Here is a 57,671-nt window from a genome sequence, read left to right as displayed (position 1 = left end):
GCAAGGCGCCGACGGCTGGCGCCTGACACTCGACACGCCGTTGTTCAAGGATGTGCTGTCCCACGCCCACAGCCGTGAGCTGCGCGAGGACGTCTACAAGGCGTTCATCACCTTGGCGTCGGACCAGAGCCCGACGCCGGGTGCGCCGGACAATGGCCCGGTCATCGACGGTATTCTGGTCAAGCGTCTCGAACTGGCCAGGATGCTGGGTCATGAAAACTACGCCCAGCGCGCAATGGCCACCCGCATGTTCGAAGTGCCGCACGACGTGGAGGCCTTCCTGCTTGCCCTGCTGGCCAAGGTGCGCCCGGCCGCCGAGGCGGAGTTGCAGCGTCTGCGCGAATTCGTCAGACAGTTCGGAGCACCGGAGCTACAGGGCTGGGACCTCGCCTACTATCAAGAGCTGTATCAGCGTGAGCATTTTGGCGTGTCCGAAGCCGAGGTGCGCGAATACTTCGCCGTCCCCGCAGTGCTCAAGGGCCTCGCGGCGTTGGTCCAGCAGCTGTTCGGCGTGCAGATGCACGAAGTCGTACAGGCCGACACCTGGCATACCGATATCAGAGTCTTCGAGTTGCGCTCGGGCGATACAGCGCTGGGCGCCGTCTATTTCGATCTTTATCCACGCGCCGCCAAGTCGCCAGGGATCTGGATGCAGGGGGTTCGGGATCGGCATCGGTTCGTCGATGGCAGTCTGCAGTTGCCACTGGCGCTGCTGAGCTGCGACTTTACCAAGCCTGCCGATGACGATGCGCGCTTGAGCCTGGGCCAGCTGACGGACCTGCTGCATGAGTTCGGTCACGCGATGCACCATGTGCTGACTCAGGTCGACCATGGCAGTGTGGCGGGCATCAATGGCGTGGCCGAGGATGCAGTGGAGTTCCCCAGCCGCTTGTTCGAAGCCTGGGCCATGGAGCCGTCGAGCGTGGCGCTGATGTCGGCGCATCGGCAGACCGGAGCGCCGATATCGCCGACGTTCCTGCACAGCGCACTGGCTTCGCAGCGGGCGTTTCAGGCCATGGAAATGGTGCAGCAGATCGGCTTTTCGCTGGTTGATCTGCGTCTGCACATGCAGGTTCGCGAGCCGGTGCTGTTACCCGTGGTCGAGGGCGTGCGTGACGAGATCTCGGTGCTGCCCAAAACGTCCATCTCGCGTTTCACTCATTCGTTCATGCACCTTTTCGGCGCCTCGGACTACGCATCGGGCTACTACACCTATGTCTGGTCGAAAGTCCTGGCGGCTGAAACCTTTGCGCGCTTCAAGCGTGAGGGGGTGCTGTCGGCACAGGTTGGCGAGCAGCTGCGCGATCTGATCTTGAGTAAAGGCGGGACAATGCCGATCGGCGACCTGCTGGAGCAGTTCATCGGCCGGCAACCGAACATCGAGGCGTTGTTGGCCGAGATGGGCCTGGCGGACTGAAACGGCCGCGGCGCTGGCCGATCTGCGGTGGCTGGCGCAAGAGGGATGGCTGCGCTACCCTGTGCTGTATGTTTATACAGTCATGGGCGCCTCTTCATGTCATCCCTTTTGCCTCCCCGCGGGCGCGGCACCGCCAGCAATCCTCATAACCGCTTCGCGCCTAGCCGCTCCGTGGCCGAGGATGACGGCTGGCACCAGGAAGCGCCGGTGACGCAGGGCACCGAGGTGATGTTCGAGACCGCCAAGACCATCATCACCCGCAACCAGTCCCCGGACTTGCCGTTCGACCGTTCCATCAATCCCTATCGTGGCTGCGAGCATGGCTGTATCTATTGCTACGCTCGGCCCAGCCACGCCTATTGGGACATGTCTCCAGGTCTGGATTTCGAAACCCGGCTGATCGCCAAGACCAACGCCGCCGAGTTGCTCGAGCAGCAACTCGGCAAGCGCGGTTACGTGTGCGCGCCCATCAACCTGGGCTCCAACACCGACCCCTACCAGCCGATCGAACGGGAGCAGCGCCTGACCCGGCAGTTGCTGGAAGTGCTGCTGCGCTACCGCCATCCGGTGACCATCGTCACCAAGGGCTCCTTGATCCTGCGCGATCTCGACCTGCTCACGCAGTTGGCCGAGCAGCGCCTGGTGTCAGTGATGATCAGCCTGACTACGCTGGATGACGAGCTCAAGCGCATCCTGGAGCCCCGCGCCGCAGCGCCCAAAGCGCGGTTGCGGGCCATACGGGTGATGCGTGAAGCCGGCATCCCGGTGGGTGTGCTGTGTTCGCCGATGATTCCGATGATCAACGACATGGAGCTGGAGCACCTGCTCGCCGAAGCCCACGCTGCCGGCGCGGTGAGCGCCAACTACATGATGCTGAGGCTGCCGCTGGAAGTCGCGCCGCTGTTCGAGGATTGGCTGCATGCCCATTACCCGCAACGGGCCGAGCACGTGCTGAGCCTGATCCGCCAGAGCCGCGGCGGCGAACTCTATGACAGCCGCTTCGGCAGCCGGATGCGCGGCGAAGGCGTCTTCGCGCAACTGCTGGCTCAGCGTTTCGCCAAGGCCATCAAGCGCTACGGCCTGGAGCGCCGTGAAGGTTATCGACTGGACTGCTCGGCGTTCTGCCCGCCGGGGCAGCAGATGTCGCTGCTTTGATGTGCCCCTGCAGCCAGGAGGCTTGCCTCCGGAACAGTGCCCACTGCCCACTATCCAGTCCGGAAATATTCAAGCGTTTTCTGATTGCAAACAATCTGATGTTCAATAGCGCTTATTCAGGTTCAATTAAGTTTGACAGGGTAGCTTCAATGGCGAACGACCACTGGGTCACCAAGCTCCCCGTATCGCCTGGATGCGCGTAGCATCAGGTTCGATATTTCACCTGTTAGCCCTATGACCCGACCGTCAGAGAGGATGAAGTATGCCCGACCATGATCATGAAAAGGTTCCCGCTCCCCATAGCCACGAGGGTTGCGAGAACGCTGACGAGGCCCTTCGGCACATCGTCGATGGCTTCCTGCATTTCCACCACGAAGTGTTTCCTGAGCAGCAAGAGCTGTTCAAGAAGCTGGCCACCGCGCAAGCGCCACGCGCCATGTTCATCACCTGCGCCGACTCGCGCATCGTTCCTGAACTCATTACCCAAAGCTCGCCCGGCGACCTGTTCGTCACCCGCAACGTGGGCAACGTCGTACCGCCCTACGGGCAAATGAACGGCGGCGTGTCGACGGCGCTGGAATACGCCATCCTCGCCCTCGGCGTGCAGCACGTCATCGTCTGCGGCCACTCGGATTGCGGCGCCATGCGCGCGGTGCTCAACCCTCACACCCTCGACAAGATGCCCACGGTCAAGGCCTGGCTGCGGCATGCCGAAGTGGCGAGGATCGTGGTCGAGGACAACTGCAACTGCACCACTGAAGCCGAAAGCATGCAGGTGCTCACCGAAGAGAACATCATCTGCCAGCTGCAGCATTTGCGCACTCACCCATCGGTGGCCTCGCGCATGGCCAGCGGACAGCTGTTCATCCATGGCTGGGTCTACAGCATCGAAACCAGCGAAATCAAGGCGTACGACGCCGAACAGGATCGCTTCATCCCCTTGGACAGAAACCGTCCTATCCCCTGCGCAACGCCCAAAGGTCGCTTCTGACCGACGTTGCATGACAAGCAGTTGATGGGCCCTCGAAAGGCCGCGACCTGAGTGCGCGGCCTGGTTCGCTGCACGTGTCGGACAGTCAACTCGATAACGAGAACAACGCCCGTTGACTGGGAGACAGCACTGCCCGCGCGATTCTTCGATCGTCGCTGGTGGCTGTGTTCCGGTGGCTTTTGCGTTCCTGCGAGAGTCGCCTTTCGGCACTGGCAACGATCGCCGGCCCTGCAGGAATTTTCAGGAGAATGGTCATGAATATGGCGCAAATGAAAGCGGCTCTGCCCCGGGAATTGCTGGCCTCGGTGGTGGTGTTTCTGGTGGCGTTGCCGTTGTGCATGGGGATCGCCATCGCGTCCGGCATGCCACCGGCCAAGGGCCTGATCACCGGCATCATCGGCGGTGTGGTGGTGGGCTTCCTGGCGGGGTCGCCGCTGCAGGTCAGCGGCCCGGCGGCGGGGCTGGCGGTATTGGTGTTCGAGCTGGTGCGTCAGCATGGCATGGCGATGCTGGGGCCGATCCTGTTGCTGGCGGGCTTCCTGCAACTGTTGGCCGGGCGGTTCAAGCTCGGCTGCTGGTTCCGGGTTACCGCACCGGCGGTGGTGTACGGCATGCTCGCGGGGATCGGTGTGCTGATCGTGCTGTCGCAGGTGCATGTGATGTTCGACAGCGCGCCCAAGCCCTCCGGACTCGACAACTTGCTGGGTTTCCCGGCGACCCTCGCTCAGGCGATGCCGGTGATGGGCGGTAGCCTGGGCTGGCAAGCTGGGCTTTTAGGGCTGCTGACCATCGCCATCATGTGGTGCTGGGAGCATTATCGGCCGCAGTCCCTGCGCTTTGTGCCGGGGGCACTGTTGGGTGTGGGGGCGGCCACGGCGGTCAGTCTGGCGCTGGCGTTGTCAGTCAAACGCGTCGAAGTGCCGGACAACCTTGCCGAAGCCATCGACTGGCTGCGCCCGGCCGACCTGCTCAATCTGGCCGATCCGACGCTGTTGATCGCCGCCTTTGCCGTGGCCTTTATCGCCAGTGCCGAAACCCTGCTGTCGGCAGCGGCGGTGGACCGCATGCACAACGGCGTGCGCTCGGACTTCGATCGCGAACTGTCGGCCCAGGGCGTGGGCAACATGCTGTGTGGCCTGTTGGGTGCACTGCCGATGACCGGGGTGATCGTGCGCAGCTCGGCCAACGTCCAGGCCGGGGCGCGCACGCGGATGTCGGCGATCCTCCATGGGGTGTGGCTGCTGGCGTTCGTGGTGATCCTGTCCAGTGTGCTGCAGAGCATTCCAGTGGCCAGTCTGGCGGGTGTGCTGGTGTATACCGGCTTCAAGCTGGTTGACCTCAAGGCGCTGCGCGGGCTGGGCCGCTACGGGCGGATCCCGATGCTCACCTATGGCGTGACCGCCTTGGCAATCATCTTCACCGACCTGCTTACCGGCGTGCTGCTGGGTTTCGCCCTGACTCTGCTGCGCCTGGCGCTGAAGGCCGCGCGGCTGAAGATCACGGTGATCGAGACCGGGCCCAGGCAAGTGGAGCTGCGCCTGATCGGGGCGGCGACCTTTCTCAAGGTCCCGGCCCTGACCCGCGCACTGGAAGGCATTCCGCCAGGCACTACCGTGCAGGTGCCGATGGGCTACTTGAGCTACATCGACCATTCCTGCCTGGAGTTGCTGGAGGATTGGGGGCGGGCCAACAAGGCCAATGGCTCACGGATGGAGATCGAGAGCCGCGGGTTGAAGCGGCGGATCGAGGGGCAGTTGCGCACGAGTGCTGGTTGATTATGCATGTAGCGAGGGGGCTTGCCCCCGATCAGGCGCCAATGGTGAGGCTGATCGGGGGCGAGCCCCTCGCCAAAACAGTCAACTGCGGGGCAGTGAATTCTGCTCCTCCAGTGACAGCCCGACGTTCAACTGACGTGACATGCAGGGCCATTGCTTCCAGGCGTTACCTGTCTGCGGGCTGGTCAGCTTGTCGCGATAGGCCTCGACGGCTTCCACAGCGAAACTCTCATCGTCGAGCATGTTATCCACCGAGTGGTGCACCACTTCATCCAGCTCATTGCCGAAGTCTTCGCCGATCAGCTGATGCACGATCAGGCTGGCCACCGTGGTATCCAGTGGAATCAACGGCTGGCCGAGGTGTTTGATGTACAGGTCGTTGACCTCTTCCACCAGGCGGTGCGCCAGATAGGCTTCATCCAGCAGGCAATCCAGGCCTTCATGGCCGTTCAGCGCCGATGGCGGGCTGGTGAAGTATTGCTCGGCGATCTTCAGCACCGGTTTGATCTGCGATTCGATACCGGCTTCGCGTGCAACACCATTGGCGGCGTCCAGCAAGTCCGGCACCTGCTCGATGTAAGCGCTGACGAAGCGGACCAGTACGCCCTCGGCGTCGCTGTCGGGCAGATGGATAGCCCGATGCAGATGAGGGACTTGTGCTGCCAACTGCTGGGCCAGTCGGCCGCTCTTGGTTTCGTGCTCAATGGCACTGTTGATCTGCTCGCGCAATGCGGCGGTGTTCATGAACGCTCCGGATAACTGAGTAGGCGATAAACGCGACGAAAGTCCTACGATAGCTGGGTTATGACGACGGCTCAGACGCATTTGTCATAATTATTTAACGCGGGTGCGCAATGCGATTATATCGAATCGCCATCATGCGGTTATAAGCTTGCTCCCCATGGTTCTTCCTGTGGCGCGGTGGGGTGTTGTACCGTAGCCACCGGCTGCGCGCGGTGATCGGCTACAGCCTTAATGAGACACCGCGCTGTTCACGGATCAACCTCCTGCGTTGAATGTATGAATCGAACCCAAAAGACCGTTTTTGCACTGTTCGTGGTGGTGGCACTGGTCCTTGGCCTGACCGTCAAGTACGTGCTCGACCAGCGCAACGCCAGCTTCTCCCCCGAGCAGATCGATGCCGGGATCATCCTGCTGCCCCAGAGCCGGCCCATTCCAGCGTTGCAGATGACCGATCAGGACGGCCAGCCCGTCAGCCTCGATCAGCTGAAAGGCAAATGGTCAGTGTTGTTCTTCGGCTACACCTTCTGCCCGGACATCTGCCCGACCACCCTGGCGCAGTTGCGGCAGATCAAGGCCGAACTGCCCAAGAGCACGGTCGCGCGTATGCAAGTGATCCTGGTCAGCGTCGATCCGCAGCGCGATACACCGGCCAAGCTCAAGGAGTATCTGGGTTACTTCGACAAGGACTTCCGCGGCTTCAACGCGCCAGTGCCGGTGCTGGAGTCGTTCGCCAGGGCGGTGAGCATGCCCTACGTGGAGCCGGACACCAGCAAGCCGAACTACACGGTGAGTCACAGCGGCAATCTGGCGCTGATCGGGCCGGATGGCACCCAGCGCGGGTTCATCCGTGCGCCGTTCAGCACCCCCAAGCTGGTGGCGCAGCTGCCGGGGTTGTTCAAGGGGGATTGAGCAAGCCAGCGCGAACCTTGTAGCGGGGGGGCTTGCCCCCGAAAGATGTAGCAGCCACAACGAAGTCGCTGGCGCGATCTTTCGGGGGCAAGCCCCCCCGCTACAGGGGTCAGACAGCGATTAGAACGCCGGAACCACAGCGCCTTTGTACTTATCGGTGATGAATTGCTTCACCTCGGGACTGTGCAGCGCCGCGGCCAGTTTCTGCATGGCAGGCGAATCCTTGTTGTCCGGGCGGGCCACGAGGATGTTCACGTATGGCGAATCGGCACCTTCGATCAGCAGCGCATCCTTGGCCGGATCCAGTTTGGCCGCCAGCGCATAGTTGGTGTTGATCAGCGCCAGGTCCACCTGGGTCAGCACGCGCGGCAGGGTGGCCGCTTCCAACTCACGAATCTTCAGGTCCTTGGGGTTGGCGGTAATGTCCTTGACGGTCGACAGGATATCGGTCGGATTCTTCAAGGTGATCAGTTTGGCCGCTTGCAACAGCAGCAGTGCGCGACCGCCGTTGGTGGCGTCGTTAGGAATCACCACCTGAGCGCCACCGGGGATTTCGTCCAGCGTCTTGTACTTGGTCGAATAGATGCCCAACGGCTCCAGGTGCACACCCACCACAGCCACCAGATCGGTACCGCGAGCCTTGTTGAATTCGTCCAGATACGGCTGGTGCTGGAAGAAGTTGGCATCCATCTGCTTTTGCGCCACTTGCACGTTCGGCTGCACGTAGTCGCTGAACACCTTGACGTTCAGGTCCACGCCTTCCTTGGCCAGTTGCGGCTTGATGAATTCCAGGATCTCGGCGTGGGGCACGGCGGTGGCTGCCACGGTGAGGGTGTCGTTGGCGTGCACGGCAAAAGATGCCAGGGCGGCGACGATGGCCAGCAGTTTTTTCATAGGGTCTACTCCTTGTGAGGTTCTATGTCGCGAGGGGGCTTGCCCCCGAAAGATCGTGCCAGCGACTTCGTTGTGGCTGATACATCTTTCGGGGGCAAGCCCCCCCGCTACAGGGTTGGGTCACTTGCGCGAAAAATGCACCACCAGCTTGTCGCCGATCGATTGCAGCACCTGCACCATGATGATCAGGATAACCACGGTCACGTACATGACGTTGTCCTGGAAGCGCTGGTAGCCGTAGCGGATGGCCAGGTCGCCCAGTCCCCCCGCGCCGACCACACCGGCCATGGCGGTATAGGAGACGAGCGTAATGGCGGTGACGGTCACAGCGGCGAAGATCCCCGGCAGCGCTTCAGGCAGCAACGCGCGGATGATGATCTGCCGAGGCGTGGCGCCCATGGCCTGGGTCGCTTCGATGATGCCGCGATCGACCTCGCGCAAGGCGGTTTCCACCAACCGCGCGAAAAACGGCGTACAACCGATGACCAGCGGCGGAATCGCACCCATCACCCCGAGCGAGGTGCCGACCAGAAACATGGTGGTGGGGATCAGCACGATCAGCAGGATAATGAACGGCAGCGAGCGCAGCACGTTGACCGCAAAGGCAAGGGCCGCATACAGGCCCCTGTGCTCGAACAGCTGGCGCGGGCCGAACACGAACAGCAGCACGCCCAGCGGCAGGCCCAGCACCACGGTGAACAGCAGCGAGGCGCCGAGCATGGTCAGGGTGTCCAGCGTGGCCTGGCCGATGTCGAGCCAGTCGACGTCGGCGAAGTAATTCAACAGGTCCATCAGCGCAGTACCTCCATATGGACATCCGCCTCGGTGAAGCGGGCAAAGGCGGCGTCCATGTCGCCCCCGGTGATGGCTAGGGTCAGCTGGCCGTAGGGGGCATCCTTGATGCGATCGATACGGCCGGCGAGGATGCTGTAATCCACGCCGGTTTCGCGGGCAACCGTGCCCAGCAAGGGTGCATAGGTCGATTCGCCCTGGAAGGTCAGGCGCACGATACGGCCCGCCACATGGGCAAAATCATCATGCTGTTCGTTTTCATCGACCTGTTCGCTCTCTTGCACGAAGCGCTTGGTGGTGGGGTGCTGCGGATGCAGGAACACCTTGGCCACCGGGCCCTGCTCGACGATCACCCCGGCGTCCATCACCGCGACCTGATCGCAGACCCGGCGGATCACGTCCATCTCATGGGTGATCAATACGATGGTGAGGTTCAGCTCGCGATTGATCTCGGCCAGCAGCTTGAGCACCGAGGCGGTGGTCTGCGGGTCGAGGGCGCTGGTGGCTTCGTCGCACAGCAGGATTTTCGGCTCGGTCGCCAGGGCGCGGGCGATGCCGACGCGCTGTTTCTGGCCGCCGGACAGTTGCGCCGGGTATTTTTTTGCGTGGTCCTGCAGGCCGACGCGGGCCAGCAGTTCGGCCACGCGTTTGTCGATCTGTGCGCGAGACAGCTCGCCGGCCAGGCTCAAGGGCAAGGCGACGTTATCGGCCACGGTCTTGGACGAGAGCAGGTTGAAGTGCTGGAAGATCATGCCGACGCGCTGGCGAAAGCGCCGCAACTGGTCGGCATTGAAGGCGGTCACATCCTCGCCATCGACGATGATGGTGCCACCGCTCGGGGTTTCAAGGCGGTTGATCAGGCGCAGCAGCGTGCTCTTGCCGGCGCCGGAGTGCCCGATCAGGCCGAACACCTGGCCCTGGGGAACGCTCAGGGAGGTGGGATGCAATGCCGGAATGTCCCTACCGGCGACGCGGTAGGTTTTATTTACCTGTTGGAACTCGATCACTTAGCGAACCTTGTGGGGCGCATGAATTAGGAGCAGCGGATAGCTGGGCGCGCATTTTAGCCTGTCTGCATAGAGGGTATTAGCATTTATTTCATAGCGTTCCCTTCATTTTCGGCATAAGGCGACGAGGGGTCATAAATAAAAGGAACGTATAAAAACGCCGACCGGTCACTACTAGACACCGTGAGGGCACTGCATGTTTGCAGGCCTTTAAAGCAGAGCCCTTTTAACGGGCCATATTTTTGAGGAGTCTAGGTCAGATGACGAAAGCCAAAGCACCGGCAACCCAATCCACCGGGGCCAGCCAACTTGCCGGTACCGATACGCTGGACCGCAGCAACACCAACGACAAGCTCGAAAGCCTCGAACAGTTTCGCTCGGACGCCACCGAGCAGGCCTTGCGCACCAACCAGGGCGTCAAGGTCAGCGACAACCAGAACACTTTGAAAGCCGGGGCCCGCGGGCCATCGTTGCTCGAAGATTTCATCATGCGGGAAAAAATCACCCATTTTGACCACGAGCGCATTCCCGAGCGCATCGTCCATGCTCGCGGCACCGCGGCCCATGGTTATTTTCAGGCATACGAGTCCCATGCAGCGCTGACCAAGGCGGGCTTCCTGACGGACCCTTCGAAGATCACCCCGGTATTCGTGCGTTTCTCTACCGTGCAAGGCCCGCGCGGCTCCGGCGACACGGTTCGCGACGTGCGCGGTTTTGCCGTCAAGTTCTATACCGATGAGGGCAATTTCGACCTGGTCGGCAACAATATGCCCGTGTTCTTCATCCAGGATGCGATCAAGTTCCCGGACTTCGTGCACGCGGTCAAACCCGAACCCCACAACGAGATCCCCACCGGCGGCTCGGCCCACGACACTTTCTGGGACTTCGTCTCGCTGGTGCCTGAATCCGCGCACATGGTGCTGTGGACCATGTCCGACCGTGCCATCCCCAAGAGCCTGCGCACCATCGAAGGCTTCGGCATCCACACCTTTCGATTGATCAACGCCGAAGGCAAGGCGTCTTTCGTCAAATTTCACTGGAAGCCCAAGCAAGGCGTTTGCTCGCTGGTGTGGGACGAGGCGCAGAAGCTGGCGGGCAAGGACACTGACTTCCACCGCCGAGATCTGTGGGAATCGATCGAGATGGGTGATTATCCAGAGTGGGAATTCGGTGTGCAGATCGTCGCCGAAGAAGACGAGCATAAATTCGACTTCGACCTGCTCGATCCGACCAAGATCATCCCCGAAGAGCTGGTGCCAGTGACGCCGCTGGGCAAGATGGTGCTCAACCGCAACCCGGACAACTACTTCGCCGAGACCGAGCAGGTAGCGTTCTGCCCGGGGCATATCGTGCCGGGGATCGATTTCTCCAACGATCCGCTGCTGCAGGGTCGGCTGTTTTCCTACACCGACACGCAGATCAGCCGACTGGGCGGGCCGAACTTCCACGAGCTGCCAATCAACCGGCCGCTGGCGCCCAACCACAACGGTCAGCGCGATGCCATGCACCGCACCACGATCGACAAGGGCCGGGCTTCCTACGAGCCCAACTCGATTGATGGTGGCTGGCCGAAAGAAACCCCTGCCGGTCCTCAGGATGGGGGTTTCGAGACCTATCCGGAGCGCGTCGACGCGCACAAGGTGCGTGAACGCAGTGAATCGTTCGGCGACCACTTCTCTCAGGCTACGTTGTTCTTCAACAGCATGAGCGAGGCGGAGCAAGAGCACATCATCGCGGCGTACAGCTTCGAGTTGGGCAAGGTCGAGCGCGAGCACATCCGTGTGCGTCAGGTGAATGAAATCCTCGCCAACATCGACCTGACACTGGCCGCGCGAGTGGCCGAGAACCTGGGCCTGCCCGCACCGAAAGCGGCTACCGTGCAGACCAAGCCGTCTTCGCTCAAGGCATCGCCTGCGCTGAGCCAGGTGAATCTGCTGTCGGGCGACATCAAGACGCGCAAAGTGGCGATTCTGGTGGCGAATGGCGTCGATTCGGCGGCGATCGATGCGCTGAAGCAAGTGCTGGAGGCGGAAGGTGCCCATGCCAAGGTGCTCGGTCCGACCTCATCGCCGGTAAAGACTGCAGATGGCAAGACTCTGCCCGTGGATGCGTCCATGGAAGGCCTGCCGTCGGTGGCGTTCGACGCAGTATGGGTGCCGGGTGGCGCGGTCTCGGTGAAGGCGCTGAGCACGGATGGGGTGGCGTTGCACTATCTGCTGGAGGCTTACAAGCACCTCAAGGCGATCGGCATCAGCCCGGATGCCAAGGTGCTGATCGATGCGCTGAAGCTGGATGAGGATGCTGGTTTGCTGGTGGGGCAGGATGCCAAGACCTTCAAGGCGTTCGTCCAGGCCATCGCCCAGCATCGGGTGTGGGCGCGGGAGCCGAAAGCCAAGGCTGTGCCGGCCTGACCTGTATGTGGGAGCGGATGCATGTCCGGCTTCTTCGCACGACCCTGTAGCGAGGGGGCTTGCCCCCGATAGGTACATCAGTCACAGGAAATGTCGCTGACCCAATTATCGGGGGCAAGCCCCCTCGCTACAGGTGCTATGCGTCAGGGCTTGGACGGAATCAGCACCACGATCGGCCGCTGCTTGGCTTCCAGGCGGCGGCCGATTTTCCATTGCAGATCAGGCGCCTGCTTGATCACGCGCTTTTTCAGCAAGCTTGCCAGCCACGGATAATCCGCGGCGCGCGGCACTTGCACGATCACGTTGCACTTGTAATTGACGATATCGACGGCCAGATCATCCAGTTGGCTGCGCAGTTCATTGATATCGGCGATGTTCAGCTCTATCGGCGTAAAGGTTGCGGTCGGGTCCAGCAACTTGGCCGGCGGGCGTGCTTCGGCAGCTTTGACCGCCGCTTCCGCCTGGTCCAGCTCGGCCTTGCGCGCATGGGCAATGGCGCCGTTGACGCCGCTGGTCAGCGCCGGGGCGGTCGGCATCAAGGCGCGGGCACGGGCCAGGGCACTGGCAGCGGCGTTCACATCACCTTTCTGCAATACCACCTGACTGCGCTGCAGATAGGCTTCGGCCAACTGGCGCTGGTAGTTCTCCAGGCGCTCATCGGTCGGATTCTGTTTTTGCAGGGCTGCGAGTTGATCTTCGGCGGTCGCCAGTTCATTGCTGGCGATATTTTGCGACAGCTGCTGGTACGCCTCGGGTTCGGGCGGCGGCGCGGTGTCGGTCGGCCTGCTCTGACAAGCAGCCAACGTCAGCGAAAATACAACAAGGAGCAGATAACGGGAGGCGTACGGCTTCATTCCTGCGACTCTCTGTTTGCGCAAAAAACGAGCAAGTCTACACCCAAGAGGGCCCTGGAGAAAACCAGACATGTGCTGGACTCTGTAGCGAGGGGGCTTGCCCCCGAAAGATAGGTCAGCGACATCTCCGGCACTGATACATCTTTCGGGGGCAAGCCCCCTCGCTACAGAGTCAGTTACGGCGTGGTAGGGCGAAGCTGAGCAGAAACAACACCGCGGCCGCAACCACAATGGAAGGGCCCGCTGGGGTGTCCTTGAACCAGGACATCGCCAGCCCACAGCACACCGCCACCACGCCGAGCACGCTGGCGCCCACGGCCATCTGCTCCGGCGAACGGGCATGACGCTGGGCCGCAGCGGCGGGGATGATCAGCAGCGAAGTAATCAGCAGCACACCAACGATTTTCATCGCCACCGCGATGACGATAGCGATCAACAGCATCAAGGCCATCCGCAGGGTCGCTACCGGCAAGCCTTCGACCTTGGCCAGCTCTTCGTGCACGGTCACGGCCAACAGCGGCCGCCAGAGTACCGCCAGCAATACCAGCACAGCCGCGCTGCCGCCGAGGATCCAGGCCAGATCGGTCGGGCTGATGGCCAGCAGGTCGCCGAACAGATAGCCCATCAAATCGATGCGCACATCGTGCATGAAGCTCAGCACCACCAACCCGAGGGACAGCGTGCTGGGCGCCAGAATACCGAGCAGTGTGTCCGAGGCCAGGGGCTGGCGTTGCTGCAAGGTCACCAGCAGGATCGCCAGCAGCAGGCAGCCCACGGTCACCGCTAATGTCGGACTGACGTCGAGTACGAACCCAAGCGCCACGCCCAGCAAGGCCGCGTGGGACAGCGTGTCACCGAAATAGGCCATGCGTCGCCAGACCACGAACGAACCCAGCGGTCCGGCGACAATCGCCAGCGCCAGGCCGGCCAGCAAGGCATACAACAGAAAATCAGCCATGCTTGCAGCCGTCTCCATGAACGTGGACATGCGCCTGGGGCAGCGCTTCGCCGCCCTCACCGACCACGGCGCCGTGCAGGTCGTGGGCGTGGTCGTGATGGTGGTGGTAGATCGCCAGATTGGCGGCATTCTGGCCGAACAGCGCCACGAAGGCCGGATCGCCGCTGACCTGTTCCGGGTGGCCGGAGCAGCAGACGTGGCGGTTGAGGCACACCACCTGATCGGTGGTGCTCATGACCAGATGCAGATCGTGGGACACCATCAATACGCCGCAACCGTGGCGTTCGCGCAGACGGGTGATCAGGCTGTACAGCTCCAGCTGGCCGTTGACGTCGACGCCCTGCACCGGCTCGTCGAGCACCAGCAGCTCAGGCTCGCGCAGCAGTGCCCGGGCCAGCAGCACGCGCTGCATTTCGCCGCCGGAGATGGTCTGTACCGGGCTGTCGATGACCTGCACGGCGCCGACTTCTTCCAGCGCGGCCAGGGCCCTCGTGCGATCGACCCCCGGCACCAGGCGCAGAAAACGCAGCACCGACAGCGGCAAGGTGGCATCCACTTGCAGCTTCTGCGGCATGTAGCCGATGCGCAGGCGTGGCTTGCGCCAGACGTTGCCGCTGTCCGGCTTGAGCAGGCCGAGCACGGCGCGCACCAAGGTGGTCTTGCCGGCGCCGTTGGGGCCGATCAGGGTGACGATCTCGCCGGCATTGACGCTGAGCTGAACCTTGTCCAGCACGGCCTGACCGGCGAAATTGACCGTCACCTGATCGAGGCTGATCAACGCTGAACTCATCAGGCCCCCACGCAGGCGGAACAGATGCCGACCACCTCGACCGTTTGCCCTTCGGCGCGGAAGCCGACATTGCTGGCGCCCAGGCTGATGGCTTCACTGATGCTCGCCTGCTCCAGCTCGATGGCGATGTGGCACTCGCGGCAGATCAAAAACTGCCCCTGGTGTGCGTGCTCGGGGTGATTGCAGCCCATGAAAGCGTTGAGCGAGGCGATGCGGTGCACCAGATTGTTGTCCAGCAGAAAGTCCAGCGCGCGGTACACCGTAGGCGGCGCGGCGCGGCGGCCGTCCTGCTCGCTGAGCACGGCGAGGATGTCATAGGCGCCCAGCGGTTTATGGCTCTGCCACACCAACTCCAGCACGCGCCGGCGCAAGGCGGTCAGGCGTTGCCCATTCCTGGCGCACAGGGCATCGGCTTCCGACAGCGCGGTATGCACGCAGTGGGAGTGATCGTGGGGGCGGCTGGCCAAGGGTGTTTTTGACATGGGGCGGCGACGGCTTTTGAGAGAGACGTTATTATGTTACCTGTTCTCGCCTCCTCGAGTGGTCACTGTGTCCCGATTTTTTGCAGTTTTTGTCGCTTTTTTGATCAGCTGCGGCGTTTTCGCTGGTGCTCAGGCCGCCGATCAGGGCCCGGTGAAGGTCTTGACCAGCATCAAGCCGTTGCAATTGATCGCCGCTGCGGTGGAAGACGGCGTCGGTACGCCGGACGTGCTGCTGCCTCCCGGCGCCTCCCCGCATCATTACGCCCTGCGCCCTTCGGATGTGCGGCGCCTGGGCGATGCCGACCTGTTCTACTGGATCGGTCCGCAGATGGAAAACTTCCTGGAGCGGCCCCTGCAGGGGCGCAGCAAACCGACCGTCGCGGTGGCCGACGTGCCGGGGCTGAAGTTGCGCCATTTTGCCGCGGACAGCGGCTCCCACGAGGACGCCGACGAGCATGATCACGATCATCAACCCGGTTCTCTGGACGAGCACCTGTGGCTGTCGAGCGTCAACGCACGGGTGATCGCCGCCAGCATGGCCATGGATTTGAGCAAGGCCGATCCGGCCAACGCCAGCCGTTACCAGGCCAACGCCAAGGCCTTCGCCACGCGGCTGGACGCCGTGGATGCCAAGCTCAAGGCGCAAGTGGCGCCGATCGCCGGCAAGCCGTTCTTCGTGTTCCACGAGGCTTTCGATTACTTCGAGGACGCTTACGGGCTCAAGCACGCCGGAGTGTTCACCGTGGCCGCGGAAGTGCAGCCGGGTGCCCAGCATGTGGCGGCCATGCGCGCGCGCTTGCAGGAAGTCGGCAAGACCTGCGTGTTCAGCGAACCGCCGATGCGCCCACGCCTGGCCGAGACACTGACGGCAGGGCTGCCGGTCAAGCTGGCCGAGCTGGATGCGCTGGGGGGCTTCAATGAGGCGACGGCGAACGGGTATGAGCAGCTGTTGAGCAAGCTGGGGGACGATCTGGTGGGGTGCCTGAACTCCCTGTGACTTCCCTGTAGCGGGGGGGCTTGCCCCCGATTATGGTGTGTCAGTCTCTATCAAAGGCGCTGGCACGATTTTCGGGGGCAAGCCCCCTCGCTACAGGGCAAACGGCAGGGGAATATTGATCTTCTGCCGCTGCGCCAACCGGATCTCGAAATCCTTCGGGTCATGGATCAGCACATCCATCCCCGCAAACGACTCCGCCGCAATCTGCCGAGACACCCAGAACCGCACGCACGCCACCCGCAGGACCACCGGCCACAGCTGCGCTTCCGCCGCGGTGAACGGTCGCAGCGCCGCATAAGCGCCGAGCATCGCCCGCGCCCGCGGCGCGTCGATCTGCCCGTCGGCGGTGGAGCACCAGTCATTAAGGGTGATCGCCAGGTCATACAGCATTGGCCCGGAGCAGGCGTTGTAGAAGTCGATCACACCGGTCAGGTGGGTGCCCTCGAACATCACGTTGTCACGGAACAGATCGCCATGCAGGTTGGCCCGCGGCAGATCGAGGATCGCCTGCCTGTGGGTGCGGATCTCCTCCAGTGCCGCGCTCAGCAGCGCCGCCGAGCCGGCTTCGAGGCGTTGCACCATCGCCGCGCCTTCTTCGAGCATCCAGTCCAGGCCGCGATCGGTCTTGCGCTCCAGCACCGCCGGCCGCGTGGCCAGGTGGATATGGCCCAGCAGCTCGCCGACCTGCACGCAATGCTGGTTGTTGGGGCTGGCGATATGCTTGCCGTCGAGGCGCGGCTGCAGCAGCGCCGGCTTGCCCGCCAGCTCGCGCAGGGCCACGCCATCGGTGGTGCGCAGCGCGTAGGGCACCTGGATATCGGCTTGGTGAAGCACGTCGAGCAACTCGATGAAGAACGGCAAGTCCTGTACCGGGCCCCGCTCCACCAGGGTCAGGACGAACTCGCCCTGCTCCATGCTGATGAAGAAGTTGCTGTTTTCCGTTCCAGCGGCGATGCCCTGAAAGTCGCGCAAGCGACCCAGGCCGTAAGGGGCGAGAAATTGTTCCAGCTCGGGCCGCGTCAGCGGAGTAAACACAGACATGTCGAAAGTTGCCCATCTTGGCGTGCCGCAGCGGGCCGCCCGGTTGAAATTGGCGCCAGGCGCCCCTTGGGTAGAAAAGTCGCTGATGCTACCAGCGCGCCGCGCACATGGACATGTCGGCCGGGCAGTTTGCGCTGCCCATGATAACCTTGTGGCTTTGTCGTCAATGATCCGGCCATTCTAGCGCCAGACCCGTCGAAAAGGTTGATTGTGCTCATGAGCAAAGCCCCCCTCGTCCTGGTGGACGGTTCCTCTTACCTGTACCGCGCCTTCCATGCGCTGCCACCCCTCGCCACGTCCAAGGGCATGCCGACCGGTGCGGTCAAGGGCGTGCTGAACATGCTCAAGAGCCTGCGCCGGCAGTACCCGGACAGCCCCTTCGCGGTGGTGTTCGACGCCAAGGGCGGGACCTTTCGCGACACACTGTACGCCGAGTACAAGGCCAACCGCCCGAGCATGCCCGACGATCTGCGTGTGCAGGTCGAGCCGTTGCACGCCTCGGTGCGCGCCCTGGGCTATCCGCTGCTGTGCGTCGACAACGTCGAGGCCGATGACGTGATCGGCACCCTGGCCCGCAGCAGCGCCGCCAGCGATCGCCCGGTGATCATCTCCACCGGCGACAAGGACATGGCCCAGCTGGTGGACGGCCATATCACGCTGGTCAACACCATGACCGGCAGCGTCCTCGACATCCCTGGCGTCAAGGAGAAGTTCGGCGTCGGTCCCGAGCACATCATCGACTTCCTGGCGCTGATGGGTGACAAGGTCGACAACATTCCGGGCGTCCCGGGCGTCGGTGAAAAGACCGCCCAGGGCTTGCTGGTCGGCATCGGCGGCGGCCTCAAGGAGCTTTACGAGAACCTCGACAAGGTCGCCGCCCTGCCGATTCGCGGCGCCAAGAGCCTGCCCGCCAAGCTCGAAGAGCACCGCGAGATGGCCTTCCTCTCCTACGAGCTGGCGACCATCAAGATCGATGTGCCGCTGGACATCGAAGTCGACGCGCTGATGTGCACCGAGCCGGACCGCGAGGCCCTGCTGGCGTTGTACAGCGAGCTGGAATTCCGCAGCTGGGTCGACGAGATCCAGCGTGACGCCAAGCGCGTAGGCACCGAGATCGCCACGCCGAGCGAGCCGCAGGTGGAGGTCGAAAGCCGCTACGAAACCATTCTCGACCAGGCCCGCTTCGACGTCTGGCTGGAAAAGCTCAAAGGCGCCAAGCTGTTCGCCTTCGATACCGAAACCACCGGCCTCGATGCCCAGAGGGCGCAGCTGGTGGGCCTGTCGTTCGCCGTCGAGCCCCACGAGGCCTGCTACATCCCCCTGACCCATTCGTACATGGGCGTGCCCGAGCAGCTGGACCGCGACACCGTGCTGCGTGCGCTCAAGCCGCTGCTCGAAGATCCGGCCAAACTCAAGGTCGGCCAGCACGCCAAGTACGACATGAACATCCTCGCCAACTGCGCCATCGGCGGTGACATCAGCCAAGGCATCATGGTCCGCGGTGTGGCCTACGACGCCATGCTCGAATCCTACGTGCTGGACTCCACCGCGACCCGCCACGACATGGACAGCCTGGCCTACAAGTACCTCAATCACACCAACATCGCCTTCCAGGACATCGCCGGCAAGGGCGCCAAGCAGCTGACGTTCGACCAGATCGCGCTGGAACAGGCGGGCCCCTACGCTGCCGAAGACGCCGACATCACCTTGCGCCTGCACCTGCTCCTGCAGGAAAAGCTCGCCGCCACCCCGAGCCTCAAGCCGGTGCTCGAAGACATCGAGATGCCGCTGGTGCCGGTGCTGGCCAAGATCGAACGCCAGGGCGCATTGGTGGATGCCAAGCTGCTGGGTGTGCAGAGCGTCGAACTGGGCGACAAGCTGGTGGCGCTGGAGCGCGAGGCGTTCGACATCGCCGGTGAGGAGTTCAACCTCGGCTCGCCCAAGCAGCTCGGCGTGATTCTGTACGAGAAGCTCGGCATGCCGATCCTCAACAAGACCGCCAAGGGCCAGGCTTCCACCGCCGAAGCCGTGCTGGCGGAACTGGCCGAGCTGGATTTCCCGCTGCCCAAGGTGCTGATGCAGTACCGCTCGCTGAGCAAGCTGAAAAGCACCTACACCGACCGCCTGCCCGAGCAGATCAACCCGCGCACTGGGCGCATCCACACCTCGTACCACCAGGCGGTGGCGGCCACCGGGCGTTTGTCGTCCAGCGATCCGAACCTGCAGAACATCCCCATTCGCACCGCCGAAGGGCGACGCATTCGCCAGGCGTTCGTGGCCCCACCGGGGTACAAACTGCTGGCGGCGGACTACTCGCAGATCGAGCTGCGCATCATGGCCCACCTGGCCCGTGACGAAAGCCTGCTGCATGCCTTCCAGAACGACCTCGACGTACACCGGGCCACGGCGGCGGAAGTGTTCGGCGTCGAGCTGGCGGACGTCACCACCGATCAGCGGCGCAGCGCCAAGGCGATCAACTTCGGTCTGATCTACGGCATGAGCGCCTTTGGCCTGGCCAAGCAGATCGGTGTCGATCGCAAGCAGTCGCAGGCTTATATCGATCGTTATTTCACTCAGTACCCGGGCGTGCTGGCCTACATGGAGCGCACCCGCGCCCAGGCCGCCGAGCAAGGCTTCGTCGAAACCCTGTTCGGCCGGCGCCTGTATCTGCCAGACATCAACGCCAAGAACCCGGCCCTGCGCAAAGGCGCCGAGCGTACCGCAATCAACGCGCCGATGCAGGGCACCGCGGCGGACATCATCAAGCGCGCCATGGTCAAGGTCGACCAATGGCTCGACACCTCGGGCCTGGACGCCAGGGTGATCCTGCAGGTGCACGATGAATTGGTCCTGGAGGTGCGCGAGGATCTGGTCGAGCAAATCAGCGCGCAGATCCGCCCGCACATGAGTGACGCGGCGCAATTGGACGTGCCGCTGCTGGTGGAAGTGGGCGTCGGTCTGAACTGGGACGAGGCGCACTGACAGCCGCAGATGAAGCGGGTGTCATGCTCGGTTCTGATTATGAAACAAGGACTTGATCGCGGCTGTTTGCCGATCGGTCAGGAACTAATCGGCCGAACGGCCACTCAGAGAACGTGAATGGCAGTGATGCCGTTCATGCTCCTATGTTGTGTTAAGTGTTGGCAGATATCCGGACCCCTTTCCCTGGGAGGTCTGGTACTTGAACCCCTGACTTCCCCCTCCCCATACGAAGTCCAGGGGTTTTTTTTGCCTGAAAAAACGTCGCCATATCTGAAACGTATCCAGACCCCCTGTTGTATATATTTCATATTTGCAGATGACCGCTGTAGGCTTTTTCCGGCTGGGCCCTCTAATAAAAAGCACAATCGGAGATCCACCATGCCTGCCACCAAGACCCTTCTGCACCTGGCTGTCGCCTTTGCCCTGAGCGGCAGCTACACCGCATACGCCGCCAATACCGCCGACCTGCCCTGCGCCACCACCGAGCAGTGCGCCGCCCAGGCGGCGAAGATCGGCGCCACCGTCGATAAATCCAAGGGCAAGGGAGACAAGAGCGAAAGCCAGTTCGCCTGGCTGAACCGCATCAACAAGGCCTCTTTGGTGATGCTCACCGAACAGGGCATCGTCACCCCGCAGATGGCGCAAAAACTCGCCGGCGGTGTGCGTTTCGCCATCGAGCAAGGCGATCAGCCGGACGGCAAGCGCCCCACCGATGTGCTGCAACTGGAGCAGATCATGACCGACAAGATCGGTCCCGAGGCGTCGCTGATCCACTCCGGCCGCAGCCGTCAGGACATGCTCGCCACTTACCGGCTGGCCAAGCTGCGCGCCGACGTGCTGGCCGTGGACGAAGCGCTGAATGCCACGCGCCAGCGCATCCTCGAGCTGGCCGACAAGAACGTCGACACCCTGGTGCCGGCCTACACCAATGGCGTGCAGGCCATGCCGATCACCTATGCCCATTACCTGCTGGCGTTCGAAGCCTCCTTCGATCGCGATGGCCAGCGCATCCGTGAGCTGTACCAGCGTCTGAATCTCAGCCCCATGGGCACCGCAGTGCTGGCCAACTCCGCCTACCCGTTGAACCGCGAGCGCCTGGCCGAGCTGCTCGGCTTCGATGGCGTGCGGGAAAATTCACTGGATTCCAGCCAAGTCTCGACCTATGACATCCCGATCGAAGCGGCCAACATCGCGGCGTCTTCGGCGATCCGCATCGGCGCGATGATCGGCGACATCCACACCCAATATCATCAGATCCGCCCCTGGTTGCTGCTGGATGAAGAAAAGACCTACACCAGCAGCGCCATGCCGCAAAAGCGCAACCCTGGGCTGCTGATGCGTGCCCGCGAGACGTCCTCGGATGTGGTCGGCCTGGCGCAGACCGTGACCCTGCGCGCCCACAATGTCACCACCGGCATGACCGACTACAAGTTCGCCTTTGATTCCCTGGGCGTGTTCGATTCGACCAAGGACATGTTCGGTGCCATGGACGCCGTGCTCGACGCCTTGCAGGTCAATCCCCAGCGCGCCCGCGAAGAGCTGGAAAACGAATGGACCACCTCCATGGAGCTGGCCGACACCCTGGAGCGCACCCAGAAAGTCCCATTTCGTATCGGCCACAGCTTCGCTTCGCTGATCGTTGAAGAAGCCCGCGACAATGGCTTCACGCCCAAGACCTTCCCTTACGATCACGCCCAGGCGCTTTACACCCAGGCTGCCGACAAATTCCATTGGACGCCCAATACCCTGCCGCTCGACGAGGCGACCTTCCGTGCTTCGCTGTCGCCGCAGAACATGGTCAAGACCCGCAAGGGCACCGGTGGCCCGCAGCCAGAGGAGGTCAAGCGCATGCTCGCCGAAGCCCACAAGACCCTTGACGACGATCGCCAATGGCTCAAGCAGCGCCGCGAAAAACTGACCCAGGCCGAGAGCAATCTCGACAGCGCCTTTGGCAAGCTGCTGGCGCCCAAGGGCTGATCCGCGCATGGAGCTTCGACTTCCTGATGGTGGCGCAAGAGCGCCACTTCACTCGCGCCGCCGCTCGCTCGGACATGCAGCAATTGGCAGGTCAAGGTGACCTAGTCGTCACCCTTCGACGACTTTGTCCGGCAGTTCCATCCAGTTGGCCAGTACCGCGTAGGCCTCTTCGAGGCCCAGGCGCTTGGGCGCCGAGAACAACTGGATGCTCACCGCGTCGCCCCAGCCCTTGCGGATTTCGCTCTGCACCTTGAGCAAGGTGTTCTTGGCCGCGCCGAAGGTGAGTTTGTCGGCCTTGGTCAGCAGAATGTGCATGGGCATGTGGCTGGCGACCGCCCAATCGAGCATGAGGATGTCGAAGTCGGTCATGGGATGGCGAATATCCATCATCAGGATCAGGCCCTTGAGGCTTTCGCGGCTGCCTAGATAGGCTTCCAGGTGGCGCTGCCAGTGCAGTTTGAGCGGGATCGGCACCTTGGCGTAACCGTAACCGGGCAGGTCGACCAGGCGGCGTTGCTCGTCGAGCTGGAAGAAGTTGAGCAGTTGCGTGCGCCCCGGGGTTTTCGAGGTGCGGGCCAGGCTGGCGTGGGTCAGGGTGTTGAGCGCGCTGGATTTACCCGCATTGGAGCGGCCGGCGAACGCGACTTCAAAGCCCTCGTCATCCGGGCACTGATCGACCTTGGCGGCGCTGAGGGAAAAAGTAGCCTGCTGGCACAGACCGAGGATGGGGTTCTTGACGTGCATGTGATATCCGATGAGGGCGCGGTGGGTGGCCCGATTGGGCGCGATGTTCCGCTACTGGTGCGCCAGTATACAATGCCGCCGATTGTCTGCGGTCGTCGCGCGCTCTGCGGTGTTTATCCCGCCAGCAAATGACCGCTGACATTGTTGAAGACCTGCCAGGCTGTGTGAGAGGAACGGATGATCAGATGGATGCTGTGCCTGCTGTTGGGCCTGGGGTGGTGCGCGATCGCCCAGGCCGCGGGCGATGCTGTCGCCGGTCAGGCCAGGGTCGCCGTGTGCGGTGCCTGTCACGGCCCGGACGGCAACAGCCTGGTGCCGATCTTCCCCAAGTTGGCCGGGCAAGGTGAGCGTTATCTGTTGAAGGAGCTCGAGGACATTCAGGCCGGTCGCCGCGCAGTGCCGGAGATGACCGGGCAGTTGACCAACCTGACGCCGCAGGATCTGGCCGACATCGCCGCGTTCTATGCAGGCAAGACGGCGGGTGTCGGCGTGGCCGATCCCGCTCTGGCCGCTCAGGGCGAGGCGCTCTATCACGGCGGACGGCTGGACACCGGCCTGCCCGCTTGCAGCGCCTGCCACGGCCCTAATGGCGCGGGGCTGGCGGCGGCGGGCTTCCCGCAATTGAGTGGGCAGCAGGCGGCCTACACCCTCAAACAGTTGACCAACTTCCGCAGCGGCGCGCGCAGCAACGATGGCGATGCGGCGATCATGCGCACGGTCGCGGGCAGGCTTTCGGACAGCGATATCGCCGCGCTGGCCGCCTATCTCCAGGGGCTGCGTTAACGCTGCGGTAATGCAGCGGTTGCAGCATGGCCGGGTCATTGCAGTTACAGCGCTGTCGCTTGCGGTCGTTAACTATTGGTAACGATTAATCGAGATGAAATCCCTGTCATGGACAAGAAACCTCAGCGCCGAGTGGCCTTTTTGCCGACAACTGCCGTTACACTACCGAACTGAATCTTGCCGTGGCCGGTCTTAGCGCTGGTCGTATATGGCGATCCATCTTGCACAGGAGTAACGCATGCGTAATCTGATTCTCAGCGCCGCCCTCATGGTTGTCAGCCTGTTCGGCCTGACTGCCCAGGCGGCCGACAACGTTCCGCTCGAAGCAGGCAAGACCTACGTTCAACTGGACAGCCAGGTGCCCGTCCAGGTACCGGGCAAGATCGAAGTGGTCGAGATGTTCTGGTATGGCTGCCCGCACTGCTACGCATTCGAGCCGGTGATCAATCCCTGGATTGAAAAACTGCCTGCCGATGTCCACTTCATCCGTATTCCAGCCATGTTCGGCGGCCCATGGGATGCCCACGGCCAGCTGTTCATCACCCTCGACACCATGGGCGTCGAGAAAAAGGTCCACGCTGCCGTATTCAACGCCATCCAGAAGGAAGGCAAGCGCCTGACCGACAAGGACGCCATGGCTGACTTCGTCGCTACCCAGGGCGTCGACAAGCAGAAATTCCTCGAGACCTTCGACTCCTTCGCGGTCCAGGGCAAGATTGCTCAGTACAAGCAGTTGGCGCAGAAATATAATATCTCCGGCGTTCCAACCATGATCGTCAACGGCAAGTACCGTTTCGACGTGGGCAGCGCCGGTGGCGAAGAGCAAGCGCTGAACGTGGCCGATCAACTGATCGCCAAGGAACGCGCTTCCATGAAAGTCGCTCAGTGACAACTGCGCTACAGTAATCAGTACATAGCAACGACGCCGGGCTCCCAGCCCGGTGGTGGCGCTGGAAGTTCGAGCGTCTTGCCGCTCCTGCGTTCTGCAGGAGTGGCGACCCCTCTGCCAGCAGGTAACGGTTTTTCTGGCAGACCCGCATGAGCGAAGAATCCGAACGCTGGAAAGAAAAATACCTCAAGAGCCTGGAGCGCCAGGAGAAGCTCGAGCGTCGTTGGGAAGCTCGTCTCGACTTGCTGCGCCGAGGTCTGGTGCGCAGTACCCTGGCTGCCGAAGGCAGTGACAAGGCGGTCGACCAGTGCATGAAGGAAATGCGCGAGGTAGTGCGCACCGACGAGATGGACGCCGCCCTCGCCGGTCTCATTCCGCGTTTGGAAAAAGCCGTTCTCGATTCCGAGCAGCGCCGCGAGGTGCGTGTCGAACAGATCGGCAGCGCCCTCAATGCACTGGTCACCCAGTTGCAGACATTGCCCCTGAGCCGCGATGTCAGCCGGCCGTTGAAGAAGTTTGCCAAGAGCCTCGACGCGCGTGCCGGTCAGGCGCGGGAGATCCCGTTGCTGCTGGGTGAACTGAGCAAATTGCAGGGTGATGCCTTGTCGCAGCTGGAGATGCCCGACCAGCCGGTTCGGCCTGGCTTGTTGCAGCGGCTGTTCGGCGGTAAGGAGCCAGGGGCGCAAGAGGGGGCGGCGCCCGGCCTGGCGGCTGAGGTGGTTCACCCGCCTGTGGCCGGCGGCTCGGTTGCGGTACCTGTCGAGCAACACGCCGACAGCGCTGAAACGAGTGCTGTCGTGCCTGCGCCGGCTGAAAGCATCGCACCTGCGTCGTCAGCCTATGACGAGCTTGCCGCGCCCCTCGTCGAGGCGCCTGAGGCGCAGGTCGAGTTGCCTGCGGCCTCAATGGTCGAGGCGGAAAAAGCCCTCGACACCGCCACATCGCCCCCCGAGCCTGAAGCCGAAGCCGAAGCCGAAGCCGAAGCCGAAGCCGAAGCCGAAGCCGAAGCCGAAGCCGAAGCCGAAGCCGAAGCCGAGCTAGAAGCCAAGCCAGCGTCCGAACCCGCGCCTGTCCTTCTCCACGAGGCCGCAGCGACCACCGACGCCGATGAATTCGCGCCCTCGTCCCCCGCGGCGCCACCCGACACCTATGAACCGTTGCCGCAAGCGGCCCCCAAGGTCCCGCTGCCGACCTACCTCGACAGCCTGCCACTGCCCCCGGTCATGGCCGAAGCCCTCGCCGCCATCGACCCCCATGCGCCGGCCGAGGACATTCTCTACGCCTTGCCCGACACGCCCGAGCCGCCCTACAGCTCGGTAGCGACCCATATCGAGGACACCCTGCTGGGCCTGCTCAACGACCTGAGCGTGCCCGAACGTCATCAGCCGCAGGCCGACAGCCTCAAAGGCCGTCTCGAACACGGCTTGAACTGGTACGAGCTGCTGCCGATCCTCGACGATCTTGCCGTGCTCATGCTGGCGGTCAATGACAGCGGCCAGCATGAATTCGAAACCTACCTGCAGGAGCTCAACCGCCGCCTCGAAGGCTTCCAGAGCCAGCTGCGCGAAGCCAGCGATGGCCACGCCGACAACCATAACGTTGCGCGCGAGATGGACAGCGAGTTGCGCGAGCAAGTCGACGGCCTGCAAAGCAGCGTCGCCGGCGCCACCGACATCGTCAGCCTCAAGGGCATCCTCGACAGCCGCCTCGAAGGCCTGCTCGGCACGCTCGATGCGCACCAGCAGCAGCGCGACCTGCGCGAACAAGAGGTCGCCAGCCGTCTGCAGGCGCTGGCAGAGCGCGTCAGCACCATGGAAACCGAAGCGCTGGGCTATCGCGAGCATCTGGAAGAACAACGGCAGAAAGCCCTGAACGACCCGCTCACCGGCTTGCCCAACCGCGCGGCCTGGAGCGAGCGACTCGAGCAGGAAGTCGCGCAATGGCAAGCCACGGGCGACCCATTAGTGTTGGCCATGATCGACCTCGACCACTTCAAGGTCATCAACGACAGCTACGGCCATCTGGCCGGCGACAAGGTGTTGAAGATCATCGCCGCACAGTTGCGCAAACGCTTGCGCCCAGGTGATTTCATCGCCCGCTTCGGTGGCGAAGAGTTCGTCGTGTCGATGCCGCGCACCGCTCAGCAGGATGGCGCGGCGGTCCTCGAAGACCTGCGCGCGGCGATCGAAGCCTGCCCGTTCCACTTCAAAGGGCAACGGGTCACCATCACTACGTCCATCGGTTTCAGCGGGTTCAAGCCCCACGAACGTGCCGACGCCGTGCTCAAGCGTGCCGACCAGGCGCTCTACAGGGCCAAAGAGGCGGGGCGTAATACCGTAATGCCGGGGTAGAGTCTCGCTGCCCCAACCCACACAGCTCCAGCACCGCGGACATGTGGGAGCAAGGCTTGCCCGCGGAGAAGCCGACACAGATTGCACATAAACCCAAACTGAACACGCCGGGCAAATCACGAAATTCCAATAACCTTTACGTTATGATATTGCATTGCCGCCTTCAAACACGTGCCTTCACCTTGAAACTACTCCGCTATTTAGCCGCCCCGCTGTTGATGATGCTCGCCGCCTGCAGCAGCACGCCGAAGATCGATCACAGCTTCCCTTCAGCCAACCACGACAGCCGCGTCCAGTTCGTGGTGATGCACTACACCTCGGCCTCCCTGCCCCGCTCCCTGGCCCTTTTGACCCACGGCGAAGTCAGCAGCCACTACCTGATCGGCGACAACCCGCCGACCATCTACCAGTTGGTGGATGAAAACCAGCGGGCCTGGCATGCCGGAGAAAGCGAATGGGCAGGCCGCACCTGGCTCAATTCCAGCTCGCTGGGTATCGAAATCGTCAACCCGGGCTATACCGACGGCCCGAATGGACGCATCTGGTACCCCTACACCGAGGAGCAGATCAATTCGCTGATCTACCTGCTCAATGATATTCGCGCGCGATATAAGATCGACCCGCGCAATTATGTCGGTCATAGTGATATCGCGCCGCTGCGAAAGCTCGATCCGGGGCCGATGTTCCCGTGGAAACGCCTTGCCCAGGAAGGTTTCGGGATCTGGCCGGATGCCAACGAGGTAGCCCGCTACAAGGCCCGATTCGATGTCAATCTGCCGAGCGCGGCCTGGTTCCAGCAGCAACTCGCCCAATTGGGTTACGCGGTTCCGCAAACCGGTGAGTTCGATGTCACGACTGTCCATGTCATTGCTGCGTTCCAGATGCATTATCGTCCGGCGCGCTTCGATGGCAGCGCCGATGCGCAAAGCGCCGCGATTCTGCAGGTGCTCAATAACATGAAGTGATGTGCCGGGAGCAAATCACAGGCTATTTCTCAACCGCTTGCACCCCTTTGGATGAACATCGATGTTATTGGCCACCGCAGCGCTGCGCAGTCATTTGGGCCGCCCCTGGATTCTGGCGTTGCTGACCGCTATTGCCGTTGCATTGTCGCTGTCGGCGGGCAGCTACCTGCTGGTCAAGCATGCGCTGGAACAAAGCGAAAGCGAGCAGATGAACGCTCGCGGCGAGCGCTTCCTCGATCGTCTGGAACAGATATTCGGCCAGTTGCGTGAAGGCGTCGATCAACTGGCGGCGCAGCCGTCGCGCCAGTGCGATGCACCGATGCTGGCGGCGCTCAACCAGGTGGGCTTCGACTACCGCTTCGTGTTCGAGGCCGCGTTCGTCGATGGCAACCAGTCCTGCTCCAGCCGCCCCGGCCGGGCCACCGCCGATCTCGATCGGCCCCCGGATATCCAAGGCCCCACCTACAAGTACTGGCTGAACACCTCGACCGAGCCGAACGACAACCTGGCGGCGTTGATGCTGGGGCGCGGCAATTTTCGCGTGTCCACCTCCCGTGGCCACTTGACCGATGTGGTCGATCTTTCGGACAACGGCAGCTTGCTGGTGTTGCTCGACAAGGGCCAGCGCGCGGTGCCGGTGCTGGGCCCGCCCCAGGTCTGGCCGCCTACGGCAAATTGGCCGCCAAGCTCGGACGACGCACTGACCATCACCAACGATCGCCTGATCTATCGCATGTCGACCAAATCGCCGGACTACCAATTGGTCTTGATCACTCCGCGGATCAACCTGATGGCCCGGCTCAACTCGCCGTTGTGGCTGTTGTTCCCCGCGAGCTTGCTGATCGCCATCTATTCCGGCTGGTCGGTGTTGCTGCTGGTGCGTCAGCGCCGCACCTTGAACGGTGAGCTGCAGGGCGCCCTGCGCCGCGGCGAGATACGCGTGCTTTATCAACCGATCTTCGATCTGAGCAACCGTCGCTGTGTGGGCGCCGAGGCGCTGGTGCGCTGGCGGCGCCCGGATGGCACGCTGACCAGCCCGGACCTGTTCATCCCGTTGGCGGAGAACACCGGGTTGATTCGTGAGATCACCGACTTCGTCCTCCAGCAACTGCTCGAACAGCTCGGCCAGGTTCTACGCGCCAACCCGCACCTGTATATCTCCGTCAATCTGGCGGCCTGCGATGTCATGGAACCGCGCATCGGCGCGGTGGTGGGACGGTTGCTGGACATCTATCGGGTGGCCCCGGGCCAGATCGCTTTCGAGGTTACCGAGCGTGGCCTGATCGATGTGGTGCCCGCGCGGGAAAACCTGCAAAGCCTGCGCGACCTGGGGCATCAGGTATTGATCGACGACTTCGGTACTGGCTACTGCAGCCTGGCCTATCTGCAGACGCTGCCGGTGGATTGCCTGAAAATCGACAAGGCCTTCATCGACGCCCTCGGCCATGACGCCGCCAGCAGTGGCGTGGCGCCGCACATCATTCGCATGGCCCATGCCCTGGACCTCAAGGTGATCGCCGAAGGCATCGAGTCCGAAGCCCAGGCCGTGCTGCTGGGCAGCGAGGGGGTCAACTACGGGCAGGGTTGGCTGTTCGCCCAGGCGCTCAATTCTCGCCAGTTCAGCGAGCTGGTGACCCGCGGGCGGCGCAAGAAAATCGGCCGCCGGGTCGAAGACGAAGCCTGAGCGCCGCCATCAGGCCGGCTGACTCAGACCGGCAGCGTCATATAGAACTGCGTGCCCTGCCCCGGCCGTGAATACACGCCCATCCGCCCGCCGTGCAGCTGCACGATCTCCTTGCACAACGCCAGCCCGAGGCCGGCGCCGCCCTTCTTGCGCCCGACCTGCACGAACGGCTCGAAGATACGCCCTTGCTGGCCGTAGGCGATCCCTTCGCCGTTGTCCTCGACGCTGATGATCACGCGCTCGGCGTGGCGGCGCGCCTGCAGATGGATGCGGCCGTTGTCCGGCGTGTGGCGCAGGGCGTTGTCCATCAGGTTGTCGATCACCCGGTCGAGCTGCGCCTGATCGGCCAGCAGCCGCGGCAAGCCGTCTTGCTCTTCGATGGCCAGGACGATGCCCTTCTCCTGCGCCGGGCCCTGGTAGCGGGCTTCTGCACGCAGCAGCAGATCGCCGATGGTGCAAGGCGCGAGGTTGAGCTTTTGCTGCCCGCTCTGGTAGCGCGAGAAGTTCAGCAGGTCATTGATGAGTTGCATCAAGCGCTGCATTTCTTCGTTGACCGTGCTCAGCAGGTCGTACTCCCGCGAAGCCGGGTCGAAATGCACCCGTTCTTGCAGCAGGCCGAAGGCCATGTGCATACCGGTCACCGGCGTGCGCAACTCGTGGGAGGCACGCAGGACGAACTCGCTGCGCACCCGTTCGAAGGCGCGTTGCTCGGTGACATCATGGAGCACCATCACCGCGCCGAGAATCTGCCCGGTCGGATGGCTGACCGGGGTCAGGCTGTAGGAAAGCAGGCGGGTTTCGCCATCGACCTCAAAGCTCAAATCCTCCAGCGCACGCTCCAGCGAGCCACCGCGCAGAATCAACTGCAAGTGCTCGTCCATCTCCGGACGCTGCAATGCCTGGCCCAGGGTGTTGCCCAATTGGCTGTCGTCCCAGCCCAGCTGCCGCTGCGCCACGGGGTTGAGGTGTTCCAGCAGGCCTTGGCGGTCGATCATCAACAAGCCGTCGTCGATGCTGTCGAGCACCGCCTGCAAGCGTTGCTGACCGGCGCGCAGTTCGTCGACGTTGGTTTCCTGATGACGCCGCAGCGCGGCGGCCATGGTGCCGAAGCGATGGGTGAGCTGAGTCATCTCGGCGGCCGATGAAGTCGGCAGCGTCACCTCGAAATTGCCCTGGCTGATATGGTCGGCGGCAGTCGCCAGCGCTTCGATCGGTCCGCCGAAACGCTTGGCGATGCCGTGGGCGGTAATGAAACCGATGATCAGCACTGCCAGCCCCACCAGTCCCAGCAGCGAAGAAATCAGCACCGCGCGGTCGTGGGAGGCCATCTCGCCCGCGGTGATCAGCCCGAGAGTAGCGCGATGGGTTTCGATCAGGTCATTGCGGACCTTGTTGAACGCATCATTCTGCGTGCCGTCGTCGCTGATGTTGCTCGAATTGTGCACGGCTTGCGCCAGCGCCTCCACATAGGCCTGGTAGTCACTCGCGGCTTGTACGAAGGCGTGCCGCTGCTCGGCGGTGATGGGCGACGCGAGCGCTTCTTCGAGCAGCGCGCGGAAATGCGCCTGCGAGCGGCCGAGAGCGTCCTTGTCCGGCACGTCGTTCTGGGTCATGAACAACTGATCGCCCAGCGACTGGCGCAGTTTGAGGCCCAGGTCCAGGGTGATGAAGTTGGTGTGGATCAGCGATTGCTGCGCTCGGGCCATCTGAATGACGCTCACCAGGCCCAGCAACAGGCCCAGCAAGGCAACAGTGATCAATGCGGAAATGCTCAGGAACAAGCGTGTCCGCAATTTCATCGGTAACTTCATAGGTTGTACTGTTTGCGTTTGCGGTACAGGGTCGAAGCGTCGATACCCAAGGTCTTGGCGGCCTGATCAAGGGTGTCGCTGGTGGACAGCACCGCGCCGATGTGGGCCTTTTCCAGCTCGTCCAGGCTCAAGGCGGCGCCGATGCGCGGCGCATTGTTGGTCGGCTGCTCGGCCATGCCCAGGTGGCTGACCTCGACCTTGTCCTTGGCGCAGATGATGCTCGCGCGCTCGATGACGTTGCGCAGCTCGCGGATATTGCCCGGCCAGCGGTAGTTGAGCAGCGCGGCGCGGGCTTCTTCGCTGAAGGTCCGGGCCGGGCGCGCGTATTCCTTGACGAAGCGTGCCAGGAAGCGTTCCGCCAGGGTGAGGATGTCTTCACTGCGTTCGCGCAATGGCGGCAGGTGCAGGGTGATGACGTTGAGGCGATACAGCAGGTCCTCACGGAAGCGGCCGTCGCGCACCATGTCCTCGAGGTTGAGGTTGGTCGCGGCAAGGATGCGCACGTCGGCGCGGCGGGTCACCGGGTCACCGACGCGTTCGTATTCCTTGTCCTGGATGAAGCGCAGCAGCTTGGGTTGCAGGGTCAGCGGGAAGTCGCCGATCTCGTCGAGGAACAAGGTCCCGCCATCGGCCTGATTGACCCGGCCCAAGGTGCTTTCGCTGGCACCGGTGAACGCGCCGCGGCTGTGGCCGAACAGTTCGCTCTCCATCAGTTCGGCGGTCAGCGACGGGCAGTTGATGGTCACGCAGGATTTCTTCGCGCGCTTGCTCCAGCCGTGAATGGCACGGGCCAGTTCACCTTTACCGGTGCCCGACTCGCCGAGGATGAGGATGTTGGCATCGGTGGTGGCGACCTGCCGAGCGGTCTCGAGCACTACCATCATGGCCGGGCTGTGGGAGTCGAGGCCGTCCTTGGGCTTGCGCACTTCGCCTTCGAGCGCTTCGAGCCGCGCCGACAGCTGCCGCACTTCCAGCTGCTTGGCCGTGGCCAGACGCAACTGGTCGGGGCTGCAAGGCTTGACCAGATAATCGGCGGCGCCGGCCTGGATGGCGTCGACGGCGGTATCCACCGCCGAATGCGCGGTGACGATGACTACCCGCATCCACGGCGCCTGCACGCGCATCTGTGCCAGTACGTCCAGGCCGTTATCGTCGCCCAGACGCAAATCCAGGAAGCACAGGTCGAATACCTGGCGCTGTAGCAAGGCTTCGGCCTGGGCCGAGCTGTTGGCAGTCGCGACGCTATAGCCTTCGTCTTCGAGGCAGTAACGGAAGGTACGCAGAATGGCGGACTCATCATCGACAAGCAGAATTCGGCCTTGATGGTCCGTGCCTGATTCCATTTTCCTACGCCTCTATCAGATTGGTCTTACAGAAATGTCTTACGTTAGTCAGGGAAAAATCGTGCAAGTTGCAGGGTTTATTCTGATTCATTCCGCACCCTGCATGGTAGTTCGCTGAACTCACAATGGCTAACTTTCTGATTTTTCTCCAAATCCGCGTTGTCCAATGCCTGGCATGGGCCTTGCGACGCCTGCGGCAATTCAAAAACATGGAGCAATATTGATGAACACCCTCAAAACGCTTGCTCTGGCCTCAGCCACCGCCTTGGTGCTGCTGGCCCAGAGCGCGCCGAGTCTGGCTGCAGAGGGCAGCCTCGCCACCCAACTGCAAGCAGCCCGGCAGGAAGGGTCGATCTGGACGGCCTTCGCCCTCAACCGGCATCTGAGCCCGTTCAAGCTCGGGGTCGTAGTGCGCGACGGTGTGGCGACCTTGAGCGGCTCGGTGGAAAACGAGGTGGATCGGGAACTGGCCGCGCAGATCGCCGGCGACGTGGAAGGCATCGCCAAGGTCGACAATCAGCTCAAGGTAGACGATCAGCTGGCCGAACAGATGCCCGCTCGCCAGTCGCTGGCACAACGCTTCGATGACGCGACGCTGACGGCCACCATCAAGTCCAAGCTGCTGTGGAACACCAGCACCCGCGATCTGCATGGCAGTGTCGCCACCGAGAACGGCGTGGTCACGCTCAAGGGCAAGGCGCCCACTGCCGACGCTAAATTGCTGGCCGGTAGCCTGGCGAGCAACACCGAGGGCGTGTATCAGGTCAACAACCTGATTAGCCTGGGCGCCGCCGACACCTCGACCACTCGCGCCGAGACCGCTGCCAAGTCCACCGAAGAGGCCCTCAGCGACGCCTGGATCACCAGCAAGGTCAAAGCCAGCCTTTTATATAGCCGCAGCCTCGACGGTCTGACCATCAATGTCGAAACCCGCACCGGCATGGTCAGCCTGAGCGGCGATGTGGGCAGCAGCGAGGAAAAAGACGTGGCGCTGGAATTGGCGCGCAACGTTCGCGGGGTGCGCGGGGTGGACGCCGACCTGCTGAAAGTGGCCGTCAAACCGGCGCTGTGAAGCCCTCGCAGGGGGAGCACTGGCCGGGTCGTGCAAATAGCCCGACCCGCCAGGGGTGCATCGTGCAGGATGAATGCAGTAGGGGCTCATCTTTATTCATAACTGCATGATTTTATTGGGTTTTATCTAGTTACAAAATGTGGCACGGCGCCTGCAATAACCTCGATAACAGAATTTATCGTCGTTGAACGCCACGACCAATCCTTCAGCAGCCATCACTGAAGGTCAGGAGCCACAGGATGATCCGCACACCTTTCGCCACCGTTGCTGTTGCTTCTTCCCAGGTTCAACAGGGGCTGTTCGTGTTGTTTGCGGTGCTGGTCACCTTGCTGAGCTGCATGGCGTATCAACGTTTGACCGAGGCGCCCGAGCCATTGCTGCACATGATGCCGCACGCGGCGAGCACGCATTTCAGCCCGGTGAGCAGCAGCGGCATGCAAATGCCCACTGCCCGCGACTTCGAGCAAGCCGCTGAGGTCAATGCTACGGCGATGCCACAGCAACGCTGGACGTTTTGAGAATCGACAGACGCGGCCCTCGGCGGCGTCCCGGTAAACATCCGAGCCGAACAGGCCGGAAGGCAATGCTTCAAACCTAGAGACGTAAAATAAGGAGATACATCATGCTGAGTTGGGCAGTTACATTCCTCATCATCGCCGTCATCGCTGCGGTCCTGGGCTTCGGTGGCATCGCTGGTACTGCCGCTGGCATTGCCAAAATCCTGTTCATCATCTTCCTGGTGCTGTTCGTGGTGTCCTTCTTCATGGGTCGTCGCGGTCGACCCTGATCGATTGTGCGGAGTTACATGCGACCAAGGGGTCGGGATGCTTTGACCGTCGCGGTTGAAGTGACCTAAGGGTACAGGGAGTACCTTCGACGAGGGCCGGGTCAGGGGACGCAGGTACGCCATGGGCGAACCGCTGTGGCGAAGGGGCTTGCTTGCGATAGCGTGTCAGTTGCGTTGACGTAGCTGACAGGTTGCTATCGGGGGCAAGCCCCCTCGCTACAGGGTCACTTGCGGTATCTTGGTTACAATTTTCATCTTTTGATTAGTTTCAGCATTTTTCCGTCCGGAAAATCGAATACCCCTCCACACTGAATCGCCTTCCTCGCTACAGGCTTCTATTTCCCTGCCCTCGCCCATTCGATATTCCGAACGATGCTTTACCCTCGCTTTTACCCTCCAGACGAATATCCGCGCATTATGCAGTTTCGGCATGCCCTATGCCGTTCCGGCATTAGACGGGTCATCTCTCCATGGGAATAGTGCCCCCTTTTTTTCGTTGGCCAGCCTCGTCTTGCACGGGTTGGCGAACCTTTCCCGCGGCGTCGCAAGGTGCTCCAGGGTCACTGCAACAAGGGGTAATTCTATGAAAAAGGCGAAACTCAGCCTGGCCTGGCAAATTCTCATCGGCCTCGTGCTCGGGATTGCGATTGGCGCAGCGCTCAATCATCTGGGCAAAGCCAGCGCCGGCATGGAAGCCAAGAATTGGTGGGAAGACACCACCTGGTGGATCAGCAATGTGCTGCAACCGGCCGGCGACATCTTCATCCGCCTGATCAAGATGATCGTGGTACCGATCGTGATCGCCTCGCTGATCGTCGGCATCGCCGGCGTGGGCGATGCCAAGAAGCTGGGCCGTATCGGCCTCAAGACCATCATCTACTTCGAGATCGTCACCACCCTGGCGATTCTGGTGGGCGTGGGTCTGGCCAATGCCTTCCATCCGGGGGCGGGCATCGACATGAGCACCCTGTCGACCGTGGATATCTCTCAGTACCAGAAGACCACGGCCGAGGTGCAACATGACCACGCCTTCGTCGCCACCCTGCTCAACCTTATTCCTTCGAACATCTTCGCCTCGATTGCACGCGGCGACATGCTGCCGATCATTTTCTTCTCGGTGATGTTCGGGCTCGGGCTGTCGAGCCTGCAGGCGGACCTGCGCGACCCGCTGGTGAAGATGTTCCAGGGTGTCTCGGAAGCGATGTTCAAGGTCACGCACATGATCATGAACTACGCGCCGATCGGCGTGTTCGCCCTCATCGCCGTGACCGTCGCCAAGTTCGGCTTCAGCTCGTTGCTGCCGCTGGCCAAGCTGGTGATCCTGGTCTACGTGGCTATCGCCTTCTTCGCCTTCGTGGTGCTGGGCCTGGTGGCGCGGATGTTCGGCTTCTCGATCATCAAGCTGATGCGCATCCTCAAGGATGAGCTGATCCTTGCCTACTCCACCGCCAGTTCGGAAACCGTGCTGCCGCGCATCATCGAGAAGATGGAAGCCTACGGTGCGCCGAAAGCCATCAGCAGCTTCGTGGTGCCGACCGGCTATTCATTCAACCTCGATGGCTCGACGCTGTACCAGAGCATCGCGGCGCTGTTCATCGCTCAGCTGTACGGGATCGACCTGTCGATCGGCCAGCAATTGATGCTGATCCTGACCCTGATGGTCACCTCCAAAGGCATCGCCGGTGTGCCAGGCGTGTCTTTCGTGGTGTTGCTGGCGACTCTCGGCAGCGTGGGTATCCCGCTGGAAGGCCTGGCGTTCATCGCCGGCGTCGACCGCATCATGGACATGGCCCGCACCGCACTCAATGTGGTCGGCAACGCTCTGGCGGTGCTGGTGATCGCCAAGTGGGAAGGCATGTACGACGCCGCCAAGGGCGAGCGTTACTGGAACAGCCTGCCGCATCTGCGCAGCAGCGCTGCCAAGGCACCGGCCGGCAAGACCGTGGCCGAATAAGCCAGGCTGATGGCTGACCACGAGCCCCGAATCTTCGGGGCTTGTTTTTATCTGGCGATTTTTGCCGGATCGGTTTGGTAGTCCGGTGTCACACCGTTATCATCGGCCCATCGTTTTGGGGGTGTGACAGATGCTGAATGGCCTATGGCTCGGGTTTTTCCTGGTGGCGGCGGTTTCCGGCCTCGCGCAGTGGCTGGTCGCCGGTAACGCGGGGGTATTCGCCGCCATGGTCGAGAGCATTTTCGCCATGGCCAAGTTGTCGGTGGATGTCATGGTGCTGCTGTTCGGCACGCTGACGCTGTGGCTCGGCTTTCTGAAAATCGCCGAGAAGGCCGGCATCGTCGATTGGTTGGCCAAGGTGCTGGGGCCGTTGTTCGCGCGGCTGATGCCCGAGGTGCCGCCTGGGCATCCGGCGCTCGGCCTGATTACCCTCAACTTCGCCGCCAACGGTCTGGGCCTGGACAATGCCGCCACGCCCATCGGCCTCAAGGCCATGCGCGCGTTGCAGGACCTCAATCCGCTGCCGGACACGGCCAGCAATGCGCAGATCCTGTTTCTGGTGCTCAACGCTTCGTCGCTGACGCTGCTGCCTGTGACCATTTTCATGTACCGCGCCCAGCAAGGCGCGCCGGACCCGACCTTGGTGTTCCTGCCGATCCTGTTGGCCACCAGCGCGTCGACCCTGGTGGGGCTGCTGTCGGTCGCGGTCATGCAACGGTTGCGCCTGTGGGACCCGGTGGTCCTCGCCTATCTGATCCCCGGCGCCTTGCTGCTGGGCGCGTTCATGGCGTTGCTGGCCGGGCTGTCGGCGGCGGCGCTGGCCAGTCTGTCGTCGATCCTCGGCAATCTGACGCTGTTCGGTCTGATCGTTCTGTTCTTGTTGATCGGTGCGCTGAAGAAGGTGCCGGTGTACGAAACCTTCGTCGAAGGCGCCAAGGAAGGCTTCGACGTGGCGAAGAATCTGCTGCCCTACCTGGTTGCCATGCTCTGCGCCGTCGGCGTGCTGCGTGCGTCGGGCGCGCTGGGCTTCGTGCTCGAGGGGATTCGCCATGCCGTGGAATGGATCGGCCTCGACGGGCGTTTCGTCGACGCACTGCCGACCGCGCTGGTGAAGCCGTTTTCCGGCAGCGCGGCGCGGGCGATGTTGATCGAGACCATGCAGAGCAAGGGCGTCGACAGCTTTCCGGCCTTGGTGGCGGCGACGATCCAGGGCAGCACCGAGACGACGTTCTACGTGCTGGCGGTGTACTTCGGCGCCGTGGGCATCAAGCGCGCGCGGCACGCGGTGGGGTGTGCGCTGCTGGCGGAATTCTCCGGCGTGGTGGCGGCGATTGCGGTGTGCTACTGGTTCTTCGGGGCGACTGCGGCTTGAGGGTGGCTGGGCAGGCCTCTTCGCAGGCAAGCCTTGCTTCCACAGGGTTTAACCGATCCTGCGTCGTGCATTTGTGGGAGCTGGGCTTGCCCGCGAAGAGGCCGTCAGCTGTTGCGAAAATCATGACCCTGCGGCTTTATCCGCATCCGCCACGACCTTGAACCGCAACACGCCGATCACCTGGCCGTCCTCGGTCATGACCCGCACTTGCCAGTTACCTACCGGGTCGCCGGGGAAGTTCTGCTTGTGGGTCCAGGCGCGGTAGCCTTCCTTGCGCCCGCCGTGGATGTCCAAGGCGATCCGGTCCATCTCCTTACCGTTCAACTTCCACACGTGATAGATGCGCTCGTCCAGCCCACGCGGCGCGTTGATGGCGGTATAAGCGAACAGCCCACCACTGCGCACCTGGCTGGCGGTGACTTCCTGCAGGTCTTCGCCTGGGGTGCGGTTCTCGCCGTCGAGGCTGTCGGTGATGGCGTTTTCAGTCATCCACAAGGTGGCCGGCGGCACCCAAGAACGCAGCAGCCAACCGCCGCCGCCGACCGCCAGGGTCACGGCCACCAGTGCTACACCACGCCGCCAATGGGTGATCGGAAAGCTCACCGCCAGGCTGGGGAACGACAACAGCATGGCGGTGCCCAGGGCCAGCTTGAAGCTCTCGGCGGTGGTCAGGTGGAGGATGATCGGCAGCGCTGTGAGCATTGCCGCGAACAGCGTCAGGGTGTGCATGGCCATGAACAGCCAGCGCCGCGGCGCCACCCATTTGTAGTAGAGCGGATCTATGATCGACACCAGCCCGGCTGCGGTTAGCAGCCCGGTGAAAATCGCCTGGCCGCTGTTCCAGGTGGTAGTGATGTAAAAGAACGGCAGGACGAAGAACAGGCTTTCCTGGTGGATCATCTGCGTGGCATAGCGCAGCAGGTGCGGCGGTATTTCGCGTTTGAACACCCGGGTGAACAGCTGGGTGAAGGCGTTCTCGAACATCAGCCACAACCAGGTCAGCAGCATCACCACGGCGACCCAGCTGGCCAGGCCGGCCTGGCGATCGACCATGATGAAGCTGCCCACCCCGGAGATGAAACCGCCAATGGCGATGACACCGGGGTAGCGCTTTATGAGTTCGATCAGGCGCAGGATAAAAAGCGGCATGGGCAGTGGCAGCCTTGGTCTAAACAGCAAATGTTACAGGATACTTCAGTCGATCGTGATTTCTTCCCTGTGGTGAGGGGGCTTGCTCCCGATACGATGTATCAGCCACACAAGCGTTGGCTGACAGACCGTATCGGGAGCAAGCCCCCTCGCCACACGGATGATGCGTCATTGTTTGGACCGACGCCGCAGCAGCCATGCCACGCCGATCAGCAAGCCAAGTACCACCACTGCGGCGACCACCATCAACCGATCCAGCTCGTCGTAACTCAACAACGGCTTCTCCACCCGCACATACGGCGGCTCGGCCAGCAGCGCCTTCAGCGCCTTGTTGGCATCCTCCAGCGTGACCTTGCGCAACCCCACTACCGGGTTGGAGAAATGGCCATCGGCGTAATCGCCCAGCGCGCCCCAGTAATAATCCGCCAGCCCGCTGTCGCCCTGGATCGCCCAGGCCTGCTGGTCGATCGCTACCTGTTTGAGGCGCTCGAAGGTCGCCGCGTCCATGCCATCGCGGCGCAACTGGGCCATGCGCTGGGTCAGCAATTGCTCGGCGGTGTCGATGTCACCGCGCTCGAGGTCGGCATTCAGGCTGGTCAAACCGGTATCGCCAAAGGCGTCACGCTGGCTGCTCGGCCCATAGGACAGGCCGTGGGCCAGGCGCAGGTCCTGATACAAGGTCCAATCCAGATAACGCTGCACCAGATCGAAGGCCTGATCCGGGACGTCGTCCAGGGTCGGCTCCACGTAATACCAATGCAGCCGGGCGCTGTCGCCCAGCCAGCCCTGCACGATGGTGCGGCGCTGTTCGGCGTGGCCCAGGGTCAGGGTCGAGTCCGGGTGCTGGGTAGGGTCGATGGCCTTGAGCTCACCCCAGGCGCGTTCCAGATAGGCCGGCAGTAGGCGATCAAGCTGGCCGACCATGATCAGGGACATGTTGTTGGGGGCGTACCACTCCTTGCGCACGGCATTGACCTGATTCAGCGTCAGCGCCTCTACCGAAGGCCGCTCCTTGCATTTGAGCCCCAGCTCGATGGCCAGTTGGTCGCTGGCACCGTGGCCGAAATCCTGATGGTCGAGCCAGGTCTGCAGGTGCGAGGAGTGGCCGCCGTCTTCCCGGGTGACGATGGCCTTGGCGGTGTCGAGGGCCTGCTGATCGATGCGGGTCTGGGTGAGCGCGGCGAGCAGCAGGTCGAGCACCTTGCGCTGGTTGCGCGCGGGCGCTTCGATCACGTAGGTGGTGTCGGTGTCGCCGGTGAAGGCGTTCCACTCGCCGCCCAGCGCCTGCATGCGCTCTTCGAGGCCGCCTTCACCGCGGGCGTCGAGGCCGCTGAACATCAGGTGTTCGAGCAAATGGGGGAGTTCTTGATCGGCGCAGCTGAAGTCGTCGAACCCTACCCCGACCACCAGGCGGATCGCCACATGGCCAGGCTCGCTGCCGGGCTTGAGCACCAGCTGCAAGCCGTTGGGGAGCAGATAGCCTTCGACCTGGTAGCGGTCGGCAGCGGATGCGCAGGTGATCTGGGTAAGGCCAAACAGTGCAACGAGCAACAACAGACAACGCATGGGGCGAGTTTCCTTGCGGGAACCTGATGAGTCCGCGCGCCAGGCGGATGGGTCTGAGTGAACAGACTTCGCGGTCCCCCGGATGTTCAAGTGCTTTCGTCATTTCGAAGCGCTTTGTCAGGTCGCTTCGCGGGCCTCGACACTGGCTTCGACCGCTGCTTCAGTGGCTTCCTCGACCTCGGTTTCGGACATCAACGAACCCGTTTCGGACGTGCCAAGCACCGCATAGGCGCTGCTGCAGAACAGCGAATTGAGGCGCTTCATGTCGGCGATCAGCTCCAGGTGCAGCGAGCTGGTCTCGATGCTCTGCACCACCTTGCGCTGCAGACGGCTGACATGGGAATGCGCCAGGCGCCGTTCCTGGGCGCGGAAGCGGCGTTTTTCCCGCAGTAGCTGGCGAGCGCTTTCCGGGTCGCTGGTCAGGAACACCGTCAGGCCCAGGCGCAGATTGGCCATCAACTGGCTGTGCAGGCCGGTGAGTTCCTCCAGGCCGACATCGGAGAACGAGCGCCGCTGGGATGTCTTCTGCTGCTGTACTTTGCGCAGCATGCGTTCGATCAGGTCGGCACTGAGCTTGAGGTTGAGGGTCAGCTCGATGATTTCGGCCCAGCGCCGGCTGTCGTGCTCGCCGAGGTCTTCACGGGGCATTTGCGCCAGATACAGCTTGATCGCCACGTACAGTGCTTCGGCGTCATCGCCCAGGGTGCGGACCTCTTGGGTCACGGCGGTCTGGGTGCCGCGCAGGACGTTGAGCATCGATGCCAGCATGCTGTCGATCAGGTCGCCCATGCGCAGGGTTTCGCGTACGGCGTTGGCCAGGGCCAGGCTGGGCGTATCCAGCGCGGCCGGGTCGAGGTGGCGCGGCGCGCGCTGGCCGTTGGCTTCGGCGCGCTTGGGCAGAATATTGGCGCACAGCCTGGCCATAGGCCCCACGGTCGGCAGCATGATCAGGCAGCGGATGGAGTTATAGAGCACATGAAAGCTGATCACCATGGTCTGGGCATCGTAGTCGAGGCTGTCCATCCAGTGCACCAGCGGGCTCAGCACCGGGATGATCAGCACCAGGCCGATCAACTTGTACAGCAGGCTGCCCAGCGCAACCTGACGGCCCGCGGTGTTCTGCATGTTGGTGGAGATGAACGCCAGCAGGCCGCTGCCGATGTTGGCGCCGATCACCAGGCCGATGGCCACCGGCAGGCTGATCACCCCGGATTCGGCCAGGGTGGCGGTCAGCAGCACGGCCGCCAGGCTGGAGTAGGAAATCATCGCGAACAGTGCGCCGATCAAGGCGTCGAGCAGGATGTCGCCGGTCAGCGAAGCGAACAGAACCTTCACACCCTGGGCATGGGTGATGGGCGCAGCGGCTTCGACGATCAACTGCAAGGCGAGGATGATCAGCCCGAGGCCGATGCCGACGCGGCCCATCTGGCCCAGGGGCGTCTGCTTGCGCGACAGAAAGAAGATCACCCCGAGGAAAATCAACAGCGGCGACAGCCAGGACAGGTCGAATGTCAGCACCCGCGACATGATCGCGGTACCGACGTCAGCGCCGAGCATGATCGCCAGCGCCGGCGTCAACGCCATCAGCCCCTGGCCGACGAATGAGGTGGTGAGCATTGCCGTGGCGTTACTGCTTTGCACCACCGCGGTCACCAGGATGCCGGCGATGAACGCCAGTGGGCGCTTGGACATGTTCTGGCTAAGCAGGCGGCGCAAGGCTGTGCCGTAAACCCGCAGGATGCCGGTACGAACGATGTGTGTGCCCCAGATGAGCAACGTTACTGCAGAAAGTAGATTGAGCAGGGTCAGCATTGACGACGGCCCCCTGTTGGCTACCCGTTACGGGCTGATTCGAATAGACACCTGGTTAAGCTTTAGTCCGCTTCCAGGCCGTGCGCCAGCATGGCACAGCGAATGAGAACTTTGAAACAAAACTGTCATATTTTTCATGACCCTGCGTATTGCATACCCCCTCGCTACAGAGATGCAGCAAATCAATCGGCCTTTTTCTTCTTCGCGTGGCTGGTGCGCATCTTGATGTTGATCGCCTCCACTGCCAGCGAGAAAGCCATCGCGAAGTAAACGTAGCCTTTGGGCACGTGAACATCGAAGGATTCGGCAATCAGCACGGTTCCGACCACCAGCAGGAAGGAAAGTGCCAGCATTTTGAGTGATGGATGTTTCTCGATGAAGTCACTGATGGTCCCGGCGCACAGCATCATCACCAGCACCGCGACCACGATGGCGGCGATCATCACCGGTACGTGGGACACCATGCCCACCGCGGTAATCACCGAATCCAGCGAGAAGACGATGTCGATGATTGCGATCTGTACGATGGTGTAGAGGAAGTTGCCGCCCTTGCCGCTCGGGGTGCCGTCGCCCTCCTCCTCGCCTTCCATGCCTTGATAGATTTCCTGGGAGCTCTTCCAGATCAGGAACAGGCCGCCGAAGAACAGGATCAGATCGCGCCCGGAAATGCCCTGGCCGAAGATCACGAACAGGTCCGCGGTCAGGCGCATCACCCAGGTGATCGACAGCAGCAGGAGGATCCGCGTGACCATGGCAAGCGCCAGCCCGAACAGGCGCGTGCGCTTCTGCATGTGCTTGGGCATGCGGCTGACCAGGATCGAGATCATGATGATGTTGTCGATCCCCAGCACGATCTCGAGGGCGGTCAGGGTAAAAAAGGCAACCCAGATTTCCGGGTTGGTCAGCCATTCCATGTTGGTTCCTTTACTGCGTTAAGTGCGTGATAGAAGTTATAGACTGCCGACGACCGGGAATACACCCATCGCCAGCGCGCCGAGCATGATCACCAGGCACACCAGCACCGCCCACTTGAGGGTAAAGCGCTGATGATCGCCGAATTCGATACCCGCCAATGCCACCAGCAGGTAGGTCGAGGGCACCAGCGGGCTGAGCAAGTGCACCGGCTGGCCGACGATCGAGGCGCGGGCCATTTCCACCGGGCTGATGCCGTAATGTGCGGCGGCCTCGGCCAGCACCGGCAGCACGCCGTAGTAAAAGGCGTCGTTGGACATGAAGAAGGTGAACGGCATGCTCACCAACGCAGTGATCACCGCCAGGTAAGGCCCCAGCGCATCCGGGATCACTGCCAGCAGACTTTTCGACATGGCATCGACCATGCCGGTGCCGGACAGGATGCCGGTGAAGATACCCGCCGCGAAGATCAGCCCGACCACGGCCAGAACGCTACCGGCATGGGCGGCGATGCGCTCCTTCTGATGCTCCAGATTCGGGTAGTTGACGATCATGGCGATGCTGAAGGCGATCATGAACAGCACCGGCAGCGGCAGCAGGCCCTTGATCAGGGCAATCATCAGCACCAGGGTGAGCAAACCGTTGAACCAGATCAGCTTGGGCCGGCGCGCTTCGGGGAACTGCGACACGCTGATTTCACTGTGGTCGACTTCATCGCCGGGCAGGTGCAGTTCGCCCAGCCGCGCACGTTCGCGCTTGCCGTAGAAATAGGCGATGGCCAGCAAGGCGATCACGCCGCAGGCCATGGCCGGAATCATCGGCACGAAGATATCCGACGGGTCGACGTGCAGCGCGCTGGCGGCGCGGGCGGTCGGGCCACCCCAGGGCGTCATGTTCATGATCCCGCCAGCTAGAATGATCAGCCCCGCCATGATCCGCGGGCTCATGCCGATGCGGCTGTACAGCGGCAGCAGCGCGGCGCAGCAGATCATGTAGGTGGTGGCGCCGTCGCCGTCCAGCGATACCACCAACGCCAGTACGGCAGTGCCCACCGAGACCTTCAGCGGATCGCCCTTGACCAGCTTGAGGATCTTGCGCACGGCCGGGTCGAACAATCCCGAGTCGATCATCAGGGCGAAGTAGAGAATGGCGAACATCAGCATGACGCCCGTGGGCGCGAGTTTGCTGATGCCGTCGAGCATCATCGGGCCGATTTTCGGCGCGAAGCCACCGAACAGCGCGAACAGAATGGGGACGATGATCAAGGCGATCAGCGCGGACAGGCGCTTGGTCATGATCAGGAACATGAAAGCGATGACCATGGCAAAGCCAAGGAAAGTCAGCATGGGGATACTCCAGGCGTAGCGCGGCTAGGGAAGGACGAACCGGGATGGGGTCAGTACTGGGCGGCGGGGGCTGGAAGTATCGGAGGCGCGGCGAAGGCGGTAGTGCACGTCATTCAGGATCACCAATTGTTGTTGTCATAGGGCTGCACGCGGGCGTGCGAACCAGCCGGTCTGATGCCGGGGTTTGGGTGATGTTAAGGGGTGAAGCTTTCAGGGAGCTTTCGCGCAGGGGAATGGTGGTGACTTGGTTTTGTGTGTTGCCTGTGCCGGCCCCTTCGCGGGCAAGCCCTGCTCCCACAGTCCAGCAGTGCCCGAGGCTTACTCCTGTGGGAGCAGGGCTTGCCCGCGAAGGGGCCGGACCTGCTGGCGCCGCTACAGCTCCAGACCGCCAGCAGCCTTGTGCAGCGCCCGCAGATGCTCGCCGATCTGCTTGAGGTTGTCCTCGTTGGCAGTCAGTTCGGCCTGGCGCTCCGGGGTCAGCAGCTTGCGCACTTCCTTGTCGAGGTCGTCGCTCAGGCTTAACAGCTGCGCCTGGCGTTGCTTGCTCTCGGATTGCAGGCGTTGCATCTCCGGCCCTTGCGGCAGGCCATAGCCATCGGCGCCCAGCAGCTCGGCCGGGCGGCTGAGGAAGCCGCTGTTGGCGAGGATCTTTTGTAGCGTCTTGTTGGCGCTGTCCATACCGCCATTCTTGAGGTCACGGGCGCCGAGGTACTTCTGTTTGACCTCCTCCTGGGCCAGCAACAACTGGCGTCGGTAGCTCGCCTGCTCGAGCAGCAGCAACGCGGCGCTGGTGCGCAGGTCGGCCTTGGCGAACCAGGCACGGCGCTGCGCGGCGGATTGCTCGAGCCAGCTCTCGACCGTGGTCTGGGGAATGTTCAGATGTTGTTTGAGCACCTTGAACATGGCGTCGTAGCGATCCCGATAAGAGTCGAACCGATAGCCGCGACGCAACGCCTCCTTGGGATCGTCGAGCACACTGCCATCGGCCATGCCACGGCCTTCGAGCACCTGCAGCAAACCGTTGGGGACGATGCTGTCGAGGTCGCCGAGCTTGGGGTTGCCGGTACCGCTGCGCAGCAGCTTGAGGTTTTCCACCGCGCAGTTGTTGGAGACGAAGTAGTAACTGCCGTCGTAGCTCCAGTGCATCTCGGCGGCGTGACGCACCAGGGATTCGATTTCGCTGCGGTTCAGCTTCAGCGGTACCGAAGCCAGGCTGCGCAGTTCGGTCTTGGTGTATTCGTCGATCACCTGGGACAGCGGCAGCACGAACAGCCGCGATGGGTACTGGCCCATCAGCCCGCCCCAGGTGGACAACTGCACGTCGTTGACGAACGCCCGGTACGACAGCACCAGGCTTTGGTCCAGATCGAGGCGACAGTCCGGCCCGCGCGGGCGCCCGGGTGCGCAGATCACCAGGCGCAGCATGCTGTGGCCCCAGCGGCTGACCCAGTTCTGATTGGCTTCGGCCAGCAGGTAGTCGACCTCATAAACCCGCTCGGGGTCGATATGGCCCAGCGGCTCCTTGGCGAAGTCACTGCCGGCATTGAGGTACGGCAGGCTTTGCTCGCAGGCGGCCTGATGGGCCGGCGCCCAGCCGAAGTGATCGCGCAGGTATTCGAACAGCGCCGGGCGGCGGCAGGCGTAGCTCGGGTCGAGGAGGAAGTACTCCATGTTGACCGCGATGAATTCCTTGGGGCTGCTGATCTCGTAGAGATCCGGGCTGCGGGCGACCTGATGGTTCTGGATTTCCCGCTCGCCACGGCGGCCCACGTATTGCGGCCAGCCGGCCAGGTCGAGGAGGCGCGGATCGTCGCTCAGCGTAAAGCGTCGGGCGGTTTCGCCGCGGCATTCACCAGGCAGCCCGACATCGCCGAGGCTGGCGCTGCGGCGCCCACAGCGGCTGATCAACAGGCGCTGATTGGGTGCCCACAGACGTGCCCGATCATAGATGTGCGTGAGTTCGTGCAGCACCGTGGCCAGCAGTTCTGCGCGCACGGTGCCGTGGGGCCGGCCGGTCTGCTCGGTGGCGGCAGTGCCGTCGGTGAGGCTGGCCAGCTGGCGAATATTCAGGTCGAGGCTGGACACCGGCGAGGCCTGTCCGTAGGCGTCGTCGGGCATGTGGTCGGTCCAGCCGACCGTGATGCGTCTATCCAGGCGTTCGATGAAGCTCGGCGGCAACGCGTGCATGGCATCGTCGAGCAGGGTCTGGGTGGCCTGCACCTGTGCCGGCGTCAGGCCCTGAGTCTCAAGATCAAGCTGCAGGGCGGCGACGGCGGTATGACACGACAGCAGGAGGGTGCAGGCCGTCAACCAGGCCCATAGGCGCCTCACAGCGCGAGGATGGCTTCGGCGAGGTCCTGGTCGCTGGCGTTGCGGGCTTCGGGCACGGCGTTGCGCAAGGTCACGAAGGCGGCTTCGAGCTGGGCGCCACGGATGTCGCCATTGCTGCCGACGTAGCTGGCGGCATCGTCCTTGGCTTCACGGACGATTTTCGAATCGCGGATCGAGGTGGTGGTATCGGAGGTGAAGTTAACACTGCGGCGCGAAGCATTGACGACGATGTTGCTGGTGGCGACGAGGGTGTGCGCTTGGGCCATGTCGGCCACGCACAGCAGGCCTAGAGTGACGGCGATCAGCGAGTTACGCATTGAGGTGCTCCGGATACAGATTTAAGAAAGTGGCTATTGGACGAGAATTGCCTGCGCCAGTTCAAGGTCGCTCGCATGAAGTTTTGCACGCCGTGCACGCAGGTAGTCCAGAGCCGACTCCAATTGTACTCCGCGCACCTCGCCATCGGTGGCGACAAATGCAGCCGCATCGTCGCGGGCCCGCAGGACGATCTTGCGATCGAACGGCGCGGTGGTCACCTGGCTGGTGGCGTAGCCGGTCATGACCACACTCTGAGTCGTGGTATCGAAGGCCATGGCCGTGGAGTTCCAGGCGCACAGCAGGCATAGCGGGAGCAGATAACGCATGAGTCTCGGAATGTAGTTGAGGTCGATACAGGCTAGCGTAAAGCGCGGTTTGAGGGCCAGCGCTCGGTAGGATATGGCAAAACATTCATGTAGCGAGGGGGCTTGCCCCCGAAATCGTCGTATCACCACAGGTGTGCGGTGCTGTTGCGATTTTCGGGGGCAAGCCCCCTCGCTACAGGGTGGACTCAGATCGCCAGGATCGCCTGGGCCAACTGCGCATCGCTGGCCTTCAACTGAGGCTGTTGGGCGCGGATATAGGCTAGGGCGCTTTCCAGTTGCACGCCGCGGATGTCACCTTGCGAGGCAACGAAGCTGGCGGCGTCTTCGCGGGCTTCACGGACGATCTTCTTGTCGCGCAGCGATGAGGACAGATCCGTGGTGGTATCCGATGACGCTTTCAGGCCACGCACGATGGAATCGGTAGTGACGACAAAGCTGGACGCGCTGGCTGCCAGGGGCAATGCCAGCAGCAGGGCAACGCCGAGCAGACGGGAACGGATCATGGTGGTTCTCCTGGATCGATGGCGATATGAGCCAGCACTGCGCTGGGCAGCTCTGGCATCGCTCTATTAGAGCCGTTGCCGCAAGTCAATGCCAGTACCCGCAGGTAGATAGCCAGGAATAACCTCGAACTGTATCTATTGTTAAAAGCAGTTAACAAAACTGTAGTGGTAGCGTTTCGTCCGACGGACTATCGCTAAGGCGTTAACATGCAACACCATTTTCAGCAGGCGAAAAAAAACCGCCTGCGAATTCGCGCGGCGGTTCTTTTGGAATTTGGGTGCTGGTGAGGGACGCTCGGTCCTGGGCCAGCGGGTGTTGCTTAACGCCAGAAAGGCTTGCTCAGCTCTTCGGAACGTTGTGCTTCGCTGATACCGGCGTCGGCCAGCAGACGAGCATCCAGACGGGCCAATTGGTGGCGGCTGGCGATACGGCGCTGCCACAGCATCAGGTTGGCGAGTACGCGCAGAGGTGCAGAAGTCGAAGCGGTTGCAGTGCTGGATTTGAAGAGCAGGTCGGAACTAACGGTGCGTTCCATGGTGTACGTCCTTCCGCTTGTGGCGGGATCAGTCAGTGGTTTGTATGGAGCTAATGATCCTCCTGCGCAGGCGTTCTCCCAAGGCACAGTTCAACTGTATTGTGAGAGCTCAGTTAACTGTTTTAAGGGACTGTTTTGATCGAAAATGAAGCAACTGTATGGGTCTGCACCGAAAAAGTGCCTTCCAAGTGAATTCAGCTGTTTTTTGATCGATAAACAGGTAGAAAATACCGGTACAGTAGTACAGTTTGTAATTATCGGCATGGGAAAAATGACGGACTGATACAGATGCGCTCAATCAGTCCGCCAAGTGTTCGATCAGCTCGCCAGCATCCGCCCGGTTTCTTCCAGATTGATGTGCCAGGCCAGTGCGTCACGCAGGATATGCGGGGTATGACCTCCGACCTCGCAAGCCTTGCTGAAGTATTCGTTCAGCGGCTGGCGGAAATCTGGATGCACACAGTTGTCGATGATCACCCGTGCACGCTCCCGTGGTGCCAAACCACGCAGATCGGCGAGACCCTGCTCGGTGACGAGGATGTCGACATCGTGCTCGGTATGGTCGACGTGGCTGACCATAGGCACCACGCTGGAAATGGCGCCGCCCTTGGCGATCGACTTGGTGACGAAGATCGCCAGGTGCGCGTTGCGGGCGAAATCCCCCGAGCCGCCGATGCCATTCATCATGCGTGTGCCGCACACGTGAGTGGAATTGACGTTCCCGTACAGATCGAATTCCAGCGCAGTGTTGATGCCGATGATCCCCAGGCGGCGGATCACCTCCGGATGGTTGGAGATCTCCTGCGGGCGCAGCACCAGGCGAGATTTGTAGCGATTGAAGTCAGCGAAGACTTCTTCATGCTTGCGCGCCGACAAAGTCATGGAGCTGCCTGAGGCGAAGGCCAGCTTGCCAGCGTCGAACAGGTCGAAGGTGGAGTCCTGCAGCACTTCGGAATACATGGTCATGCCACTGAACGGCGAGTCGATCAAGCCGTGCATCACGGCGTTGGCAATGGTGCCGATGCCCGCCTGCAGCGGCATCAGGCTGTTGGTCAGGCGGTTTTCGCGCACTTCGTTCTTGAAAAACTCCACAAGGTGGCTGGCGATTGACTGGGTCTCGGCGTCCGGAGGCAACACGGTGGAGGGTGAATCAGGCTGATTGCTGATGACGATGCCGACGATCTTTGCCGGGTCGATCTGCACCGCGGTATTGCCGATGCGCGTGTCGGCCTTGAGCACCGGGATCGGCAGGCGCGTCGGGCGATAGCTGGGGATATAAATGTCGTGCAGGCCTTCGAGCTCCAGCGGTTGCGACAGGTTGATCTCGACGATCACCTGTTTGGCGAGGATGGCGAAGCTCGCGGAGTTGCCCACCGAGGTGCTGAGCACCAGGTGGCCTTCCTCGGTGATGGCGACGCACTCTATCACCGCCAGGTCGACGGCCTTGATCTGCCGATTGCGCAGCTGCTCGACGGTGTCCGACAGGTGCTGGTCGATGAACATCACGCTGCCGTCGTTGATGGCCTTGCGCAAGGTGCTGTCGACCTGGAACGGCATGCGCCGAGCCAGCACGCCGGCTTCGGTCAGCTGCTTGTCGAGGTCGTTGCCCAGGCTGGCGCCGGTCATCAGGCTGATCTTCAACGGCGTCACGCGCGCGCGCTCGGCCAGTGCGGTGGGCACGGCCTTGGCTTCGCCGGCGCGGGTGAAACCGCTCATGCCGACAGTCATGCCGTCTTCTATTAACGCAGCAGCTTGTGCCGCAGTCATGACCTTGCTGTGCAAGGAGTCCAGGCGGATACGATCACGGTGCATGATTATTGTCTCGGCTTCACGGGGCAAAGTGCGCAGTCTATTGAAAGCAGAGCGCCGTGGCGCCGCGACCATGGTCGAAGTTGGAGGCTCTATTGCGGGTAGTTGCGGTAAAACACCATTGCCTCTAATGCAAAAAAGCCCCGTGGGGGGGCTTCTTGATCGGGGGCAAGCCCCCTCGCTACGTGGACGCTGTAGGGAGGGGCTTGCCGCTGAAAAGCGTTATTCCACAGCCTTGACCATATCCTCGATGACCTTTTTAGCGTCACCGAATACCATCATAGTCTTGTCCAGGTAGAAGAGTTCGTTGTCCAGACCGGCATAGCCGCTGGCCATCGAGCGCTTGTTGACGATGATGGTCTTGGCCTTGAAAGCTTCCAGAATCGGCATGCCGGCGATCGGCGACTTGGGATCGTTCTTCGCCGCCGGGTTGACCACGTCGTTGGCGCCCAGCACCAGCACCACGTCGGCCTGGCCAAACTCGGAGTTGATGTCGTCCATCTCGAACACCTGGTCGTAAGGCACTTCAGCCTCGGCCAGCAGTACGTTCATGTGACCGGGCATGCGGCCCGCCACGGGGTGGATGGCGTACTTTACGGTCACACCGGCGTGGGTCAGCTTCTCGGTCAGTTCCTTCAGCGCGTGCTGGGCACGGGCCACCGCCAGGCCGTAACCCGGGACGATGATCACGGTGTCGGCGTTGGTCAGCAGGAAGGTGGCGTCGTCAGCCGAACCGGATTTCACCGGGCGCGCTTCCTTGGCACCCGCTGGGCCCGCATCCGCCACTGCGCCGAAACCGCCGCCGATGACGTTGAAGAACGAGCGGTTCATGGCCTTGCACATGATGTACGAGAGGATCGCGCCGCTCGAGCCCACCAGGGAGCCGGCGATGATCAGCATCGAGTTGTTCAGGGAGAAACCGATACCGGCCGCCGCCCAGCCCGAGTAGCTGTTGAGCATCGACACCACCACCGGCATGTCGGCGCCGCCGATCGGGATGATCAGCAGCACGCCCAGCACGAACGCCAGGGCCAGCATGATGGCGAAGGCCAGGTAGCTGCCGGTGAACATGAAAGTCAGGCCGAAAAACAGCGCGCCCAGGCCGATTACCAGATTCAGCTTGTGCTGGCCGGGAAACTGTACCGGTGCGCCCTGGAACAGGCGGAACTTGTACTTGCCGGACAGTTTGCCGAAGGCGATGACCGAGCCCGAGAAGGTAATGGCGCCGATGGCCGCACCGAGGAACAGCTCCAGGCGATTGCCAGTCGGGATGGCGTCGCCCAGTTGCGCGACGATACCCAGGGATTGCGGTTCGACCACGGCGGCGATGGCAATGAAGACCGCTGCCAGGCCGATCATGCTGTGCATGAACGCGACCAGTTCGGGCATCTTGGTCATCTCGACGCGCTTGGCCATGATCGAGCCCACGGTGCCGCCGACCAGCAGGCCGACGATCACGTAGCCGATGCCGGCGGTGGCGATCTCGCTGCCCAATTTGTAGATCAGGCCGACGGTGGTCAGCACGGCCAGGGTCATGCCAAGCATGCCGAACAGGTTGCCGCGCCGGGATGTGGTCGGGTGCGACAGACCTTTAAGGGCCTGGATAAAACAGATCGAAGCGATCAGATAAAGGATGGTTACCAGATTCATGCTCATTATTTGGCAGCCTCATCCTTCGCTTTTGGAGCTTTCTTCTTGAACATTTCCAGCATGCGGCGCGTGACCAGAAAGCCACCGAACACATTGACTGCGGCCAATGCCACGGCCAGGGTGCCCATGGTCTTGCCCAGCGGCGTGACGGTCAGGGCGGCGGCCAGCATGGCGCCGACGATGACGATCGCGGAAATCGCGTTGGTCACCGCCATCAGCGGGGTGTGCAGCGCGGGGGTGACGTTCCAGACCACGTGGTAGCCGACGTAGATCGCCAGCACGAATATGATCAGGTTGTAGACGCCGTGAGAAATCAGCATGTCTTCCATTATTTTTATCCTCAGCCGTTCTTGCGGACGATCGATCCGTCGCGGCACATCAGGCACGCGGCGACGATGTCGTCTTCGAGGTTGATCGTAAGCGTGCCTTCCTTGTCGAACAGCAGCTTGGTGAAGTCCAGCAGGTTGCGGGCGTACAGCGCCGAGGCGTCGGCACCCACCTGCGCCGGCAGATTGGTCGGCCCGACGATGGTCACACCGTTATGCACCACGACCTGGTCGGCCACGGTCAGCGGGCAATTGCCGCCTTGCAGCGCGGCGAGGTCGATGACCACCGAGCCCGGCTTCATCTCGGCGACCGTCTCGGCACTCAACAGCGTCGGTGCGCGGCGGCCCGGGATCAACGCGGTGGTGATCACGATGTCGGCCTGCTTGGCGCGTTCGTGTACCGCTTGAGCCTGGCGCTGCATCCAGCTGGCGGGCATCGGCCGCGCATAACCGCCGACACCCACGGCGCATTCGCGCTCCTCGTCGGTTTCGTACGGCACGTCGAGAAACTTCGCACCCAATGACTCGATCTGCTCCTTCACCGCCGGACGCACGTCCGAGGCCTCGATCACCGCACCCAGGCGCTTGGCCGTGGCAATGGCTTGCAGGCCGGCGACACCGGCACCAAGGATCAGCACGCGCGCGGCCTTCACGGTACCAGCGGCGGTCATCAGCATCGGCATGAAGCGCGGGTAGTGATGGGCAGCCAGCAGCACGGCCTTGTAACCGGCGATGTTGGCTTGTGACGACAATACATCGAGGCTCTGCGCGCGGGAGGTCCGCGGGGCGGCTTCGAGGGCGAAGGCGGTAATGCCGCGCTCGGCCATCCTGGCAATGGTCTCGTTGTTGAACGGGTTGAGCATGCCCACCAGCACGGTGCCGGGCGGCATCAAGGCAAGCTCGTTGTCGTAGGGAGCGTTGACCTTGAACACCAAATGCGCTGCAAACGCATCGGCAGCGCTGCCAATGGTTGCGCCAGCGGCTTCATAGGCGCTGTCGGTAACGCTGGCAAGCATGCCGGCGCCGCTCTGGACGGTGACCTTGTGCCCCTGGCCGATCAGTTTCTTGATGGTTTCAGGGGTGGCGGCCACCCGTGTCTCGCCCGTCTGTGTTTCGAGAGGAACACCAATGTGCACGTCGTTTCTCCGTGATCTTTTTAGAGTACCCAGCGCGCTACTGTTGTTATGACGCAGCAAGGTGGCGACTGGGGGCGGCGGATCAGCACCAACCCGCCGGAAGATGGCGGGGCGCGGCATTTTGCAGGGCTTCCCGAGGCGCTTTCAACAGCATATGTAAGGGGAATAGATTTTTACTACATATTTGGCTGTGGTGCTTTGACGCACTATAGGCGCTTGGAGCCTTTCATTACGGGGCTTGCAGCCAATATCCGGCGCTAAATAATATTTTTTCGGCATTACCCAAAGTGCGGCAGAAAGTCGCGGTGTAAATCCCTGCAGGCCGCGGGGTTCAAGGCCTTGGCGCCGGTTTTTGTGTGCAGCAATACAGATGTCTTAATGGCGTCAAATAGTTATATCTGTAGGTAATTCATGGGTATAACTACATCAATCCAGCTCTGGTTCTGCTGGGCGTAGCGACGTGATTCGGCGGTCAGCCAGTCCTGAAAAGCTCTTAGCGAGGCGGATTCGACCTTTCGCTCAGGGATCATCAGGTGATAGGCCTTGCTGCTGGTCAGCGCGTGCGCGTTACAGACCTTGAGCCTGCCCTCCTCCAGTTCGCGTCTGATCAGAAACGGCGGGATCAGCGCTACACCCATGTCATGCATGGCGGCCTGGGCCAGCATCGAGAACAGTTCATAACGTGGGCCGGTCATGTCGCGGGAGACATTCATGCCCAGAGAGCCGAACCATTGGCGCCAGGCATAGGGCCGCGTGCTCTGCTGCAGCAATGGCATGCGTGCCAGGGTCTCGGCGCTCAGGCTGGGCTGGTTGGCCAGGGTGGCCGGGCTGCATACCGGCACCGGCGCTTCCGTCATCAAGGGGTGGGCCTGGGTACCGGACCAATCGCCGTCGCCAAAATAGATAGCGGCATCGAAATCGGTATCGGCGAACAGAAACGGTCGCGTGCGGTTGGTGAGGTTGACGGTGATGTCCGGGTGCAGCGCCTGAAAATGCTTGAGCCGGGGCAGCAGCCATTGGGTGCCGAAGGTTGGCACCACCGCAACTTCGAGGACATTGCTGCCCTGCTGGCCCATGACCGACAAGGTGTCGCGCTCCACGGCGTCCAGTTGGGTAGCGACGCGGCGGCTATAGGACAGGCCTGCCTCGGTCAGCTTCACGCCTCTGCGCGAGCGGCGAAAAAGCTCGACGCTGAGGAATTCCTCCAGGCTCGCGATCTGCCGGCACACCGCGCCTTGGGTCAGGGACAGCTCCAGCGACGCCTTGGTGAAGCTCTCATGGCGTGCGGCAGCCTCGAAACACACCAGTGCCGTGGTGCTGGGGATTTTGCGGCGCATGTACCTATACCTCACTACAGCTGTGGCTGACTGGGCTTTATTGGCGTTATGGAGTGAGAAATTAGCACAACGCCATGCGGATTCCTCGTTTGCTCAGGGAGACGAGGGCGCCTAGGCTCGTTGCATAACTCCAACGACTCGAGGGTGCACACATGACCGGCAAGGCAAGCTTCAACTGGATCGATCCACTGCTGCTCGACCAACAACTTTCCGATGAGGAGCGCATGGTGCGCAGCAGTGCCGAGCAGTTCGCCAACGACAAGCTGGCGCCGCGGGTCCTGGAAGCCTTCCGCCATGAGCGGACCGATCCGGCGATCTTCCGCGAAATGGGCGACGTCGGCCTGCTGGGTGCGACCATCCCCGAGCAATACGGCGGCAGCGGCCTCAACTATGTGTGCTATGGCCTGATTGCCCGTGAGGTGGAGCGAGTGGACTCTGGCTACCGCTCGATGATGAGCGTGCAGTCGTCCCTGGTGATGGTGCCGATCAACGAGTTCGGCACCGAGGGGCAAAAACAGAAGTACCTGCCCAAGCTGGCGTCCGGCGAGTGGATCGGCTGCTTTGGTCTGACCGAGCCCGACCACGGCTCCGATCCGGGCAATATGGTCACCCGTGCACGCAAGGTCGACGGCGGATATCGCCTGAGCGGCGCCAAGATGTGGATCACCAACAGCCCGATCGCCGATGTGTTTGTGGTGTGGGCCAAGGATGATGCCGGCGATATTCGTGGCTTCGTGCTGGAGAAAGGCTGGGCTGGGCTCAGTGCCCCGGCGATTCATGGCAAGGTCGGGCTGCGGGCTTCGATCACCGGTGAGATCGTCATGGACAACGTGTTCGTCCCTGAAGAGAACATCTTCCCCGATGTGCGTGGGCTCAAAGGACCTTTCACCTGCCTCAACTCTGCCCGTTACGGTATTTCCTGGGGCGCGCTCGGGGCGGCCGAGTTCTGCTGGCACACGGCGCGCCAGTACACCCTCGATCGCAAGCAATTCGGGCGGCCTCTGGCGGCCACGCAGCTGATCCAGAAGAAGCTCGCCGACATGCAGACCGAGATCACCCTCGCCTTGCAGGGTTGCCTGCGGCTGGGGCGCATGAAGGATGAAGGCACCGCCGCGGTGGAGATCACCTCGATCATGAAGCGCAACTCCTGCGGCAAGTCATTGGAGATTGCCCGCATGGCGCGGGACATGCTCGGCGGCAACGGGATTAGCGACGAGTTCGGCGTCGCCCGCCACTTGGTCAACCTTGAGGTAGTCAATACCTATGAGGGCACCCATGACGTCCACGCGCTGATCCTCGGGCGTGCGCAAACCGGTTTGCAGGCGTTCTATTAATAGAGGGGCGAACCATGGGCGCGCTATCGCATGTGCGGGTGCTGGATTTGTCCCGAGTACTGGCGGGGCCGTGGGCCGGGCAGATCCTCGCCGACCTGGGTGCCGACGTGATCAAGGTAGAGCGCCCGGGCAAGGGTGATGATACCCGTGCCTGGGGGCCGCCCTTCCTCAAGGATACCGAGGGCGGCGATACCAGTGAGGCGGCGTATTACCTGTCGGCCAATCGCAACAAGCAGTCGGTGACCATCGATTTCACCCGGGCTGAAGGCCAGCAACTGGTGCGCGAGCTGGTGGCGCAGTCGGACATATTGATCGAGAACTTCAAGGTCGGCGGGCTGGCGGCCTATGGGCTCGATTACACAGCGCTGAGGGCGATCAACCCGCGGCTCATCTATTGCTCCATCACCGGCTTCGGCCAGACCGGGCCCTATGCTGCACGAGCGGGCTACGACTTCATGATCCAAGGGCTTGGCGGGCTGATGAGCCTGACGGGTCGATCCGAGGCCGAGCAAGGTGCCGGTCCGGTGAAAGTCGGTGTGGCACTGACGGATATCCTGACCGGGCTATATTCCACGGTCGCGGTGCTGGCCGCCCTCGCCCATCGCGATCTGCATGGCGTGGGCCAGCACATCGATATGGCCCTTCTGGATGTGCAGGTCGCGTGCCTGGCGAATCAGGCCATGAACTACCTGACCACAGGGGTAGCGCCACGGCGACTGGGCAATGCCCATCCGAATATCGTGCCCTATCAGGACTTTCCGACGGCTGATGGCGACTTCATCCTCACGGTGGGTAACGACAGCCAGTTTCGGCGCTTCGCTTCGGTGGCCGGGCAGCCGCAGTGGGCGGACGATCCGCGCTTCGCCACCAATGCGGCCCGGGTAGCCAATCGGGCGCTGCTGATACCGCTGATACGCCAGGCCACGGTGTTCAAGACCACGGCGCAATGGGTGGAGGTGCTGGAGCAAGCGGGTGTGCCCTGTGGGCCGATCAATGATCTGGCCCAGGTTTTTGCCGATCCGCAGGTGCTGGCCCGTGAGTTGGCGATCACCCTGCCCCACGCGCTGGCGGGAGGCGTTCCCCAGGTGGCCAGTCCGCTGCGGTTGTCCGAGACACCGGTGGAATACCGGCGGGCGCCGCCGTTGCTGGGCGAGCATACCGAGGCGGTGCTGGCACGGTTGCTGGGGATGTCTACGGCGCAGGTGGCGCAATTACATGCGGCGGGAGTGGTGTAGTGCTCATCTATATAAAGGGAGCGACGCGTTTTGACCTATATGACAGTTTTTTGAAATTAACGGTTGACGCGGGTTTGAATCTCTCTATAATTCGCCCCACTTCCGGCGCAGTCG

Annotated in this window: 47 protein-coding genes and 2 pseudogenes (1 of these 49 running past the window's edge); 21 read left to right on the top strand and 28 right to left on the bottom strand. The window is 62.3% G+C overall.

Features of this window, described 5'->3' with window-relative positions; genetic code table 11:
• The 4 genes from AC3WJP_RS21220 to AC3WJP_RS21205 all read left to right on the top strand — a co-directional run.
• Positions 1–1,417, top strand: the 3' portion of a protein-coding gene (locus tag AC3WJP_RS21220; RefSeq protein ID WP_493723522.1) for a M3 family metallopeptidase. Its footprint begins 599 nt before the window's first position; only the last 1,417 of its 2,016 coding nucleotides appear in the window; its start codon lies beyond the left edge, outside the window; its stop codon occupies positions 1,415–1,417.
• A 96-nt stretch (positions 1,418–1,513) separates the two neighbouring features.
• Positions 1,514–2,572, top strand: a complete 1,059-nt coding sequence (locus tag AC3WJP_RS21215) for a PA0069 family radical SAM protein (protein WP_493723523.1) — start codon at positions 1,514–1,516, stop codon at positions 2,570–2,572.
• Positions 2,573–2,834: 262 nt separating this feature from the next.
• Positions 2,835–3,563 carry a carbonic anhydrase gene (locus tag AC3WJP_RS21210; RefSeq protein ID WP_493723524.1) on the top strand — a complete coding sequence of 243 codons (729 nt, stop codon included), beginning with the start codon at positions 2,835–2,837 and terminating at the stop codon, positions 3,561–3,563.
• A 254-nt stretch (positions 3,564–3,817) separates the two neighbouring features.
• A complete protein-coding gene (locus AC3WJP_RS21205) occupies positions 3,818–5,338 on the top strand; it encodes a SulP family inorganic anion transporter (RefSeq protein ID WP_493723525.1) in 1,521 nt (506 codons plus the stop codon).
• A gap of 81 nt (positions 5,339–5,419) precedes the next feature.
• Here AC3WJP_RS21205 and AC3WJP_RS21200 read toward each other — a convergent pair whose 3' ends face one another.
• Positions 5,420–6,082: a hypothetical protein gene (locus AC3WJP_RS21200; RefSeq protein WP_493723526.1), complete on the bottom strand. Its 663-nt coding sequence runs from the start codon at positions 6,080–6,082 to the stop codon at positions 5,420–5,422.
• Between the two features lie 276 nt (positions 6,083–6,358).
• Here AC3WJP_RS21200 and AC3WJP_RS21195 point away from each other — a divergent pair, with 276 nt between their 5' ends.
• Positions 6,359–6,991 carry an SCO family protein gene (locus AC3WJP_RS21195; protein WP_493723527.1) on the top strand — a complete coding sequence of 211 codons (633 nt, stop codon included), beginning with the start codon at positions 6,359–6,361 and terminating at the stop codon, positions 6,989–6,991.
• A gap of 120 nt (positions 6,992–7,111) precedes the next feature.
• On the opposite strand, the gene AC3WJP_RS21190 is transcribed toward AC3WJP_RS21195, so the two are convergent.
• The 3 genes from AC3WJP_RS21190 to AC3WJP_RS21180 form a co-directional block, all read right to left on the bottom strand.
• The gene (locus AC3WJP_RS21190) at positions 7,112–7,885 is read right to left on the bottom strand and encodes a MetQ/NlpA family ABC transporter substrate-binding protein (protein ID WP_493723528.1); all 774 of its coding nucleotides are present in this window, start codon (positions 7,883–7,885) and stop codon (positions 7,112–7,114) included.
• A 120-nt stretch (positions 7,886–8,005) separates the two neighbouring features.
• Positions 8,006–8,677: a methionine ABC transporter permease gene (locus AC3WJP_RS21185; protein WP_493723529.1), complete on the bottom strand. Its 672-nt coding sequence runs from the start codon at positions 8,675–8,677 to the stop codon at positions 8,006–8,008.
• Positions 8,677–9,684, bottom strand: coding sequence for a methionine ABC transporter ATP-binding protein (locus AC3WJP_RS21180; RefSeq protein ID WP_493723530.1), 1,008 nt, complete (start codon positions 9,682–9,684; stop codon positions 8,677–8,679). The genes AC3WJP_RS21185 and AC3WJP_RS21180 overlap by 1 nt, the downstream gene beginning before the upstream one ends.
• Before the next feature lie 260 nt (positions 9,685–9,944).
• Here AC3WJP_RS21180 and katE point away from each other — a divergent pair, with 260 nt between their 5' ends.
• Positions 9,945–12,095 (top strand): catalase HPII, encoded by a 2,151-nt coding sequence (gene katE / locus AC3WJP_RS21175; protein ID WP_493723531.1) that lies wholly within the window; start codon positions 9,945–9,947, stop codon positions 12,093–12,095.
• A gap of 143 nt (positions 12,096–12,238) precedes the next feature.
• On the opposite strand, the gene AC3WJP_RS21170 is transcribed toward katE, so the two are convergent.
• From AC3WJP_RS21170 to zur, 4 genes are all read right to left on the bottom strand, one after another.
• Entirely contained in the window at positions 12,239–12,949 is a 711-nt protein-coding gene (locus AC3WJP_RS21170) for a PA5502 family lipoprotein (protein ID WP_493723532.1), read from the bottom strand.
• A 172-nt stretch (positions 12,950–13,121) separates the two neighbouring features.
• Positions 13,122–13,907: a zinc ABC transporter permease subunit ZnuB gene (gene znuB / locus AC3WJP_RS21165; RefSeq protein ID WP_493723533.1), complete on the bottom strand. Its 786-nt coding sequence runs from the start codon at positions 13,905–13,907 to the stop codon at positions 13,122–13,124.
• Complete coding sequence (gene znuC / locus AC3WJP_RS21160; RefSeq protein ID WP_493723534.1) at positions 13,900–14,697, bottom strand: zinc ABC transporter ATP-binding protein ZnuC; 798 nt, start codon at positions 14,695–14,697, stop codon at positions 13,900–13,902. Before znuC ends, znuB begins: the two co-directional genes overlap by 8 nt.
• On the bottom strand, positions 14,697–15,179 hold the full coding sequence (gene zur, locus AC3WJP_RS21155; RefSeq protein WP_493723535.1) for a zinc uptake transcriptional repressor Zur: 483 nt from the start codon (positions 15,177–15,179) through the stop codon (positions 14,697–14,699). The genes znuC and zur overlap by 1 nt, the downstream gene beginning before the upstream one ends.
• A gap of 58 nt (positions 15,180–15,237) precedes the next feature.
• On the opposite strand from zur, the gene AC3WJP_RS21150 reads away from it, so the two are divergent.
• On the top strand, positions 15,238–16,176 hold the full coding sequence (locus AC3WJP_RS21150) for a zinc ABC transporter substrate-binding protein (RefSeq protein ID WP_493723536.1): 939 nt from the start codon (positions 15,238–15,240) through the stop codon (positions 16,174–16,176).
• Positions 16,177–16,266: 90 nt separating this feature from the next.
• Here the strand turns inward: AC3WJP_RS21150 and AC3WJP_RS21145 are convergent, their stop codons facing one another.
• Positions 16,267–17,217 carry a homoserine kinase gene (locus tag AC3WJP_RS21145; protein WP_493723537.1) on the bottom strand — a complete coding sequence of 317 codons (951 nt, stop codon included), beginning with the start codon at positions 17,215–17,217 and terminating at the stop codon, positions 16,267–16,269.
• A gap of 216 nt (positions 17,218–17,433) precedes the next feature.
• Between AC3WJP_RS21145 and polA the strand changes: the two genes are divergently transcribed.
• Positions 17,434–20,199, top strand: a complete 2,766-nt coding sequence (gene polA / locus AC3WJP_RS21140) for a DNA polymerase I (protein ID WP_493723538.1) — start codon at positions 17,434–17,436, stop codon at positions 20,197–20,199.
• Positions 20,200–20,577: 378 nt separating this feature from the next.
• The gene (locus AC3WJP_RS21135) at positions 20,578–22,176 is read left to right on the top strand and encodes an argininosuccinate lyase (RefSeq protein ID WP_493723539.1); all 1,599 of its coding nucleotides are present in this window, start codon (positions 20,578–20,580) and stop codon (positions 22,174–22,176) included.
• A gap of 108 nt (positions 22,177–22,284) precedes the next feature.
• On the opposite strand, the gene yihA is transcribed toward AC3WJP_RS21135, so the two are convergent.
• Complete coding sequence (yihA, locus tag AC3WJP_RS21130) at positions 22,285–22,920, bottom strand: ribosome biogenesis GTP-binding protein YihA/YsxC (RefSeq protein WP_493723540.1); 636 nt, start codon at positions 22,918–22,920, stop codon at positions 22,285–22,287.
• A 177-nt stretch (positions 22,921–23,097) separates the two neighbouring features.
• Between yihA and AC3WJP_RS21125 the strand changes: the two genes are divergently transcribed.
• From AC3WJP_RS21125 to AC3WJP_RS21105, 5 genes are all read left to right on the top strand, one after another.
• Positions 23,098–23,703, top strand: a complete 606-nt coding sequence (locus AC3WJP_RS21125; protein WP_493723541.1) for a c-type cytochrome — start codon at positions 23,098–23,100, stop codon at positions 23,701–23,703.
• A 238-nt stretch (positions 23,704–23,941) separates the two neighbouring features.
• Complete coding sequence (locus AC3WJP_RS21120) at positions 23,942–24,592, top strand: thiol:disulfide interchange protein DsbA/DsbL (RefSeq protein WP_493723542.1); 651 nt, start codon at positions 23,942–23,944, stop codon at positions 24,590–24,592.
• Between the two features lie 149 nt (positions 24,593–24,741).
• Positions 24,742–26,943 carry a GGDEF domain-containing protein gene (locus AC3WJP_RS21115; RefSeq protein WP_493723543.1) on the top strand — a complete coding sequence of 734 codons (2,202 nt, stop codon included), beginning with the start codon at positions 24,742–24,744 and terminating at the stop codon, positions 26,941–26,943.
• Positions 26,944–27,161: 218 nt separating this feature from the next.
• On the top strand, positions 27,162–27,908 hold the full coding sequence (locus AC3WJP_RS21110) for an N-acetylmuramoyl-L-alanine amidase (protein WP_493723568.1): 747 nt from the start codon (positions 27,162–27,164) through the stop codon (positions 27,906–27,908).
• 61 nt (positions 27,909–27,969) lie between these two features.
• Entirely contained in the window at positions 27,970–29,592 is a 1,623-nt protein-coding gene (locus AC3WJP_RS21105; RefSeq protein WP_493723544.1) for an EAL domain-containing protein, read from the top strand.
• A gap of 23 nt (positions 29,593–29,615) precedes the next feature.
• Here the strand turns inward: AC3WJP_RS21105 and AC3WJP_RS21100 are convergent.
• The 3 genes and pseudogenes from AC3WJP_RS21100 to algB form a co-directional block, all read right to left on the bottom strand.
• Positions 29,616–30,989: pseudogene (locus tag AC3WJP_RS21100) on the bottom strand (sensor histidine kinase); the annotation flags it as partial.
• Positions 30,990–30,992: 3 nt separating this feature from the next.
• A pseudogene (locus tag AC3WJP_RS21095) lies at positions 30,993–31,403 on the bottom strand (KinB sensor domain-containing domain); the annotation flags it as partial.
• Positions 31,400–32,746, bottom strand: a complete 1,347-nt coding sequence (gene algB, locus AC3WJP_RS21090; RefSeq protein ID WP_493723545.1) for a sigma-54-dependent response regulator transcription factor AlgB — start codon at positions 32,744–32,746, stop codon at positions 31,400–31,402. The pseudogene AC3WJP_RS21095 and the gene algB, both read right to left, overlap by 4 nt.
• 223 nt (positions 32,747–32,969) lie before the next feature.
• Between algB and AC3WJP_RS21085 the strand changes: the two genes are divergently transcribed.
• The 5 genes from AC3WJP_RS21085 (at position 32,970) to AC3WJP_RS21065 (ending at position 37,931) form a co-directional block, all read left to right on the top strand.
• On the top strand, positions 32,970–33,818 hold the full coding sequence (locus AC3WJP_RS21085; protein ID WP_493723546.1) for a BON domain-containing protein: 849 nt from the start codon (positions 32,970–32,972) through the stop codon (positions 33,816–33,818).
• 239 nt (positions 33,819–34,057) lie between these two features.
• The gene (locus AC3WJP_RS21080) at positions 34,058–34,336 is read left to right on the top strand and encodes a hypothetical protein (RefSeq protein ID WP_493723547.1); all 279 of its coding nucleotides are present in this window, start codon (positions 34,058–34,060) and stop codon (positions 34,334–34,336) included.
• 104 nt (positions 34,337–34,440) lie between these two features.
• Positions 34,441–34,605, top strand: a complete 165-nt coding sequence (locus AC3WJP_RS21075; protein WP_226503733.1) for a DUF1328 domain-containing protein — start codon at positions 34,441–34,443, stop codon at positions 34,603–34,605.
• Positions 34,606–35,188: 583 nt separating this feature from the next.
• A complete protein-coding gene (gene gltP / locus AC3WJP_RS21070; protein WP_493723548.1) occupies positions 35,189–36,559 on the top strand; it encodes a glutamate/aspartate:proton symporter GltP in 1,371 nt (456 codons plus the stop codon).
• Positions 36,560–36,689: 130 nt separating this feature from the next.
• Entirely contained in the window at positions 36,690–37,931 is a 1,242-nt protein-coding gene (locus AC3WJP_RS21065) for a nucleoside recognition domain-containing protein (protein ID WP_493723549.1), read from the top strand.
• Between the two features lie 120 nt (positions 37,932–38,051).
• Here AC3WJP_RS21065 and AC3WJP_RS21060 read toward each other — a convergent pair whose 3' ends face one another.
• From AC3WJP_RS21060 to AC3WJP_RS20990, 15 genes are all read right to left on the bottom strand, one after another.
• Positions 38,052–39,080 (bottom strand): DUF5924 family protein, encoded by a 1,029-nt coding sequence (locus tag AC3WJP_RS21060; RefSeq protein ID WP_493723550.1) that lies wholly within the window; start codon positions 39,078–39,080, stop codon positions 38,052–38,054.
• A gap of 168 nt (positions 39,081–39,248) precedes the next feature.
• Positions 39,249–40,646, bottom strand: a complete 1,398-nt coding sequence (locus AC3WJP_RS21055; protein ID WP_493723551.1) for a M16 family metallopeptidase — start codon at positions 40,644–40,646, stop codon at positions 39,249–39,251.
• Between the two features lie 117 nt (positions 40,647–40,763).
• Positions 40,764–42,458 carry a Na/Pi cotransporter family protein gene (locus AC3WJP_RS21050; protein WP_493723552.1) on the bottom strand — a complete coding sequence of 565 codons (1,695 nt, stop codon included), beginning with the start codon at positions 42,456–42,458 and terminating at the stop codon, positions 40,764–40,766.
• A gap of 182 nt (positions 42,459–42,640) precedes the next feature.
• Entirely contained in the window at positions 42,641–43,372 is a 732-nt protein-coding gene (locus AC3WJP_RS21045; RefSeq protein WP_493723553.1) for a TerC family protein, read from the bottom strand.
• 36 nt (positions 43,373–43,408) lie between these two features.
• Entirely contained in the window at positions 43,409–44,716 is a 1,308-nt protein-coding gene (locus AC3WJP_RS21040) for a CitMHS family transporter (RefSeq protein WP_493723554.1), read from the bottom strand.
• Between the two features lie 372 nt (positions 44,717–45,088).
• The gene (locus tag AC3WJP_RS21035) at positions 45,089–47,047 is read right to left on the bottom strand and encodes a DUF7844 domain-containing protein (protein ID WP_493723555.1); all 1,959 of its coding nucleotides are present in this window, start codon (positions 47,045–47,047) and stop codon (positions 45,089–45,091) included.
• On the bottom strand, positions 47,044–47,364 hold the full coding sequence (locus AC3WJP_RS21030; protein ID WP_493723556.1) for a DUF2388 domain-containing protein: 321 nt from the start codon (positions 47,362–47,364) through the stop codon (positions 47,044–47,046). The genes AC3WJP_RS21035 and AC3WJP_RS21030 overlap by 4 nt, the downstream gene beginning before the upstream one ends.
• 33 nt (positions 47,365–47,397) lie before the next feature.
• The gene (locus AC3WJP_RS21025; protein ID WP_493723557.1) at positions 47,398–47,691 is read right to left on the bottom strand and encodes a DUF2388 domain-containing protein; all 294 of its coding nucleotides are present in this window, start codon (positions 47,689–47,691) and stop codon (positions 47,398–47,400) included.
• Positions 47,692–47,876: 185 nt separating this feature from the next.
• On the bottom strand, positions 47,877–48,194 hold the full coding sequence (locus tag AC3WJP_RS21020) for a DUF2388 domain-containing protein (RefSeq protein ID WP_493723558.1): 318 nt from the start codon (positions 48,192–48,194) through the stop codon (positions 47,877–47,879).
• 320 nt (positions 48,195–48,514) lie between these two features.
• A complete protein-coding gene (locus AC3WJP_RS21015; RefSeq protein WP_493723559.1) occupies positions 48,515–48,730 on the bottom strand; it encodes a DUF1127 domain-containing protein in 216 nt (71 codons plus the stop codon).
• A gap of 318 nt (positions 48,731–49,048) precedes the next feature.
• The gene (gene scpC / locus AC3WJP_RS21010) at positions 49,049–50,542 is read right to left on the bottom strand and encodes a succinyl-CoA:acetate CoA-transferase ScpC (protein WP_493723560.1); all 1,494 of its coding nucleotides are present in this window, start codon (positions 50,540–50,542) and stop codon (positions 49,049–49,051) included.
• Positions 50,543–50,761: 219 nt separating this feature from the next.
• On the bottom strand, positions 50,762–52,195 hold the full coding sequence (locus tag AC3WJP_RS21005; RefSeq protein WP_493723561.1) for an NAD(P)(+) transhydrogenase (Re/Si-specific) subunit beta: 1,434 nt from the start codon (positions 52,193–52,195) through the stop codon (positions 50,762–50,764).
• A complete protein-coding gene (locus AC3WJP_RS21000) occupies positions 52,195–52,518 on the bottom strand; it encodes an NAD(P) transhydrogenase subunit alpha part 2 (protein ID WP_493723562.1) in 324 nt (107 codons plus the stop codon). Before AC3WJP_RS21000 ends, AC3WJP_RS21005 begins: the two co-directional genes overlap by 1 nt.
• Positions 52,519–52,529: 11 nt before the next feature.
• Positions 52,530–53,651, bottom strand: a complete 1,122-nt coding sequence (locus tag AC3WJP_RS20995) for a Re/Si-specific NAD(P)(+) transhydrogenase subunit alpha (RefSeq protein WP_493723563.1) — start codon at positions 53,649–53,651, stop codon at positions 52,530–52,532.
• 392 nt (positions 53,652–54,043) lie between these two features.
• Entirely contained in the window at positions 54,044–54,988 is a 945-nt protein-coding gene (locus AC3WJP_RS20990; protein ID WP_493723564.1) for a LysR family transcriptional regulator, read from the bottom strand.
• A gap of 152 nt (positions 54,989–55,140) precedes the next feature.
• Between AC3WJP_RS20990 and AC3WJP_RS20985 the strand changes: the two genes are divergently transcribed.
• Positions 55,141–56,322 carry an acyl-CoA dehydrogenase gene (locus AC3WJP_RS20985; RefSeq protein ID WP_493723565.1) on the top strand — a complete coding sequence of 394 codons (1,182 nt, stop codon included), beginning with the start codon at positions 55,141–55,143 and terminating at the stop codon, positions 56,320–56,322.
• A 14-nt stretch (positions 56,323–56,336) separates the two neighbouring features.
• Entirely contained in the window at positions 56,337–57,557 is a 1,221-nt protein-coding gene (locus tag AC3WJP_RS20980; protein ID WP_493723566.1) for a CaiB/BaiF CoA transferase family protein, read from the top strand.
• Positions 57,558–57,671 lie beyond the last annotated feature (114 nt).

It is taken from the genome of Pseudomonas sp. GW821-FHT01A09 (genome assembly GCF_058986725.1).
This window is presented reverse-complemented; position numbering and strand designations above follow the sequence as displayed.

Coding starts and splice junctions, on each gene's coding strand:
- AC3WJP_RS21135 (WP_493723539.1), top strand. CDS start 20,578: ATGCCTGCCACCAAGACCCTTCTGCACCTGGCTGTCGCCTTTGCCCTG.
- AC3WJP_RS21195 (WP_493723527.1), top strand. CDS start 6,359: ATGAATCGAACCCAAAAGACCGTTTTTGCACTGTTCGTGGTGGTGGCA.
- AC3WJP_RS20990 (WP_493723564.1), bottom strand. CDS start 54,988: ATGCGCCGCAAAATCCCCAGCACCACGGCACTGGTGTGTTTCGAGGCT.
- katE (WP_493723531.1), top strand. CDS start 9,945: ATGACGAAAGCCAAAGCACCGGCAACCCAATCCACCGGGGCCAGCCAA.
- AC3WJP_RS21025 (WP_493723557.1), bottom strand. CDS start 47,691: ATGCGTTATCTGCTCCCGCTATGCCTGCTGTGCGCCTGGAACTCCACG.
- AC3WJP_RS21030 (WP_493723556.1), bottom strand. CDS start 47,364: ATGCGTAACTCGCTGATCGCCGTCACTCTAGGCCTGCTGTGCGTGGCC.
- AC3WJP_RS21075 (WP_226503733.1), top strand. CDS start 34,441: ATGCTGAGTTGGGCAGTTACATTCCTCATCATCGCCGTCATCGCTGCG.
- AC3WJP_RS21120 (WP_493723542.1), top strand. CDS start 23,942: ATGCGTAATCTGATTCTCAGCGCCGCCCTCATGGTTGTCAGCCTGTTC.
- AC3WJP_RS21210 (WP_493723524.1), top strand. CDS start 2,835: ATGCCCGACCATGATCATGAAAAGGTTCCCGCTCCCCATAGCCACGAG.
- algB (WP_493723545.1), bottom strand. CDS start 32,746: ATGGAATCAGGCACGGACCATCAAGGCCGAATTCTGCTTGTCGATGAT.
- znuB (WP_493723533.1), bottom strand. CDS start 13,907: ATGGCTGATTTTCTGTTGTATGCCTTGCTGGCCGGCCTGGCGCTGGCG.
- AC3WJP_RS20980 (WP_493723566.1), top strand. CDS start 56,337: ATGGGCGCGCTATCGCATGTGCGGGTGCTGGATTTGTCCCGAGTACTG.
- AC3WJP_RS21145 (WP_493723537.1), bottom strand. CDS start 17,217: ATGTCTGTGTTTACTCCGCTGACGCGGCCCGAGCTGGAACAATTTCTC.
- AC3WJP_RS21060 (WP_493723550.1), bottom strand. CDS start 39,080: ATGCCGCTTTTTATCCTGCGCCTGATCGAACTCATAAAGCGCTACCCC.
- AC3WJP_RS21215 (WP_493723523.1), top strand. CDS start 1,514: ATGTCATCCCTTTTGCCTCCCCGCGGGCGCGGCACCGCCAGCAATCCT.
- AC3WJP_RS20985 (WP_493723565.1), top strand. CDS start 55,141: ATGACCGGCAAGGCAAGCTTCAACTGGATCGATCCACTGCTGCTCGAC.
- polA (WP_493723538.1), top strand. CDS start 17,434: ATGAGCAAAGCCCCCCTCGTCCTGGTGGACGGTTCCTCTTACCTGTAC.
- AC3WJP_RS21190 (WP_493723528.1), bottom strand. CDS start 7,885: ATGAAAAAACTGCTGGCCATCGTCGCCGCCCTGGCATCTTTTGCCGTG.
- AC3WJP_RS21045 (WP_493723553.1), bottom strand. CDS start 43,372: ATGGAATGGCTGACCAACCCGGAAATCTGGGTTGCCTTTTTTACCCTG.
- AC3WJP_RS21000 (WP_493723562.1), bottom strand. CDS start 52,518: ATGGAAGACATGCTGATTTCTCACGGCGTCTACAACCTGATCATATTC.
- AC3WJP_RS21105 (WP_493723544.1), top strand. CDS start 27,970: ATGTTATTGGCCACCGCAGCGCTGCGCAGTCATTTGGGCCGCCCCTGG.
- zur (WP_493723535.1), bottom strand. CDS start 15,179: ATGTCAAAAACACCCTTGGCCAGCCGCCCCCACGATCACTCCCACTGC.
- AC3WJP_RS21005 (WP_493723561.1), bottom strand. CDS start 52,195: ATGAGCATGAATCTGGTAACCATCCTTTATCTGATCGCTTCGATCTGT.
- AC3WJP_RS21200 (WP_493723526.1), bottom strand. CDS start 6,082: ATGAACACCGCCGCATTGCGCGAGCAGATCAACAGTGCCATTGAGCAC.
- AC3WJP_RS21065 (WP_493723549.1), top strand. CDS start 36,690: ATGCTGAATGGCCTATGGCTCGGGTTTTTCCTGGTGGCGGCGGTTTCC.
- AC3WJP_RS21170 (WP_493723532.1), bottom strand. CDS start 12,949: ATGAAGCCGTACGCCTCCCGTTATCTGCTCCTTGTTGTATTTTCGCTG.
- AC3WJP_RS21110 (WP_493723568.1), top strand. CDS start 27,162: ATGATGCTCGCCGCCTGCAGCAGCACGCCGAAGATCGATCACAGCTTC.
- AC3WJP_RS21205 (WP_493723525.1), top strand. CDS start 3,818: ATGAATATGGCGCAAATGAAAGCGGCTCTGCCCCGGGAATTGCTGGCC.
- AC3WJP_RS21085 (WP_493723546.1), top strand. CDS start 32,970: ATGAACACCCTCAAAACGCTTGCTCTGGCCTCAGCCACCGCCTTGGTG.
- yihA (WP_493723540.1), bottom strand. CDS start 22,920: ATGCACGTCAAGAACCCCATCCTCGGTCTGTGCCAGCAGGCTACTTTT.
- scpC (WP_493723560.1), bottom strand. CDS start 50,542: ATGCACCGTGATCGTATCCGCCTGGACTCCTTGCACAGCAAGGTCATG.
- AC3WJP_RS21125 (WP_493723541.1), top strand. CDS start 23,098: ATGATCAGATGGATGCTGTGCCTGCTGTTGGGCCTGGGGTGGTGCGCG.
- gltP (WP_493723548.1), top strand. CDS start 35,189: ATGAAAAAGGCGAAACTCAGCCTGGCCTGGCAAATTCTCATCGGCCTC.
- znuC (WP_493723534.1), bottom strand. CDS start 14,697: ATGAGTTCAGCGTTGATCAGCCTCGATCAGGTGACGGTCAATTTCGCC.
- AC3WJP_RS21185 (WP_493723529.1), bottom strand. CDS start 8,677: ATGGACCTGTTGAATTACTTCGCCGACGTCGACTGGCTCGACATCGGC.
- AC3WJP_RS21080 (WP_493723547.1), top strand. CDS start 34,058: ATGATCCGCACACCTTTCGCCACCGTTGCTGTTGCTTCTTCCCAGGTT.
- AC3WJP_RS21115 (WP_493723543.1), top strand. CDS start 24,742: ATGAGCGAAGAATCCGAACGCTGGAAAGAAAAATACCTCAAGAGCCTG.
- AC3WJP_RS21015 (WP_493723559.1), bottom strand. CDS start 48,730: ATGGAACGCACCGTTAGTTCCGACCTGCTCTTCAAATCCAGCACTGCA.
- AC3WJP_RS21050 (WP_493723552.1), bottom strand. CDS start 42,458: ATGCTGACCCTGCTCAATCTACTTTCTGCAGTAACGTTGCTCATCTGG.
- AC3WJP_RS21055 (WP_493723551.1), bottom strand. CDS start 40,646: ATGCGTTGTCTGTTGTTGCTCGTTGCACTGTTTGGCCTTACCCAGATC.
- AC3WJP_RS21040 (WP_493723554.1), bottom strand. CDS start 44,716: ATGCTGACTTTCCTTGGCTTTGCCATGGTCATCGCTTTCATGTTCCTG.
- AC3WJP_RS21020 (WP_493723558.1), bottom strand. CDS start 48,194: ATGATCCGTTCCCGTCTGCTCGGCGTTGCCCTGCTGCTGGCATTGCCC.